Genomic DNA, 57,671 nt, shown 5'->3' on the forward strand with positions numbered 1-57,671 from the left:
AATGGCCCGTCCATACAGATCCAGTTGGAAGCGATAATTTTTGGTGAGTTCATCCAAACCACCACGATGCTCCAATACCCGATCCGTCTTATAATCAAGCAAGACAAGCTCGCCGTCCACCTCATACAGACAATCAATAATCCCCTGTACAAGGACCGTTTCATTTTCAATCGTTGCCTGCATTTTGCTATCTTCATCTAGCATCTGCATATCTGAGTTCACTACCCGTTCATGGAGCCATTCCACAGGAGACTGATGTGCCGGAAGTCCATACACAAACGGAATCTCCCGTTTTACCCACTCTGCATGCAACAGTTCTTTCCCTGGTTCTGTATCGAAGAATCCGACCAATTCTTCAGGTTCGATAGCCTCCGCGTGATGGGACAGCAAAATCTGAAGCTCCACCAGTCGTTCAATTGTGTGCTCAATAAGCTGTGAATCAATGGCTGTTCCATCTATAGGAAGATGCTGCATCAACGTATGATACACGTTCCCCCGTTCTGCCCCTGTCAGTTGTTTCTCCCCCATAAACTTGGGACGACGCAGGTGCAATTTGAAAGACGCATCCTCAGATCCCGCACCCGAAACGTCCACCGTACCGTTTGAATCTGCCCCTAAGCTAGCCTCATGCTCGATAGATTCAACAGATGCGCCACGTAGTACATGGATTGCTTCACCTTTGATGTCATTCATTCCTGAAGTGTTGTGATCCAACAATCTCTCGGACTGTTCTCCCAGTTCCTCCATCACCTCTACAGACTGGATGTCCTGCATCGAAAGTAACGTTTTCAACTCGGTCACAGATGTGCTGGCTGCTACTTGAGTTGCTGCTTCATAGGGATAAGTCCACGAAAGCCGTTGATCAACCTCGCGAATCAGGCGTGTCTCTTCTTCTTGGGAGATTCCTGGATCTGCACCTTCATCTCCAAAGTTTAGGTTAGCTGCATTTTGTGCGCTTTCCGTCAGTTTTTCTACAGTTGAGGATGGAATCAGCTCCACAGGTAGAACCGCTTTGAGCGCAGCAATTCGTTCTTTCCGCACTTCAGTCATCCCGTCTTCTTCTCCGAGTGTCTGATCCACCACATGGTCACGGGATACCTGATCGGCAGAGATAATAGAAATCGCCCATCGTGATTGATCATCTGCAAGACAGGCTGAGAACGAATCATTGCTTCCTGCAAGTTCACGCAATACAGCCGCATCTGGATGTCTCATCAGGGATGGCCCAATCCAGTCCAGGTAGCTTCGTCCGGCAGCAAGCAGATAGTCCGGCAATGCCAGTTCAGGGCTATCCTTGACCTGAGACCACGCTAGTGCTTTTTTAGATGCATCTTTTACGGTACCCAGCAAAATCATTTTCTCTTTGGGACGGGTCAACGCAACATACAGCACACGCATCTCTTCAGCAAGCAGTTCAAATTGGGCCCGACGACGAATCGCCAGATTGGCCAGTGTAGGATAGGCAACCCGGTTCTCACGATCCACAAACCTCGGACCAAATCCCAGTTCCTTATGCATGAGAAACGGTGCGTTCAGATCCTGCTGATTGAACATCTTGGATATGCCACCAACAAAGACAATTGGAAACTCCAAACCTTTACTCCGGTGAATGGTCATAATACGTACCGCGTTGTCCTGCTCACCTGAACTACCCGCTACAGTCCCGAGGTCTCCCCCGTTTTCCCGCAGTCTGGAGACATAGGTCAGGAAACGGAACAAGCCGCGATTTGCAGTTGATTCCTCATATTGTCTTGCGCGATCGTACAGTGCCTTAAGATTACTTTGACGTTGCAGGCCTCCTGGAAGACCACCAACCCAGTCCAAATACCCGGTTTCCCGATACATACGCCAGATCAGTTCACTTAGACTGCCTTGTCTTGCCTCAAGTCTCCACTGCTCCAATTGACGCATAAATCGACTTAACTTTTGCTCAAGCTCCGAGCCTGAAATCTCCGTTATGTCCCTGTCCTCGTTTGCATGTCCAGTAAAATCAGCATCTTGAATTCCATCTGTATGCACATCAAATTCGTATACATCGTCCAGAATCTCTGCCTCAGCAGAAGCAGCTGTCTCCCGCTGCCCCTGTTCCATCTCTGACCAGGCTTCCGGCCACTGCAACTGGACCATATTGAAGTCAGGATGGTTATCCTGCCGGGATTGATGTACGGCATTCGTAGAGGAATCGTTCCATTCTCCAGCAGCCGATATAACCGCATCATAGAATGACTGTCTTTTATCACCGAGACGAATCTGTGCCAGTTCCTCTTCATCCAGTCCGACAATCGGAGAACGTAGCACAGAAGCGAGCGGAATATCCTGCCTTGGATTATCAACAAGCTGAAGCAGAGACATCATGATTTCCACTTCTGTAGCCTGGAAGTAGCCCTTGCTCTGTTCTCCTCCAGCAGGAATTCCCTGCTGTCTGAATTCTTCAATCATGAGCGGAGCCCACATCAAGGTTGAACGGAGCAAGATGACCATGTCGCCGTAACGTGCCGGGCGCATCGTTTGCAGGGCTTTGTCATATACATGGAGGGCAGGTTTGTCCGTGTCCCCAACCATTTCACGAATACGCCTTGCAATCGCCCGCGCTTCCAACTGAGCTGTTTCGAGTTCGGCACTCTCCAGTTCTGCGGAGATCGATGCATCCCCATTCTCATCCGTACTCTCTGTCAGATCAGGCCCACCGCCCTGACGATCAATCAGCATGAGTTCAGGCGTATACGCCTTATCACCAAGCGTCTCTGACGGGAACGTAGCCCCATATGCCAGCTCAGCTCGTTCATCATAAGCAATCTCTGCCACGCCTTCGTTCATGAGTTGCCGGAATATCATGTTGACCGAATGCACGACTTCTGCACGACTACGGAAATTCCGTGCAAGATCAATGCGTTGGCCTGTACGACTCAGGCGATCTTCAACACTTCCATCCTCACGCATGCTCGCTCCATACTGGCGATACTTGTTCATAAATAGACCCGGCTCAGCCAAACGGAAACGGTAGATACTCTGTTTGACATCACCTACCATGAATCGGTTACCCGGTTTTTCTCTGGAGATCAGTTTCACGATATCTTCCTGAACCGTATTGGTGTCCTGATATTCATCAAGTAATACTTCATCGAATCGTGAACGGTACTCCATAGCCGCATCGGAAGGCATCGACAGTTCAGGCGTTGAATCCTCATGTCGCAAAATGTGAAGGCAGTAATGCTCCAGATCACTGAAGTCAACTTGCCCCCGTTCCTGTTTGGCCTTTCGATAACGTTCCCCAAATGTACTAACCAGCCTCGAGAGTTCCTGCATGAGTGGTGCCGCCTGCTCCAGCTCCTGCCAGAACGAAAAAGCAGTTCTTCCAAACAGCGATCCTTTCAGGTCGGAAACTGCCTTTTTCGCAGCTTCACGGAGTTCCTTCACCTGATCTTGTAAAGCCGGGTCCGTCTGATCCTTTTTGCAGGGTTTTAGTTTGCCAAATGCAGCGGGTTGAAACACCTCAGGCAACCTCTCCCATGGCATAACCTCAACTGCGGAAAACAGCTCTTCCACCATCATCAGATCCTCTTTTAGCGTCTCTGCATATGGTGCCGGACCTTCTGGCTCCATGGAAATGGAAATGCCTTGACGGAGCAGTCCTGCTGCACCACTTAAGGCAAGAGCCGCATCACGCAAAATGCTCTGAACCCATGCTGAATGTCCAAGTGCCTCCACGCTTTCTACCTGAAAAGCGGATGCCATCTCTGAGAGCCAGTGATCCGGCCAGGAATGACTGCGGGAGAAATCATACAATCGTTGCACAAGTCGATGCATGGCATCATCGTTTCGCTCTCCACTGAACCAGTCCACCAATTCGCGGAATGTACTGCCTTCATCTTCTTCGCCATACTTTTCCTCAAAGAGTTCTTCGAGCAATTCCTGCCGCATGATTTCCGCTTCATTTTCATTCAGGATACGGAAAGCCGGGTTCAACGGAATTTGCTGATAGTAACGGCGAATGACTTCCATACAGAATGAATGCAATGTTGTAATAGATGCACGCCCAAGCAGCGACAGCTGCTTACGCAAATGTTCTTCTCCAGGCTGTTCTTCCAGCGCACGTTCCAGCGCTTCCCGAATCCGTTGTTTCATCTCGGCGGCCGCTGCTTTGGTAAACGTGGCTACAAGTAAGCGATCCACACTGAATCCTTGGGAGGGATCTGCGATCTTGCGAATAATTCGTTCAACCAGTACAGCTGTCTTGCCTGATCCCGCCGCAGCGGCAACCAGAATGTCTTCTCCGCTTTCGGAGATGGCACTCCACTGGTCATCACTCCAGAAGCTTCCTTCCGGTTTTGGCATATTCGTCATGATGTTTCCCCTCCCTTGGTGTGAGATAACATATCCCAGATTTGCTGTTTGCCCGGTTTGGACAACAGGTTATATTCATTTCCTTCAATATTCTCATCAAACTGACAAACAGGCTTATATGGACAGAACGTGCACGCCACTTCCTGCTGAATACGATAAGGCTCAATGGCCACATCCCCATCCGTAATTCGGGTACCAATCTCACGGATATTACTGCGAACCGAAGCCAGCAGCGTATCCCATTGCTCTGGCGTGGCTACAGCGGCGCTACTATAAAAGCTTCCGTCCGCCTTAAGGGCAACTGGAATAATAGCTGAATACCCCTTATCCAGGGTGTTATCCATTTGAGCGATTGCGTCCCGATCCGCCAGCAGCAAACCTTTCATTTTGAACCGTTTCAGCAGTTCTTGTCCGGCCTGCTCCGATGTCATGCCATTTGCGGATTGCAACAACGGGTTATGCACATGGAAATACAGCGTTCCTCCCGGCATAGCCGTTTCTCCAAGCCATTCCTCGGCAGCACTAAGCAGCACCTCCAGATAGGTGAGCATCTGCAATGACAGACCATAGTACACTTCATGCAGCTTGAGATCCGTCTGGCTGGACTTGTAGTCAATGACACGCAAGAGCAGACCATTCTCTCCTTCTGCCACATCCACACGGTCAATCCGACCCACAATCTCCATCACACAGCCATTCTCCAGTTCAAAACGCAGAGGTGGCAGTGTTTTATCCGGTCCAAAATCAAGCTCCAACCCAATCGGTTCAAAACTTCCACGTCTGGACTGTTCACCGAGAATAACGGATGCCCGGCTAACAATGTCCTTCAATTTGCGGAAGATATAACCGTATCTCTTGGTGCTTAGCAAAATCTCTCCTTGCAGTTGAGGTGCAATCTGCTCCACCGTTTGCTCGGCTTCCTTGCGGCATTGGTCTGGAGTCAAGCTGCCCCAACTGCGATTTTCTTCACGCAACCGCATAGCCAGCTGACTCAGTGCAGCATGAAACAGCTGTCCGATATCAGGAGCCTGAAGACGGTACAATTGCCGTTCTTTGAGGCGCAGGCCGTGCGAAGCAAAATGGGAGAACGGACAAGCTACGAACCGCTCCATTCGCGAAACACTCGTTCTCACCTCTGTGCCATACAATCTGCGACTGGTAGATGTGCGTAGGGGCAATGCCCGATTACGGTAAAAGATCGATCCCAGCAGCCGCTCCAACTGAGGTCTGCTTGTCTCCCGAGATACATGCCAATTGTAGACCGCCCACCACATTTCTGGAATGTCTTCTCCACGGCGCCATTTGCGCAATTGTCCAATGAGCGCAGACAGACTCTGGCCCGGGTGGGTAACATAGGACCAATGAGCTTCTTCCGAGTTCGCAACTGGTGGTTGAGCGAGCAATGGCCGTTCTTGTAAACCAAACATCTTCCGTACATGACGGATAATCTCGGAAGGAAGCAGTGTTTTTCCCTCATCATCAGCAACCGGATAACTCAGCCACAACTGGCTGCTTGCCGCTGTAAGTGCCGTATAGATCAGAAAACGTTCATCCAGCATCTGTCTTGTTGCTCCTGGTCCAAGCGCCACGCCTCTTTCTGTCAGCAACGATCTTTCCAGCTCCGTTAATACTCCAGCCTCCTGAGGTATAGCAGGCAGTTCACCATCAACCGCACCGAGAATAAATACGTATTTGATATCCTGAAGACGTGTACGATCCATGGAACCGACCAATACCTGATCAAGTGCTGGTGGTACCAGACCCAGCTTCAGTTCGGTCAATCCGGTTTCGATCATCCCGGCGAACAGAGTGACATCCAGCCGTTCATTGCCCATCATATCGACCATCTGATCCAATAAATCCAGCACAGCTCCCCACATCTGCCGATGTTCTCTCGAGCGTTCGGGGTCACCTTGAGCCTTAGCTTCAGCAGACATACTCTCCAGTTTCCATGGAATCTCGGCCTCTTCCAGCAATCTGTATAGTGCCTCGCATTGGGCTTTGGCTGTCTTTGCCTTTTTCATACGTTTCTCAAAAGCACCCATGGAATCTGTAATGACCGTTCGACAACTCTCCATTAAAGACAGCATTTGATCCCGTCCTCGACTACGACCATCCTGACCATGGTCTTCAAGCGAAAGGCTTGGCACATATTTCCACGGTTTGCCGTCAGTCCAGCGATATCCATGAATACCACAAGCCAATACATAATTCTCAAGCTGGTCCATATCTTCACGGGTGATGGAACCATCACGCGGAAGCAGCAGGTCCGTTTTGACGCAGCGAAATACATCCTCGTAACGCCAATGTCGACGAACAATGTCGAGTGCGGAACGGATAAACTCGGATAACGGATGATGAAGTTCATTTCTTCTGCGGTCCAGGAAGACAGGCACGCCATAATCTCTGAATAACGGTTCAGCTATATCGGCGTAGGTATCCAACTGACGAACAAGCACCGCCATATCCCGATAACGTGCACCTTCGTTTTGCGCCAAACGCCGCATCTCACGCAGTGCTCCCTCCATCTCAGCTCGACGGTTCTCAGCTGCGACTAGTCGGATTCCGGAATCAAAGCCATCACTTTTCCAACGAATTCGGCGATCGAAACCAGCCTCCAGATGAGCAAGTCCTGGACGATCCTTGTATCTCGGTGGAATCTCCGAATCTAGCACGGTTATATCGCTCGGTACACCCAGTTCTTCAGCCATCCCTTTCAGGCGCGCATAGGCACTCGCTGTGGGATAGAACAGTTCAAGTTCTCCAGGCAGTGCGCCGTGATCATAAGGACGATCCAATGTCAGGGCAATCGTCACGGAAGAGGACTGCAACATTAGCCGACCGATCACACTCATCTCCTGTGGCGTGAATCCCTGAAAGCCATCAATCCAGATCTGGGCATCCTGCAGCAAAGCACTTTCCGACAAACGATCTGTCAGCTCGGTCAACGTGTCTTCATCATCAATATATAAATGGGTCAGTTCCTGTTCATAGTCACGATATATCAGATTCAAGTCATGCAACTTGTCCTCCAGAATCGGCGAAGTCGATGAGGTATTTCCTCCAGACAGCCCTTCTTCCAGCAATGATGGATCAACTTCATAACGTTTAAATTCACTATATAAGTCATTTAATTCGCCTATAAAACCCAGCTGGCTGCCGGATGCACCAAACAGCTTCAATTCTTCCTTACGGCGCTGGATGACTTTGTAGAGCAGCATCTTTTTGCCTTCGGCTCCGATCGGAATACGAGCAGAACCACCTGCTTCCTGCATGACACGATAGGCTAAACGGCGAAAGCCGAGCACTTCTGCACGCATGGTACCTTTAATTGCTCCAGAAGACACCAATGCCTGCTCTGTTCGAAAGGAACTCTGTTCCGGAACGAGTAAAATCAAAGGTTTCCCTTGCGGTTCTTGTTGAAGCAGGGTTGTAATTTCCCGGGTAATCAGCGAGCTTTTGCCGCTGCCTGCCCGGCCAATAACAAAACGAACGGACATGTCTAATCCTCCAAACTACACGTACAAGATTTTAATTCCCAGTATAACATATCTGACTTGGTTCGGAACATACGTTTGCCACTATCCGGTAAAAACGGAGATCATCTCCGTTAACACAGCAAAACAGCAAAAAGCCCGCAGCTATCACACTGTGGACTTTTGACTTGACCTATACTTTATTAGAACGGAAATCATACGATTAATTCTTTTTACTGCGCACTTCGAAAATAGCAAATTTCAGGTAATGTCCTTCATCCACGCCCAAAATTTGCGGGTGATCCTTACCTGCTGCCTTCCAGTCGATTAGGCGCAGCACTTTGCCGGCATCTTCCGCTGCATCAGCAATCGTATCCAGGAAGAGGTCTGGACGCATATGATACGAACAGCTGGCTGTTACCAAATATCCGCCCTCATTAACCAGTTTCATTCCTTGCAGATTGATATCCTTATAACCGCGACATGCACCTTTTACTGCTGATTTCGTTTTGGCAAACGCAGGGGGATCGAGGATGACTACATCAAATGTTTTACCGCCAGCTGAAAGCGCTTTGGATGTATCCACTTTCTGTTCGCCTGCACGCGCACGTGCAGTACGTTCATCCAGTCCTTTCACTTGTTCACGCAAGTACTGGAAAGCATCAGCAACAACGAATTCTACGCGATCGGTAAAACCGTTCAACTCCACATTTGTTCGTGCACTCTCAATGGCGTGCTCTGAAATATCAAGACATGTCACTTTTTTGGCTCCATACTTGCAAGCATTCAACGTGAAACTGCCTGTGTGTGAGAAGCACTCCAGCACAGTGGCACCATCCCAATAAGGGAATGTAACTACCTTGCCGCTTTTATTCACAGGCAACAGCTGCTCTGTGCCATCCTGCTCGGTCTGTTGGAGTGTGATTCCACTCTTGTAGCCCCACCCCTTCATAAGCGGTTCGATAGCTGCGCGATTCTCGCGTTGGTCGAAGAAATAACCTGTCTTCTGTCCTTCTACAATATCCACTTTAATGAGCAGTCCATTCTCTGTAACGGTGACATGCCGCGGGCAATCCCCGTACAGTGGACCTTTTGTCTGTTCCAAACCTTCCAGTTCACGAATCGAGACATCACTGCGCTCATATATACCTTCCGGCTGCATCACTTCGATGAGTGCCTGTACGATAGCTTCACGGCAACGATCCATGCCGAGTGTAAGCAACTGTACAACGAGAATGCTGCCGAATCGGTCAACGATCAGTCCTGGCAGAAAATCAGCTTCGCCATAAACGAGACGATATGCCTCGCCATCCTGGATAAAACGTTCCCGGTGACGCAAGCAATCGCGGAAACGAGCTGCAAAGAACGCGGTGTCCATCTGTTCGGACTCCAGCGGTTGATATGCTACGACCCTTACTGTGATCTGAGATGCGGGATTGTAATAACCTGTCGCCAGATAGCGACCTTGATGATTCAATACATTGACCAGATCTCCCGGTTCCGGGTTTCCGTCAACAGAGGCAATTTCGTTGTTAAATATCCATGGATGTGCATGTTCAAGCCGCTTTTTGCGACTGCGTTCGAGTGTAACTGATGGCAAGGTAGATCCACTTCCTTTAATTTAATAGTTCAAAAGATAGGTTTGGTGCGGCGCGTAGGTGGCATTTCGGTTACGAATCGATCTTCCGATCGCTGTTGTCTCCAGATTTTTTTGATTCCCTTTTTTAAAGGGAAAATCCGGAGACAAAGGCGCACGCTTCGCTTCTTCAGATTCGATTTCGTCCCCTCCACTACGTTTGCACGAATTACTCTATCTTTCGAATTGGGGTGCGGCAGTTGAGAGCATGTTGGCGCTAAGTTGTTACTTTAAGCGCTGTATGAGTACACTACGGCGACGAACCTCTGATCGCTGTTATCCCCAGATTTTTTGAACTCCCTTTTCTCAAAGGGAAAATCCGGAGATAAAGGCGAGCGCTTCGCTTCTTCGGTAACAATTTCGTCTTCTTCGCTACATTTGCACGAATCACTGTTTCTTTCGAATTGGGGTGCGGCAGTTAAGACGTATTTCCAGACTTTTTGAATTGAGGGGGCGGGAAATTAAGTTCACTTCCCTTTGAATTCCTTTAGGCTTGTCATGGTTGTCTTTATTTACTCATAGGATGAGTTAAGGAACCGGACGGAAGGAATGATTTTGTATGTTTAGAGATGTTATACTGCCCCTGCTATATGGGCTTATTATCTTTTTTGGTGGCATGAAGCTGATGGAAACCGCCTTGCAGCGCATGGCAGGGCCCATGCTGGCAGGTTGGCTCAATCGAGCTACCTCTGCTCCCTGGAAAGGCATGGCTTTCAGCGCGGGTGCAACGGCACTGTTGCAGAGCAGTACTGCGGTAACCGTACTCACCATTGGACTGGCTAATGCCAGATTGATTACCTACGGACGTACACTCGGCATCATCCTCGGCACCAACATCGGGACATGTCTGACAACAGAGCTGGTGGGGCTGCAGATCGGACGTGCTTCCCTGCCCCTACTAGTCCTGTCGCTGACGGGCTGGGCCATGTTTGTTGTACTTGGTGAACGCAATCTAGCCGCTCCTGAACGCACGCGGCAGACTCTGTTTAACATCCAATACAGCTTCCTCGCAGCTGCCGGATTTGCACTTGTCATGACAGGAATTCAGGTCATGCAATCCATTGCCTTGCCACTGCGGAGCATGGGCGTATTTCAATGGTTTCTCGACCGCTCGGCTGACAGCTTGTGGTGGGGCTTCCTGGCAGGAGCGTGTCTCACAGCGCTCATTCACAGCAGCGCGGCTGTCATTAGCATGGCGATTACGCTCGCAGCCACAGGGGTATTACCTGTGGAGATCGGCATCGCCATTGTAATCGGGTCCAATGTGGGGACCTGCATCACCGCTGTGATTGCTGCCGCGGGCGGAGCATCCGCAGGCAAATTTGTCGCAGCCTCCCATGTTGTATTAAACATTGCGGGAGCGCTGCTATTTATGCCGCTGATCGGCCAGCTACATGCAGCTTCGGCCTGGCTGTCAGCGGACAACGGGGCACAGATTGCGCATGCCCAGACCCTTTTTAACATCACCAGTTCACTGCTTGCTTTGCCGTTCTGTTACTTGCCAATCTGGCACAAAAAACCACCGGTCCCCGCCCCCGCGGCGAAGTCACCCGTGGCTTAATGATCTGCCTATCCAGATCTACAGAACGCGTGGTTAACTGACTCGTCGAATTAGAACTATAATGCGTTATACGTTAATGCCTAACTTGTTCAGGGCTACACGCAAGATGTCATCGTTATTATCATATCCGCTCTGCTGCTGTAAGGACCATGCTTCTTCCGGAGCATACCAATCCACACCCTTGATTTCTTCAATCTGAGGCTGTAGATCACCACTCTCGGCTTCAACGAGATAATAATGAACTTCCTTGTCCACCGGGCCAAAGTCTGCATGTTGGTACGTGTAAGCAATGATATCAACCGGCTCTACAATGCGGCCCACCATACCTGTCTCTTCCAAAATCTCGCGCAGTGCCGTCTGTTCAATTGTTTCTCCATCTTCCATTTTGCCCTTGGCGAGAGTTGTTTTACCATAACGATCTACGATAAGCTGAATTTGAAGACGTCCGTCTTCCCCTGTTCTATAAACAACTCCGCCTGCTGAAATTTCTTTTTTGTTCATCGTGCTCTCCCCCATCAACTTCGATATCTTTATCTTATTTTTTGCAAAAGAAGGACCTCATCTCCCGGGTAAGCTCCCCAAGGAAATGAAATCCTTGTTTCTGACGCCTTGATTACATCGCGGCGGACTTAAGATTCTCTTCCAACACACGTACCAGCGTAGCCTGACTCTCGTTGACGCCGGCTTCAACCACTTTGACTCGGCACACTTTACCAACCATATCCATCGTTCCATCAAAGACCAGTTGAATGTAGTTGTCGCTATAACCGTGCAGCTTGCCACTTCCCTCGCGGCCTTTGGCTTCACCTTCGGGAATAACATCCAGTACCTGTCCAATAAACTGCTCAGCGTACTCCAACTGCATCTGCTCAGACAAGTCAATCAGTTCATGCACACGTGCATTTTTGACCTCTTCGTCCACCTGATCTTCCATTCGTGCTGCTGGCGTACCCGTACGCTTGGAATAAGGGAATACGTGCATTTCGGAAAAACCGATCTTCCGCATCAACTCATAGCCATTACGGTACATCTCATCCGTCTCACCTGGAAATCCAACAATGATGTCTGTTGTAATCGCTACATCCGGCATTGCTTCCCGAATGCGAAGCATCTTGTTGTAAAACTCTTCTGTCGTATATTTACGGCGCATGCGTTTCAACACCGTATCATCACCCGCTTGCAGCGGAATGTGGAAGTGACGAACAAGTTTGTCTGAACGTTTGATCACGTCGAGCATACGGTCGTCAATCTGACTGGCTTCAATCGAGCTGATTCGAATACGCTCCAGCCCCTCTACCTTGTCCAGGTCCCACAGCAGATCAGTCAGATCATAATTCTCCATGTCATCGCCATACCCACCTGTATGAATACCGGTCAGAACAATCTCCTTGTATCCGGCGTGTACGAGCTGATGCGCCTGTTGAATAATGCTATTCGCCTCACGGCTGCGTGAGAGACCACGAGACCACGGAATGATGCAGAACGTGCAAAAGTTATTGCATCCATCCTGAATTTTCAGGAAAGCTCGGGTACGATCAGCAAAATCAGGTACATCCATTTCTTCAAACACACGGGTTTTCATAATATTACGCACCGCATTAACGGGTTGACGGGACTCCTGAATTTCATTAACATATGGCAAAATCTTGTCACGGTCCTGTGTACCGATAACCAGATCCACCCCTGGGATGTCCAGAATCTCTGCCGGAGAAGTCTGCGCGTAGCAGCCTGTAACGGCCACAATCGCCTCCGGGTTGCGCCGAATGGCACGACGAATAATTTGACGGCTCTTTTTGTCGCCGGTATTGGTTACTGTACAAGTATTAATCAAGTATACATCCGCTGTCTGTTCATCAAACTCCACTTGATCGTAACCTTCGTTTTTGAACAATTGCCAAATCGCCTCTGTATCATAGAAATTAACTTTGCAGCCTAAGGTGTAAAACGCCACGGATGGCATAATTACATTCCTCCCATTTCTCCGGATTCATATAGCACACAAGTTAGTGCTGCCATTCCAGCTGTCTCAGCACGCAAAATACGTTTGCCCAGTCCAACAGATACAGCACCAGCCCGATCGGCCTCTGCCGTCTCCTTCTCAGAAAATCCACCTTCCGGTCCAACCACGATCAGTACTTCTGCACTTGCACCAGGTGCAAGCTGCTCTACAAACGGCTTCAGTGCATCTCTCAGCTGTTTACCGTTTTCTTTCTCATAACAATAACATACCAGGCTGTAGCCCTCAAAAGAAGATAACAGCCCTTTCCAGGAAAGCGGCTGCTCGACGGATGGAATGCGATTCCGGTGACTCTGTTCGGCAGCCTCCTTGGCAATTTTCCGCCAGCGCTCCAACCGTTTGCCTTCTTTCTTGGCATCATATTGCACAATCGTACGTTCTGAGAGGAAGGGTACAAATGATACTGCCCCAATCTCGGTACATCTCTGGATGACCGTCTCCATTTTGTCGCCTTTGGGCAAGCTCTGTGCCACGGTTACGCGAATCCGTGCTTCATGGTCCATAACCAAAGGCTCTACAATGTTGGCCGTCACTTGGCCTGCTTCAATGGTCTCAATTTCCACGAGTGCTTCTCTGGAGTTTCCGTCACTGACAATCAGTTTATCTCCAGGTTTACCACGCATGACCTTGCCGATATGGCGTGCATCATCACCTGTGATGATCACAGCGTGTTCATTAAACTGTTCTGCAGATACAAAATATCGCTGCATTAGTCAATCCACCCATTCTGTCCTGTTATGACTGGAATTCACCGTGCCTAATGACAAGCGTGAATCCAATCGCCACAGATGATCATACAACTTTTACGTGTTTCTGACCAGTATATCAGCCCAAAACACAATGCGCTTTTAGCGATATAATTCAATAACCAGCTTTGCCAGATCCACATACATCGTTTGCGCAAACTCATACAAAGGTTGAATCGTCACATTTTGCAACGGAGGTATAACAAGAATCAACAGGAAGATAAATATGGACCATTGCTCCACACCTTGCAGCTTGCGGCTGATTGAAGGTGGCACTACATCTTCCAGAATCCGATAACCATCCAGCGGAGGCAACGGAATCAAGTTAAACAGGAACAGGAAAAAGTTGGTTAAGTTAAAGATAGCAAAGAACGTTGTGATGGCTGTCAGCAACCGCTCATTATCAATACCGCCGAGCGCTCCCGAACCAACCAGTGAAGCATAGATGATTGTACCGATGATCGCCAGCAACAGATTGCTCAGAGGTCCTGCTGCGGATACGATGATGCCCATCAATCTAGGTTTGTCGAAGTTAGCCCGATTAACTGGAACTGGACGTGCCCAACCAAAGCCGGCAATAATGAGCAACAGCACACCAAACAAGTCAAAGTGTACAACCGGATTCAGCGTGACCCGACCCAACAGCTTGGCTGTCGGATCACCGAATTTGTTGGCAAAATACGCATGCGAGAATTCATGCACCGTAAATGCGATCAGGATGGTCAGCAGGAAAAACGGAAGCTGATCGATCGGATAACGAAAGAACGAATTCCAAAAGTCCATACGTTACCCCTTTCTGGCTACAAACGCCAGCCAATCCTCATCACGGTGGATCGCACTCACTTCAAACCCGGAGGCTACCAGTGCATCATGCACAACCTGCTCTTTGTTCTTCCAAATGCCGGATACAATATAGGTACCACCAGACTCAAGCGCATCATAGACATCGTCTACGAACAACAAAATGATCTCTGCCAAAATGTTAGCCACCACAACCTTAACAGGCAGTTGTACTCCAAGTGCAGGGTCCTGATTGCCAAGGACGGACAGCAAGTCACTCTCTTTAACCGTAATTTGTTGCTCCAGCCCATTCAGTTGCACATTCTCCCTGGCACTGATGACCGCAACTGGATCCAGATCAAGCGCCAACACATGTTTAGCACCAAGCTTTATCGCTCCAATTGCCAAAATGCCGGAACCTGTACCTACGTCAATGATTTCCTCGCCGCCTTGAATAACCGTTTCCAGTGTGCGCAAGCAGAGGGAAGTCGTTGGATGAGTTCCTGTACCAAAAGCCATACCTGGGTCAAGTTCAATAATTTTCTCATCCGGACTTTCTGGCGTATACTCTTCCCACGTTGGTTTAATCGTCAGACGTTCTGAAACACGTACCGGTTTGAAATATTGCTTCCAGGCCGTTGCCCAGTCATTTTCATCCACTGTACGTGTCTCATAACGAACCTCACCCGTATCAATTCCGAATTCAGTGAGTTCTTCGATTCTTGGATTAACTTCTGACTGCAATGCAACCATGTCCGTACCTTCGGAGAAGTACCCTTTGATGACCGCAAAGCCTTCAGGAATATCATTCAAAGGAACATCGTATAACTCACCATATGTCGTGTCCCGTTTTTTATTTAAAGTACCGGACTCTTCAATCGAAACCCCTCCAGCACCCGCTTCATGTAAAAAATTAGAAATCATCTCCACAGCTTCTTCTGTGGTATGTATTGTTAGTTCATGCCATAACATACTTGGTTTTTCCTCCTCATTTTTCAAACATCCCAACTATTGTACTACACAAGCGAGCCGGAGTACAAAGCCGATCAGTAAAAGAAAAACAAAACAGGATATCCGCAGCTTGACCGCTCGAATATCCTGTCGTGTAATGATCATTATCAGGTTCACTTACTTAGCAAAAACGTCCACCGTTCTGAGTGATCATCTCTGCGGCTTGCGGTAACGAATCGTTGGATACGGACACCGTCAACAATATTTCTTGTCTTAGCCTGTTTACCGAATCCTCTTCGGGTGTATCATAGACCTGCCCATTTGATAACATTTCCGTTTCATCACTAATCAGGGCAAGTACATTCAGCTCGCCACTGAATCCTCCGACGACAGCCGTAGGAGAACTATCGGTACCCATAACATTGTGTGAGTCCAATGCAGACGATTCATTACTACGACTCTCGATACTTAATTGGTTCGGGTGCAACAATTCCAGAGCTCTACGTGCAGACTCCGCCTCAGTCCAGCTGGTAAAAACAGCTTCGAGGGTCACTGCCGAGCGATCTTCAGTCATTAAGCTCCCGTCCCTGTCGTCGATCAGCCGCTTCACTGCGGCGTAGTGCTTCAATATCTTCATGATCCGCAGCTTCAGCGCTGAATTCCACGTCTTCATTTTTGGCGGACTGCAATCGTTTCATCTTTTCCGTTTTTGTGAGAATCTTGCCTGGGCGTTCGTGTTCTGCCATTGTTATGTTCCTCCTTCAAATTAAAATGAACTAATACGTGTTAAAGTGTAATTCTCTGTTCATCTTATATAGATTTCCTGAAACTAAATCATTCCACCGGCTTGTTCGATTATAGACATAGCACGGTGATGTACCGACTCATCTACGACGACAGTTAATAATACATCTCTTCCTGTAGGTCCACCCTGTCCGCCATCACTCATGCCACTTGCGGAAGGGTCTGCCGCAGCCATGATACCAGCACTGGCATTCGTTTGCATTGAATCGGGCACCCATGATGAAAAACTGCCGGAAACGCCCGGCTTGTAGGAAGCCCCGCTTGGTCCTACACCCGCATATCGGCTGAATCGATTAATCGACAGGTCCTCCACTCGCAATGCCTCCAGTTTTTTGGCTGCCCCTTGAGCTTGCTCCGGACTGTTAAAGTACGCCAAAATATTTTTCTCGGTCATCCGCTTCACCTGCTTCCCTAATTTCTCGCATATCAGCTATGCATATCATTCTCGCCATGCTATCTTTCCGCAAGTTCGCTCAGAATATACCGAAATGCTCCCACAACTTGCTGCCGTTCTTCGTATCAAAAATTCATGGATTCTGCCAAGACTAATGGATAGTCACTCAAAAGTGCATATAAAAAAGGACACCCTGCGGTAAAAACCGCTGTGGTGTCCTTTTGGATTGCTATATTTTATTCTCAATCGCCACGGAAGGCGCGTTTCACTCTGTCAAAGAAGGATTGTTCATGCTCATGTGTTTGCTCTCCATCCAGCGCAGCAATTTGGCGAAGCAGATCTTTCTGCTCGTCATTCAGCTTACTAGGTGTAACCACAACCACTTTCACATGCTGATCCCCTTGCCCCATACCGCGCAGGCGTGGTACACCTTTGCCTTTGAGACGGAAATACGTTCCCGTTTGTGTACCGGCTGGTACTTTCAACTTCACTTTCTCGGTCAGCGTTGGGATCTCAACTTCATCTCCCAGAGCTGCCTGGGCAAAGGTCAGTGGGATTTCACAATAGATATCGTCGCCTTCACGCTCGAAGAAATCATGTGATTTCACACGAATGACAATATACAGATCTCCCGCTGGTCCGCCACGCAGACCGCCTTCGCCCTCGCCTGTCATACGCAGTTGCGCGCCATCATCTACACCCGCTGGAATGCGAACATGGATTTTGCGTTGCTTGCGGACTTTACCGCTACCGCTACATGTCGTACATTTTTCTTTGATAATCTGGCCCGAACCACTACAGTTCGAACATGCACGACGATTAACCATACGACCAAACGGTGTATTTTGCACGACTTCCTGCTGACCGCTACCTTGGCAGACCGAACAGGTTTCCGGTTTCGTTCCAGGTTTGGCACCTGAGCCATGACAGGTATCACAGCCTTCGGTACGTGGAATCGTAATATCGGTTTCTTTCCCGAATACAGCTTCCTTGAATTCTATGGTCATCGTGTACTGCAGGTCATTTCCCCGTTGCGGAGCATTTGGATCACGTCGTCCGCCGCCACCGCCACCAAAGAACATGTCGAAGATGTCGCCAAATCCGCCGCCGCCAAAATCACCACCACCACCGAATCCACCCTGATTCGGATCGACATGACCATATTGGTCATACTGTGCACGCTTTTGACCGTCACTCACGACATCATAAGCTTCTTTAACTTCTTTAAATTTAGCTTCCGCATCAGCAGCCTTGTTTACGTCAGGGTGATACTGACGGGCAAGCTTACGGTAAGCCTTTTTAATCTCATCGTCGTTAGCCGTTTTACTAACGCCAAGCACCTCATAATAATCACGCTTTTCAGCCACTCTTCCACCCCCATATCATTCACCATATCGCACATCGTGACAAAAGGAAAGCCAAAGCACGGGAGCCCCGGCTATGACTTTCCCTCTAATTCGAACGTCACCGATGTTTAATTCGCGTAGAACTACGAATTAGTTTTGTTTTTTATCTTCATCCACAACTTCGTAATCAGCGTCTACAACGTTGTCACGTTTTGCGGAACCTTGTTGTTCTTCAGCACCTTGTGCTTCTTGCTCTTGCGCCTGTGCTTGCTCATACAGTTTCACGGACAGTTGTTGAACGATCTCTGTCAGTTCTTCTGTAGCAGCTTTGATATCTTCCAGGTTGTCGGAAGCCAGAACACCTTGCAGTTTTTCTTTGGCTGCATTCGCTTTTTCAACTTCGCCAGCATCTGCTTTTTCGCCAAGATCTTTAATCGTTTTGTCAACAGAGTAGATCAGTTGATCTGCACTGTTTTTCGCTTCAACGAGTTCTCTGCGTTTTTTATCTTCTTCAGCGTGCAGCTCAGCATCTTTCATCATTTGTTCAACTTCAGCATCGCTCAAACCGCTGGAAGAAGTGATTGTGATTTTTTGAGTTTTGTTTGTACCTTTATCTGTTGCAGATACGTTAACGATACCGTTGGCATCAATATCGAAGCTAACTTCGATCTGTGGAACGCCACGTGGAGCTGGTGGAATATCACCCAACATGAAACGTCCAAGCGATTTGTTACCCGCTGCCATCTCACGCTCACCTTGCAGAACATGAATCTCAACGCTTGGTTGATTGTCTGCATATGTGGAGAACACTTGAGATTTGCTTGTAGGGATCGTTGTGTTACGCTCGATCATTTTAGTAAATACGCCACCCGCTGTTTCGATACCCAGGGACAATGGAGTTACGTCAAGCAATACAACGTCTTTCACATCACCTGTCAGTACGCCCGCTTGTACAGCAGCACCCAAAGCTACAACTTCATCCGGGTTAACGCCTTTGTGAGGCTCTTTACCAGTCAGTTTCTTGATCGCTTCTTGTACTGCAGGAATACGTGTGGAACCACCAACCAATACGATCTTGTCGATATCGTTAGCCGTCATACCCGCATCGCTCAATGCACGACGAGTTGGTTCGAGCGTACGCTCAACCAGACCTTCAGAGATTTCTTCAAATTTCGCACGGCTCAGGTTCAACTCCAAATGCTGAGGAACGCCATCAGCAACCGTGATGAACGGCAAGGAGATCGTTGTAGTCAATACGCCGGAAAGTTCTTTTTTCGCTTTTTCGGCTGCATCTTTCAAACGTTGAACCGCTGCTTTATCTTTACTCAAGTCAATGCCTTGATCTTTTTTGAATTCACTTACGAGATAATCGATGATCACTTGGTCAAAGTCATCCCCGCCCAGTTGGTTGTCCCCGCTAGTTGCTTTAACTTCGAAGAAGCCATCACCCAGTTCAAGAATGGATACGTCGAACGTACCGCCACCCAAGTCATATACGAGAATCGTTTGGTCTTCGGATTTCTCCATACCATATGCCAAAGCTGCTGCTGTTGGCTCGTTGACGATACGCAGAACTTCCAAACCTGCAATTTTACCCGCATCTTTAGTCGCTTGACGCTGACTGTCATTGAAGTAAGCTGGTACAGTAATAACTGCTTGAGTTACCGTTTGGCCCAGATAAGCTTCAGCATCGGATTTCAATTTTTGCAGGATGATTGCAGAGATCTCTTGTGCAGAGTAGTCTTTGCTATCGATTGTTTCTTTGTGGGAAGTACCCATATGACGTTTGATCGACATGATGGTACGATCCGGATTCGTGATCGCTTGACGTTTTGCTGTTTCACCGACAACACGCTCTCCATCTTTTTTGAAACCTACTACGGATGGGGTTGTACGTGCGCCCTCGGGATTTGGAATTACGACTGCCTCGCCGCCTTCCATTACCGCTACGCATGAGTTTGTTGTTCCTAAGTCAATACCGATTACTTTACTCATGGAAAAATTTCCTCCTCGACAATTTAAAATAAATGGGTCAGGTATGACCCTTATTGGATGTTCTTGTTGCTAATCGTGCTCTATGTGTACAAACCTTTATATTAAGCTTCGACCACATTATTCAACCATGGAGCCGACTCATTCTTTCCTGTCGGAAATTATGAGCTGACTTTAACCATAGCCGGACGAAGCACTTTATCTTTCAGCATGTAGCCTTTTTGGACTTCCTCCACAACGATACCTTCTTCGTACTCGTCGCTCTCCACTTGCATGATTGCTTGGTGGAATTCAGGATTGAACGGTTGTCCTACTGATTCCATCGCCGTCAGACCTTCATTCGTCATCACAGTTTCCAATTGGCGGAAAATCATTTGGATACCTTTGGAGAAAGATTCGGACTCTGTTCCTTCCGGTACAGTAGCCATGGCACGCTCGAAGTTATCAATAACCGGTACCAGTTCGGTGACCAGCTTCATCGAAGCATATTTAGCCAATTCTTCTTTTTCCTTCTGTGTACGACGACGGAAGTTATCAAAATCAGCCTGTGCACGGACATAACGCTGCTGTTGCTCCTCAGCTTCTGCCTTCAGACGTGCAAGCTCATCCTGCTCCTGATCAGCGATCTCTTCAGCTTGTGCTTCTGCAGCGCCAGCTTCATTGACAGGCTCCTGCTCAGCTGCTGTTACCTCTTGTTCTTCTGTAAATGATTGCTCCTCTTTCAAGATGTTCACCTCCTTATACGAATGAAATGTTCATTCCCGTCTCTTATTTGAAACGATGCGTCAGCATCGCCGTCAAATCACGGGATAGTGTATTTAGAATATGAATGACACGTGCGTAATCCATCCGCGTGGGTCCCAGAATACCGATCGAACCCAAAGCCTCGCCGTCCAATGAATAGGAGGCTGTAATAAGGCTGCAGTTAGCAAAGGCTTCATGATCATTCTCGGTGCCTATTCGCACCTGAATACCAGATCCACCCGGCACGGGCATCATCAATTTCATGAGTGTTGGTGTTTCCTCAAGCAGATCAAGAATATCTTTTACCTTTTCGATATCTTTAAACTCCGGCTGAGTTAACATATTAGTGGCACCACTGAGGAACAGACGATTATCATGTTCATTGTCAAAGGCACTGTTCAGCACCTGCATGACTTCCTCATAACGTGTAATATGCCGTTCCATCTCTTGCCCAAGTTCGCTATAGAGACGGGATTTCAATTTGTAAATTGGCACTCCAACCAGCTTGGTGTTCAATAGTCGAACCACATTCTCCATCTCGGCTACCGAGATTTCTGGCGGAATCTGGACCGTCTTGTTCTCCACCTGACCGGTATTGGTCACAATGATTGCCACAGCTTCACTTTCGTTCAGCGGAAGCAATTGGAAGTGGCGAAGGGACGTATGGAATACTTCCGGTCCAAGCAGGATCGAAGTATAATTCGTCATATGTGACAAAATATTGGATGCATGCTGAATAACTTGTTCCATGACGTTCAGCTTTTCGGCGAAAAACGACTTCAGATCGTCCAATTCCTGAGGCTCCACCTGATTCCAAGGAACCAAATGATCGACATAATATCGATAGCCTTTATGGGAAGGAATGCGTCCTGCCGATGTATGCGGCTGTTCCAGGAAACCCATATCTTCAAGGTCCGCCATCTCATTACGGATCGTCGCCGGACTGTATCCAACATCTCCCCTTTTGGAAATGCTCCGGGACCCTACGGGCTCAGCTGAACGGATATAGTCATCCACTATAGCGTTCAGAATCATTCGTTGACGCTCTGTTAACATGGTGAGTATTCCCTCCTTCTGACTGTACTGTCCCATGTCGTTAGCACTCCGGTTAGATGAGTGCTAAGCGGTAATACAAAAATACCAAACTGACGTGAACATTGTCAAGTGAGTTTGATGAGTGGGCTCATCTATTTATAGTATAGACCAATGTCGTGCTGTACTAACAACTTTACTGAAGATAGTTTGAAGTAAAAAGGACTGCATGTAGGGCAGAGGTTGACTCGGCTCGATCCATGCAGTCCATTCTGTTGTTAGGCCGATACGTTAAGCTCTTTTAATACGGCGATCTCATCACAGCAATCCTGCTTGCTGCAATGAACACAGTCGGTCCATACTTTCTCGGGAAAAATCTCTTTTTCCACCACAGCAAATCCGTTTTTGAGAAAGAAGGACACCTCATAGGTTAACGCCATAACTTTAGGAATCTGTTGTCTCTCCGCTTCTTCTACCAGCCGGTCCAGCAATCGGGAGCCAATACCGAGCCCTTTATGCCCTTCCGAGATACCGAGTGATCTGACTTCCACCAGATCATTCCCCAGACGACAAAGCGATCCGCAACCCACCACTTCACCATCGACTTCGGCTACAACAAAGTGCTCCAGCTGTCGGTGCAGTATTTCCCGTGATCGCGGAAGCATGATCCCACGCTCTGCATAGCCCTTAATCATTTCATACAGTGGTTCAACATCTTCCGGCACAGCTTTTCTGCATATTACCGACATCCTGCTCTCCTCCTATTACCAAGCTTTCCAGAGGAAAGCTGACTTCGTAGTGGTTAAAATAACACGCTCTGTAAATTCAATATGAATAAATATACAACAGAGCGTATAGAATTTCAAGCTACGAATTCAGCGATATGGACCCGATAAACTCCGCAAAAACGTCATTTCCGAACAGTATACCCTGCTCGCTCAGTCGGAAGCCGTCTGCCGTCCGCTCAAGCAATCCTGCGTTAAGCATTTTGCCCAAAGGCTTCGCAAACACTTCTTCCATGGACTCTCCGAACTGTTCGGTAAACCGTGAGGCTGAAGCCCCTTCCAGCATTCTCAGTCCAACCATCAGATAATCTTCCATGGCTTCCGGGCGAGCGATCTCAAAATGATCCAGACGAGGCAGCCCTGCCCGTGAAGCTTCAACATAAGGATTTATACCTTTAATATTCATATGCCGTTCGCGGCCTACATATCCATGTGCACCTGCACCCAGACCATAGTAGTCCTCATTACGCCAGTACGTAATATTGTGACGACTCTCGAAGCCTGGCTTGGCAAAGTTACTGATCTCGTATTGTCCATAGCCTGCTTCTTTCATCCGTTTCATTAATAGAAGATACATTTCCAACTCGTCATCTTCATGAGGAAGCGGTAACTGGTTCTTCTGATACAGTGTATGGAAAAGTGTATTCTCTTCAACCTTAAGGCTGTAGATGGAGTAATGCGGCAGATCCAGTTCCAGTGCTTTGTCGATGCTCTCATTCAACATCGCTACGGTCTGGTTCGGCAACCCGAACATCAGGTCAATGGAGAGGTTATTCAAACCTGCTTTGCGAGCATTCTCCAGACTGCGATATACATCATCCGTATTATGAATACGGCCAATGCCTGTCAGCAGATCATTCTGAAAAGCCTGTACGCCAAAACTGACGCGATTGACCCCGCCTTCTTTCATCGCAATGAGCTTCTCTGCATCCGTTGTTCCCGGGTTGGCTTCCATCGAAAATTCAATGTCGTCCGCCCAATTCGGGAAATACGTTTTGACTGAACGAAGAAATACCGCCATCTCATCCGATTTCAGAGCCGTTGGCGTACCACCACCTACAAATATGGTCTTGATCTCACCCGGTGGATTGGCCTTAACTGTATGTTCCATCTCCCGTTCCAGCGCTTCGAGATATTGCATCACGGGTTGATCCTTCAGAACGTAAGAGTTAAAGTCGCAATAAAAACATTTATTCGTGCAAAAGGGAATGTGAAGATACACCGCTTGGGGCGCACCTGTCTTCCGGCTGTGTGCTGCCAATGTCATGGCAAGTCCCCCTCTATTTGAAAAAAGGAAAGCCATCCGGCTTCCCTTTCAGCTTAGTTATTTAATATTTTGTGTTGTAACCATGTTTGCAAGCAAACGTCTCTAATCTAATTTGAATACACACATTCTGTGCGTGATGTATTTCAAATTAGATTGTTTAGTCATCGATTTTCAGTACTGCCATGAACGCCTCTTGCGGCACCTCAACGTTACCAACCTGCTTCATCCGCTTCTTACCTTCCTTCTGCTTCTCAAGCAGTTTCCGTTTCCGCGAGATGTCACCACCATAACACTTGGCAAGTACGTTTTTACGCATTGCTTTTACCGTTTCACGAGCAACGACCTTGGTACCCACGGATGCCTGAATTGGCACCTCGAACATTTGCCGCGGAATCAGCTCGCGCAGTTTCTCACAGACAATGCGTCCGCGATTATAGGCACGGTCACGGTGAACGATGAAGGACAGCGCATCAACCTGTTCGCCATTGAGTACAATATCCATTTTCGCCAGATTGGATTGACGGTAACCGGACAGCTCATAATCCAGGGATGCGTATCCTTTGGTACCGGATTTCAACTGGTCGAAGAAGTCATATACAATCTCGGACAACGGAATCTCATAGGTAATGGTAACCCGGGTTGTGTCCAGATATTCCATATTCACATATTCACCGCGTTTATTCTGACACAGCTCCATAATGGTACCTACATAATCATTCGGTACGATAATATCTGCCTTGACGTATGGTTCCTCGACGTAATCAATCCGTCCCACCTCAGGATAGTTGGATGGGTTGTCGATTTTCATCACTTCACCATTGGTTAAGGTGACGTGATAGATTACACTTGGTGCCGTTGTGATCAACGGAATGTTAAACTCCCGCTCGATTCGCTCCTGGATAACGTCCATGTGAAGCAGTCCAAGGAATCCACAACGGAATCCAAAACCGAGTGCACTGGATGTTTCCGGTTCAAAGCTCAGAGACGCATCGTTCAACTGCAATTTCTCCAACGCTTCACGCAGATCAACATAGTCCGATGTTTCAATCGGATAGAGACCACAATACACCATTGGGTTAATTTTGCGATAACCCGGCAGAGGTTCCGGTGTTGGATTTTTGGCATCTGTCACCGTATCCCCGACTTGTGTATCGCCTACATGCCGAATACCGGCAACAATAAATCCAACATCACCCACGTTCAGCTCGTCCACGATGGTCATGCGAGGTTTGAACGCGCCAACTTCAATGACTTCAAATGATTTACCTGTTGCCATCATTTTGATTTTGGAACCGGATTTGATTTTGCCATCAACAACACGTACGTATACGATTACACCTTTGTACGGGTCATAATGCGAGTCGAAAATCAGCGCTTTCAGCGGCTGATCCGGGTCACCAGTAGGTGCCGGAACACTTTGCACCACTTGCTCCAGAATCTCTTTGATCCCGATACCCGACTTGGCCGAAGCCAGAACAGCGTTACTCGTATCCAAACCAATAACATCTTCCACTTCCTGCTTTACCCGTTCAGGATCAGCGCTCGGAAGGTCAATTTTGTTGATAACCGGTAAAATTTCAAGGTTGTTATCCAATGCCAGATACACGTTGGCGAGTGTTTGGGCTTCAATTCCCTGAGCCGCATCCACAACCAGCAGAGCACCTTCACATGCAGCAAGACTGCGTGATACTTCATACGTGAAGTCTACGTGTCCCGGTGTATCAATCAGATTCAATAAATACTCTTCACCGTCATCAGCTTTGTAGCTCAGAGCAACTGCCTGTAGCTTGATCGTTATTCCACGTTCGCGTTCAAGATCCATCTTATCCAGAACTTGATCCTGCATTTCACGTGAAGTGAGCGCACCTGTGTACTCCAAGATCCGGTCCGCAAGTGTTGATTTGCCGTGATCTATATGTGCAATAATAGAAAAGTTACGAATTTTACGTTGTCTTGCCCGAATATCAGTCATTCCTTACCCCCAGAAACAGCCTAGTGTCAATCACTTCATTATAACAGTTGATGCAGAGTGCATCAATCCCGTGATGTCTTAACTTTTATAATAAAGTGTAATCATTCACTCCCAGAGGTTATATTGTACCTTTAAATCATGGTATTTTATTCAGCAACTCCGCTAAATAGAGAGACCACCCACTTGATTCCACTGTGAGACAAATTTTGTAATAGTCCAGCCGTTTTGTCTGCCAGTACATCAACCGGAGCTTTATTCCGATCTGCCCCAAGCACTTGGCTTGGTGATTGTACAGGTACAAATGGTGGTTCTTTGACTTCCTTTTGGACAGGTGCAGTCTGAACAGATTCGGTAACCGATGTTGCTCGCTCTGTTGTCACGGCGGTTGGTGTGGCACCTGATGGATTACCCATATGAAAGTTACTGCCAGCCAGCTGCATTCCGAACAAAATACCAAGCAACATTAATACAGCGATAGATAACAGTCTTTTACCGAATCTGGACATATGCTTTGCCTCCCGTCACTCTACTATTTTTTGTCTTCTTACATATATAGTTCCTATCCACCCTGCGACGAGGTCTCTGCACTGGCTTTGTCCACCTTCTGATCTTCCCAATACACCTCGGCAATCATATCAGCGAGAATCTTGGATGTGCGCTGTAGCTCAGCTCCAGTATTGTCAATACCGCCAATCTCGATCAAAATGCTGTTGGGTGAAAGGGTTTGGTTATACTCTCCGTTGTTGGCTCCTCCACCATCCTTGCCCCACACACCTCGGGATACCCCAGGATACTTGGCTTCTAGTTTCTTATGAATTTTCGCTGCAAAGGCTTCATTCTGACGCCAATTCGGATTTTCATGTCCAATAATGAAATACACTTTGGCATAACCCAAGTCGTTAATGGTAGTCGTTGTTTTGCCATGACGCTGTGAATCTCGATGAATGTCTATGAGGTACGTCAGATCGTCATTTTGAGCAAGTGCCGCTTTTACGGTTTGACGGGAGTATTTATAGGAATAGTTCCAGTTATAATCCTTTACTTTGGTAGGGTAATCATCCTTTGCGTGTTCTACGCCGATTCCCAGCTTCTCCAGACTGTCTGAGAGATAGGTTCCCACTTGAAACACATTGCCTGTTGATTTGCCGGATGATGGATTGTCACTCTTTGTACCTAACAGCGGGTTGTAGCCTTCCCGTGGATGGGAATGATAGATAAGAACTGATTTTCTGCCTGATGTCGGTGAGCCGCTATTGTCTTTCTCGCCATCCTTTGCTGGGGGGTCTTCTTTAACTTCTCCATCTCCCGGCTCGCTCGAATCAGGCGGATCCGTGTTGTCCTGACCTGGCGGAACATGCAGCTCACTACCAGGTTTCCCTCCACCCGCAGATGCCGTATCCGTAAGACCAGGACCAGGCTGATAATCTTCGGGAGCCTCAGCCTTTTCGTTACCAGAGCCGGGCCGGAGCAGTACAGGTTGGTTGGAACCCATGCCGGGCATTTCTCTCGCAATCAGGCTCTTGGGATCTTGAGGGTTAACATTCGTAAGTAGTTGAAAAACAAAAGAGGTGAGATTCTCTCCTGATATGGCAGAGGTCTGTTCTTTCTGGGTGAGATGGGGCATCTCCATACCAAGCATATCGACAAAAAAGCGGCTTGATACGGCGCTCGCAAATCCTTTCATGGAAGAAACGGGGGAATTATTTAGACGTTTCTCTGCCATTCCTCCGAGACCAAGTACGACAAAAAACAAAGCGGATATGATCATAAGCAACAACAACGTACGGCCCATGGCCAGCACGTGCAGACATCTTTTTTTCCACTTCCCAATATTCCAGGCCAATATCTTGTTCATTCTGCTGTCTCCTTCCCTGCTGGACAACTCTTATACTTCAACTCTATGAGCCTGCAAGATTTGATAGAACAGGAAAATGAAAGATTCCTGGAACAAAAAAAGAAAGTCCGATAGATTCGGACCTTCTTCTGAGCAGTTTTTAGTTTTAATGTGTATAGGCAGCAACGTTATCCGGATTCACTGCATCATGGAGTGCGGCGTTAAGCCCTGTAGCAATAACATTGGCAATGCCTTCGATAAACTCATCAATTTCCTTCGGGGTTACGATTAGGTCATGACCCAGTGGTTCCAGTACCTCTTTCACCAAACTCAGGCGATCTTCTTCACCGATGTCGTCCAGCATACCCATGATCTGTTTGGTCTGATCCGTTTCCTGGCGAAAGTGTGAGCTCATCATCTCAATCACATTATTCACGATGGTGGACGCATAACATACGGTTGGTACTCCGATAGCGATGCAGGGAACACCTAATATCTCACGGGTCAAGCCTCGCCGTTTGTTCCCAATACCTGAACCAGGATGGATACCGATGTCCGCTACCTGAATGGTTGTATTCACACGTTCCAGAGAACGGGAGGCCAGGGCATCAATCGCAATGATGGCATCCGGCTTGGTACGATCAACAATACCCTGTACAATGTCACTGGATTCAATGCCCGTTGTACCCAGCACGCCAGGAGCAATCGCGCTAACTTCCCGATACCCTGGGGCGACCTGGTCTGGCACCAATTCGAAATACTGACGGGTCACCATCAGATTCTCCACCACAAGCGGACCAAGTGAATCCGGGGTGACATGCAAGTTACCGAGACCCACAATCAGGATCTTGGATGTTTTGTTGATCCCCGCCTTAATCATAAAATCTTCCATCTCACGTGTAAATTCAGCGGCAACACGCTCCTGTAGCACGGTATCACCATTCCGAAGTGACGGCACCTCCAAAGTGACATAGTGACCTTTCACCCGACCAATAGCTTTGGCTGCTTCATCATTAAGTACATCAATACGTGTAATCGTAATACCCTCTTTTTTCTCTACATCTTCCCGTAGTCCGGGAATCGTCTGTTTCTGTCCACCTTGCGCCATTTCCTTGGAGTCGATTGCCAAATCGGTACGAACTGTATAGTTTTGCAAATCCAGTGTCATTCTGTCCCTGCCTCCCTTACCGCATTTGAGCATATTGTGTGGGAAAAAGAGTTTCTTTATGCAGCATGTCGAACATCGTAGGAATATCTGTTGCATTTTACATGCTAGCGTGATAGAATATTTTAAGTTGTGAAACGTTTGTATTCATGCAAATGCCTTACAGGAGGTGAATGTAATGCCAAACATCAAATCCGCTGTTAAACGCGTAAAAACGAGCGACAAGCGCCGCGCACTCAACGCTTCCCAGAAATCTGCACTCCGTACAGCTGTTAAAGCTGCTGATGCTGCTCTGGTAAGTAACGAAGTTGATACTGCAAAAGCTGCGATTCAAGCTGCTTCCAAAAAGCTGGACAAGGCTGTAACTAAAGGTCTGGTTCATAAAAATGCTGCAGCACGCAAAAAGTCTCGCTTGGCGAAAAAACTGAACGCTCTTTCCGCACAAGCGTAAGAAGCGTTACTTATACGATCCAATGGAAAAATCCTGAACAGCATAGGCTTTCAGGATTTTTTAGTATCTGATTCGATAAGTATAAGACACAGACAAAGCGACCTTTATTCCGATGATTTAACCATCATGGAGCAAAGGTCGCTTTGTTTTTTATTCATCCTATGATTCTATCAGGTTTACGTATCATTTTACGCACCAAGTCTTAATAAGAACAACTCCAGACCAAGCACTTTATCGACAGCTCCTGTTTTCATCTGGTAATCCAGTTCACTAAGGTGACTCAGGATCATTCTCAGACGATCCGGCTGAAATTTACGAGCTTGTTCACCTGCAATCTTGACAGCGTAAGGATGCAGACCAAGCTGACTGGCAATCTGCTGCTGGGAGTAACTTTGTTGGCCCAACTCTTTCACCTGAATCATGATCCGGAACTGGCGGGCGATTAAAGCTGCAATTTTGATCGGTTCTTCCCGTTGTTTCAACAGCTCATAGAAAAGAGCAAGCGCCTTCTCTAATCGCAAATTGGCGAGTTCTTCCACCAGGGAAAATACATTCTGCTCTGTGCTACGGGCAACCAGCGATTCAATATCAGCACGCTTGATTGTTCCTCCATTACCCGCGAACAAACATAGTTTGTCTACTTCAGCAGATAAGGTCTGAAGCCCTGTTCCCGCGTAGCTAACCAGTGTGTCCGCTGCTCCAGTTTCAAAAGAGACATCGCGCTGCTTCGCCAGTTTTACAATCCAACTCAACAGCTCATCTCCACTTAATGGAGCAAAAGCAAGAACGACCGCCTGCTTCTTAACAGCCTTCACCAGTTTCTTCCGCTCATCCAACTTATCCCCCTGAGCCAAAAACACAATCGTACTATATTCTGCGGGATTGTCCATATATGTAAGCAGACGATCAACCTGGTGTTCGATCTTGGATTCTTTACCTGCAGTAAACAGGCTCGCATCCCTTACAATAATTAATTTGCGGGGAACCAGAAATGGTACGGTCTCCGCTTCTTCAATAACGACCTCCACGGCCGTTTCAGACAAATCATATGGAATAATCGCAAAATCACGATGTTCTTCTTCAATAACCTGCTCTTTTAACATATCCGTAAATTGCTGTATCTGATACTTCTCCGTTCCATACAGCACATAGATCGGAGCTGGTTCTCCACTACGTATTGCCTTTGTTGCACTTTTCACATCCATTCACGGTGCCTCCTTATCCCTCTTATCCTACCAGAAAAAGCGCGAGACAACAAAGGGACCTTACATCCAGTTACGGATGAAGGTCCCCTGTCCTACATCTATATAAACGCAGACAACAGCAGTTCTAGAAAAAGCTGGTGTGCGGTCATACGACGTCAGTTGTTTGAACTGAGATAGGACGTTTTGTTACTTCCAATATATGCTTGTCATACTGAAAATGTTCTTTTGTTTTAAGGATTAGAATCCCTAACTCCACTTATTCGGCAGAAGCTCCACCTGAAACAGAAGGTACATTAAACGAGTTCTTCGCCGTTGTTCCGTCCTTGTCCGTTTCGTAATTAAATAGGGTGCCATCCTTCGACCAACTCGCTGACTTCAGTGTCCCCTCTATACTGCGTTGTTCAACCAAATTTAGAACATCCGGTTCGTTGGCAGGTTTGGAGTATATGCTGATTTGATCACCAATAAGCATAACTACATAGGAGCCGTCAGGTGACTTCCATTCTTTTGGTGCTGCTGTTGTAGTCATTCCCTGATCCGGTCCTGCTGCGAGTCCTTTGTTTCCTCCAGAAGCATCTGCACCTGCACTGGAATCAGGTACAGTGTTACCTTCAACCGGAACATCTTCAGTCATATTAGGTGTTGTATCCTGAGAAGTGAAGGATTTCGCATCTCCATTTTCTGGTTCAGTTACTCCATTCTCTTGCCCATCTGTAGCAGATGTAGGAGCATCCCCTGATTCCTGTGTTCTCTGCTCAGGATCTTGGGTCTGACCCTGACTCTTCTGACTATCCGTCGAAGGAGGACTGGACGAATGATCTTGTGTTCCTTTGTTCGGAGCAGGTGTTGGCTCGGTTGCCGGTTGTTTAGGTGTTTGATCCACCTGAACTTCAGGCTCCTGTACCTTATCTTCACCATTCTCTTCAGGAATTGTTTCTACGCCTTGGTTATCTGGTTCAGTTGGTGAAACATTCGATTGATCCACAAACACATCGTTGCTGCTTTGTGTGGACGAGGTTGCAGGATCATCGTTCTCAATCTTCTTGCTTAATGGATTTTCATCCACATTACCGCTCTCTTGAGAAGCTCCAGAGCTCATCAGCATGGAATCGGCATTCTCAATCTGTTCAGGCTGGTATCCCCAGATGGCGAATCCCAATACAACTGCCGCAGCCGCTGCCCCCATAGACATACGTCCTGCCATCGAGTTAAGCCATTTTTGCTTCGTTTTCCGCTCACTTGAACGTTGTAAATTCTCAAATGCAGCGGGGACAGGATTCATTTCCTGTATAGTGCTACTTTGTTCCTTCCGCGCTTCGTCAATGGCATCAAGCTGTGGCATAATCGCATCCACCAGACTAAACTTCGGGCTTACTTGCGGTAACTCCTCCAGTTCTCTGGAAAGAGCTCTGAGTAAACTAAAATTCTCGGCGCACTCCGGACACTTCGCCACATGCTGTAGCATCTGTGCGGTTTCCGCTTCGCCCAGATCATGATCCAGATAGCGGTGCATCCATTCCACCACCTCTTCGCATTTCATCCTGTCACACCACCTTTCTGATATTCCTGTAGTAGATTCTGTAATTGTTGTCTGGCTCTAAATAAATAAGATTTCACCGTATTTAACGGAAGATCGAGACAATCCGCAATTTCGTTGTAGGATAAGTCCTGCAAATATCTTAGAACAATAACGGTACGATGATGCTCGGGAAGCTTGTTGATCGCATCCTGAATGTCCTGTGCCACATATGTGGACATGACCTCATATTCGACATCCTGATTATCCTGAAAAACCATGTCATGTTCGTCAATGGAGACAGACGGCTTGGTTCTTCGGAATTTATCAATACAGATGTTCGTAACGATACGTTGTACCCATGTTTTGAATTGGGCCTTTTCTTCGTATGAGTTGATTTTGGTGTAAATTCGGATCAACGCTTCCTGAGCAGCATCCAAAGCGTCCTGTTCATTATTTAGAATGTAATATGCGGTCCGATAGACGTGTTGTTCAATCTCCCGCAATAGGGTAATTAGAGCGTCGCGATCGCCCGATTGAGCGGCTCTGATGAGTTCCGGCTCTACCACAAAGGATCCCCCTCTCCCTGCAACCTTACAGACGTGATCATCAATAAAATTGTTGCAAAGTTAAGTATTTTTTTAATTTGCCATAACAAAATAACGGCGTATGTATTAGGGCCGCTGAAATCTTCTCTTAGAATAACAGAAATTGCATAATGAGTCACCAAACGAGTACAAAAGGGATTCCATTACTTACACGACTCAATTCAAATGCAATAGCATACATTATAGCTAACCCCTTTTTTGGTCCCTAAAATAAAAAAAGTCGAAATTTGTCCAAATTTAAGCTGTTTTTAATGCAATTTTCATGAAAATAGTGTATTGTAAATTTACATTCATAAACACGAGGTGATGAGCATGCCAGCTCTTGCGAAAATTCAAGCTTTAAAAGAACAAATGCCCAAAGAATATCAAAGCATTTCTCATTTTGTGGAACATGCATTGGAGTCCATTGATACTCTGGTTGAGGAACATCGGAAGTACGTAGCTGCACAGGCATTATACGGCGATAAAATCGTTGGAACGGAAGAACGCTTGTACAGAGAAACCGTACTTGATGTGAGAGCTCAGCTGTTGATGACTCTTGAGAAAACGGTAGAAGATCTGCTGCACAAAGGCGACAAACACTGGAACAAACACTTTAAGGATGGCGTTGAGTAGTTATTATATAATTTCAACCATTTAAAGAAATAGCCCGTTTTCCGATATTCTCCCTCGTGGAGTGTAACGGAAAGCGGGCTTTGCTTGTTGGATCCTCATCCCCCCTGTTCCAGGAAAGAAGCGCATATTCAGAAAAAGTTGTTCAATATCCGTTCGATTTCATTTGGCTTTGTAATTTCAGGACCAAAAACAGCTCTAGGTTGCTTACTGTTATTCCAAGGCTCCAACGTACAAGCATCATGAACATTGGCTATTTTCCAAGTCAGTACATTGTCAAAAGTCGTTCCTGTATTCTGTCCATGAATATGATTGATCCAGATGGGTTCTTTGATATGAATAAATTCCCTAGGTACCTTTAGTGCATCGCGCCAGCTATAACGGGCTGCTTGTCCTTTTAAATACTCATCCACATAGATAAGTGTTGCACCGTAGCTGGGAAGCCAGAAAAAAAAATTCCCCAGTCGCTTTTGTACTGAATCGTAGATGTAACCGTATTGAGGTATCAAGGCAACCGTGCCCTTTTGTGGTTCATAGACGTGCAGTTGTTTAATAAAATCTTTGTGGTACATATCGTCGCTGGACAGATAGACACGGTACAAATACTTGAACTCCTTAATATCCTGGATTACATGAGCTTTGTAATCTATAGGTGTAACAAAACAGATATTGGAAGGCAGGGGAGGGTAGTTTTTTAGTATCCCTTGTACGAGGTTCTCAGACTTCGGATCATATAGCACGTAGCAGGTAAAATCCTGAGAAGATTGAAGGAGCAGGCTCTTGAGTGTATATTTCATGAATAAATCTATTCTGTGTTCTATCCACTGCTTGGTAAGTCGGTCCGATGTCGCCCCCCAGTTATTAAAGAGCATTTCTATAATGAGTTTTTTTTCCTTAGACACGCACTTAGCCCTCCTTTGGTGTTCAAATGATCAAAGATCTGAATAGTATATGTATTTCCAGTAAAATTGCAATGGACAAAGTACTAGTAGCATAATTCATTTCCTGAAAGCAAGTTAGGGCGTGCTATGAATATCTGGATACCACCTTTCACTCTGAATCAATCCAGTACACCTCTGGTCAGATCATGAATTATCGTAATACCTGTTCAATCTCTTCCCGATTCAGCGGTCTTTATCGCCTTCCATGGACTCATACAACAAAAAAAGCTAAGCGGAAATTATACCGCCTAGCTTCTTAGTCTTATCATTTTACTTATTCAGCAAGGCATCGGCCTTCTTCGCCGCTTCAGCTACAGCTGCCTCTGCCGAAACGGACGAATCAACAACCGCGCGAAGAATTTCATCCTTGATCATCTCCCCAATCTCTGGATACACCTTCTGCATTGGACGTGGACCCGCATATTCCAATTGGTCTACCGCCACCTTGAACAGTGGCTTTTCCTCATAAAGCTTCTTCATATCATCGCTTTCTACTGCACTAATTCGGCTAGGCAAATATCCCGTGAAGGAGCTTGCATATATCGTTTGCTCTTTGGCGGTCATCCATTTAATGAACTTCCACGCCGCCTCCTGCTTTTCTGGAGACAAGCCGGAAGTCATCACCAGGTTGGCACCACCTGTTGGCACTCCATACGTATTATTCGCAGGCATAAATGTCGTCCCAAGTTCAAAACCCTGCTCTTCTGCAACCTTCATATTATTTGTCAAGTCCGCAGTAGAGGAGAATATCATCGCAGAACGCTGATTGTGGAAATCCGTCTTGGCTTGTGTACCTGCATCATCAGTCGTACCGATACTCATGATGCCTTCATCCTTCATCTTCAGCCACAACTTCACTGGCTCAATTCCGGTTTCATTATTGAATGCTGCACTTTTCCCATCCTCACTAATCATTGTTCCTCCGCTCTGTCTAACAAAAGCTTCATAGAACCAAATATCAACAGGCATCGAGATACCGTAACGCTGATCCTTAACCGTTAGCTTGCGTGCATAATCTTCAAATTCCTTCCAATTCTTCGGTCCAGCAGGATCAAGTCCCGCCTCCTTCAGCATGGTACGGTTCAAATACAGGATTGGTGTACTGCGTAAATAAGGAAGTGCATACAGTTTGTCATTCACGTAGGAATTTCCCATTAGTCCTGGAATGAAATCCTTCATATCAAGTTGATCTTTCTCAACAAATGAAGTCAATTCCTGAGTCATGCCAGATTCAGCAAACACACCAACTGAAGCAATTTCATTTTGCCAAACTTCAGGGGCATTGCCTGCTGCGAAAGCAGCCTGTGCCTTGGAATGCTGATCTGCATAAGATCCCTGGTACTCCGCCTTCACAATGACTTCATCCTGGGATTCATTAAACATTTTAACCAAGTTCTCATTGTTCTCAGCGATCTTGTCCCCCCATGAGTACCAATATGTAATCTCTACCGGTTTATTGGCCGTGCCATTGGAACTACCAGAAGCAGCAGCATTATCGGTTGAACCCGCGGAATTGGAATCACCACAACCAGTTAAAGCAAGTGCAAGCGTTGCCGCTAACAAAATAGAACCAAATTTTTTCATGGATAAACCCTCCTATGAATTGGATTACTTCACACCCGAATAGACAAATGCTTTAATAATTTGCCGTTGTCCGAATAAGAAAACAATAAGAATCGGAACGACCAAAATCATGTTTCCAGCCATCAAAATGTGCCAGGCGGCTCCTCCGTCAACCTCGCGCAGCTTGGAGATCCCAATCGGAAGCGTTCTGGCTGCATCGGAGGTCGTCATTACGAGCGGCCAGAAGTAATCATTCCAGTGTGCAATGAAGCTGAACAATGCAAAGGTCACCAGCGTTGGCCGTGCCATGGGCACCATAATCTTGAGAATGATCTTCCATTCCGGTGTTTGGTCAAGCCGTGCCGCTTCAATAAGCTCTTCCTGTACTTGCTTGAATGACTGCCTCAGCATGAATATGCCAAAGGCACTGGAAGAGAAAGGAAGAATGAGTGCCAGCAAATTGTTAATGAGTCCCCACTTGCTGAGCAGCAAATACACAGGCAGGAAAATAAGCTGACCAGGAATCATCAAGGTCACCATCGTTATCCCGAATAACAGCTTGTCTCCTTTGAAGGAGTACCTTGCAAACGCATAGGCAGCCAATATAATGGTTGTGAATTGTAGAAGGAGTATACTGACCGATACGATAACGCTGTTCATTAAATATCTCAAAAAAGGCCCCGATTCCCACGCCGCTTGGAAATTGCTCCACATCACCTTGGAGGGAATCCACTTGGGTGGAAAGATCACCGTCTCCGGGTAAGACTTCAATGATGTTGAAATCATCCATAGAAAAGGGATAGCAAAAATCGCAACCAATACGACTGTGGCAGTAACATTCAGGATACGCAGCACTGGCTTCCTTGCCATGACATTTCCCTTCTCCTTTCTATTGGTAGTGAACCTTGCGGCTCAGCAACTTGAAGTAGATTAGCGTAAGCAAACCAACGACAACGAGCAATATAACTCCCGCTGCAGAAGCGTAACCGATCTTGAAGTAGCGGAATCCGTACTCGTAGATGTAAAAGACGAGCGTGTTAGTTGAATTGATCGGCCCCCCGTTGGTCATAATGGCAATGGTCTCAAACACCTGGAATGAACTGATCAGATTAATGATAATTAAGAAAAACAGAGTCGGCGAAAGCATGGGCAGCGTAATTTTGTAGAACTTCCGCCACCAATTGGCCTCGTCCAGAGCTGTGGCTTCATACACATCCTTCGGAATGCTTTGCAGACCAGCGATGAAGATGAGAGCGTTGTAGCCCACGCCTTTCCAGACCGAAACAAGTACTAGCGACAGTAATGAACTGTCGGGACTACTCAGCCATTCCTGCTTGGGCAAGCCAACCATATCCAGCAAACCGTTAAGCAAACCGAATTTTGGATCCATCAGCCACATCCACACCAGGGATACAGATACAAGCGAAACAATATGTGGACTAAATAGTGCACCTTGAACAAACCCATACCATGCTCCTTCCCGATTCAGCCATATGGCTAGCAGTAGCGAAATCACAATGGATAAAGATACGGAAAGAAGCGTATAGTTCAAGGAATTGCTCAGCACCTGAAGAAATGCACTATCCTTAAATAACTCAACAAAGTTGTTGAAGCCCACGAACTCCTTGACCGGATTAATGAAATCCCAGTTGTAAAAGCTTAGGAAGATCATATAGAAGATTGGATAAATGAAGAAAATAGAGAAAATCACGATGGAAGGAGCCACCATCACATAAGGACGGAATCTGGACCAAACGGTCATGAATATTTCCCTCCCAGGACAATGAGCTCTCTAGCTTCAGACCGCTCATGCTGACGAGCACGGACTCCGTTCTGATCAAAATAGTACAGATCCTGCATAGAGACCGTGATGTTTACCTCGGAGGCTGACTCCAAAGGCTTCAAAAAGCTCTTCACGGCAACAGGTCCAAGCGCCGAATCCAGTTGATAGATAATTTCTGCGCCTAGAGTCTCTCGTGTCATGATCTGGGCCGTGAATTGAACATGCCCCGTCTGCGGTCTGTTCTCAAGTGTCATCGTTGCTTTCTCTGGTCGAAAGCCAATCTGCCCAATATCGTCATGAAGCTGCCCATTCAAATAAGGCAGGATACGTTCACGATCAATTACATTCATCGGCGGTGTACCGATAAACTGGGCTGTAAAAACATTATCCGGATCATCGTAGATTTTCATTGGACGATCTGCTTGTTGAATACGCCCTTTATTCATGATGACGATACGATCTCCCATAGACATGGCCTCAACCTGGTCATGCGTAACAAAGACAAAGGTTGCGCCTAACCGTTTGTGAAGCTGGATTAGCTCCGTTCGCATCTGATGGCGAAGCTTGGCATCCAAATTGGACAATGGTTCGTCCATCAGGAAGACTGCGGGTTTCTTCACCATGGCCCGAGCCAAGGCAACCCGCTGTCGCTGACCTCCGGACAGAGCCTGCGGCTTCTTGTGCAAATACTCGGCTAGGCCGACGACCTCTGTGATCTCCTTAACGAGACGCTCTCGCTCGGGCCGGGGAACCTTGCGATTCACTAATCCGAATTCGATGTTCTCCTTGACCGTCATCATTGGATATAATGCATAGTTTTGAAATACCATGGCGACATTGCGCTTGCCCGGCTCCAATCCATTGACAGAATGGTCTCCGATCCAAATTTCACCGCCCGACTCCTTATCAAGTCCTGCGATCATGCGGAGTGTCGTCGATTTTCCACAGCCGGACGGGCCTACCAATACGGTAAAGGAACCATCCTCAATGGTCAGATCGAGACCCTCGATGACTTTATCCTGCTTGAAGCTTTTTTCAATCTGCTTCAACACAATTTGTGCCATGACATTCCCTCCTTCTCTTTACATTAATGAGCGGCCGATGCTAATTGAATAGATAAGATAAGGTCGCTTTCTTCTCCCAATGCATCAGCGACAGGTCCAAAGCCCGGCATATCACTACAAAAGCTCTGAATATCGTCGATGAGACCGGCACCCTGTATAAGCCGGTGAGTTATCGCTACTTTTCCCTCATGAACTTCAATAACGCGGTAGGCGGGTACATCGAGACAAGCTGCGGTCTGTACGTAATGCCATTTTCCTTGCTCAACGATGGAGTTTATGTGATTATGCCCGCAAAAATAGATGCCTCCTTCTGGCCGACTATTGAATATGCTCTTCAGTTCATCCTGCGGACGAACATACAGCTTATCGAGCGTCGAACGTGCAGTTGTATCAAATACCGGATGGTGCCCGAAGAGAAGTACTTGCTTCTCATACGAATCGGCAAGCTGGTCTTTGAGCCATGCCAGCTGCTCTCCGTCCAGTTCCCCTCCCCAATCTTCACGGTTCATTTCCTGAGTAGTATCCAGAAAAATCAGCTTGGCATGAGGCGTGTCAATCGCTCGATAGCGATCCTGACCTGTTAGCGTGGAAATTTCATGCTTGGGTATCGAATATGTATCGTGATTGCCCAGCACATGAATGAAGTTCCGTTCACTTCTTGCAAGAATGGAGTAAATCGATCGAAGTTCCTGAGCCGTTCCTTCATGCGTTAAATCGCCAATAGAGATATGAAAGTCCGCCTCTTCCTTCAGAAAAGCCTCGAGCATATGCTCGTATGCCCGGACTCTCGCAGCCTTCATTTCCTCGGTCCCGTGACTCATACTTGAATAGTGAAAATCACCTAGTAACGCCAGACGCATTAAACGCCACCTCCATCTTTATTTTGGACACCTTGCTGCTCAAGTTCTCTCCACCTGGCACACAGTTGAATGCGTCGAATGGTCCTGCTGCTCCATAATGCATTCGTTGAAGGAAGGCCATATATAATCCGGTACAATACCTGTTTTTTGGATATCTTCTCTCGAAGAGATACCCGTAAGCACGAGGGCAGTCTTCATTCCATTCTGATGCCCAAATAAAATATCCGTTTCCAGCCGATCACCGATCATAAGGCATCTGCTGCTATCCACATCCAAAAGCTCGAGCGCCTTCTCTGCATAATAACGGGAAGGCTTGCCAATCACGACCGATGCTTTCTGCTGGCTAGCTGCCTCGATCGAGCTTAGAATGGCTCCGGTGTCCGGAATGATATCTCCTGGCACAGGACAGCAGTTGTCCGGATTCGTTGCGAGCAGAACCGCCCCATGACGAACGGCTTTTGCCGCTAAATGAAGCTTATCGTAATGAAACTGCCGATCCATGCCAACTAACACATGCGTTGATCGATACGGATCTTCGGTAATGACTATCCCGATTGCCCGAAGTTCTCTCTGCAAAGCCTCCTCACCGACAACCAGCACCTTGGCGTCCGGGGCATGCTCTGTAAAATACATTCCTGACACGTATCCTGCGGTCAGAATTTCATCAAGCTGGCACGAAACACCCAAATTCAGCAGCCGCTTGTAGCAATCCTCCCTGGTATGAACGGGAGTATTCGTAAGGAACAAGAGACGCTTGCCTCGTGATCGCAAGCCACCAATTAAGTTATTTACGCCAGGGAGCATCATCTGGCCGACATAAATCGTCCCGTCTAAATCGAAGCAATACGCATCGTAAGCATACAAATCCTCCATGACCTTAACCCTGCCCACTCACACTGAGCTGGACAACTCCAATACATTCATGAAGCATTCGAGCTCATCTGTACAGACCCATACGGACGGATATTCCTGAAATTTCTCCATTATGGAAGTCTCATTTATTGTCCAAGCCATCAGTTGAATTCCTAGCTCTTGACATCGATGAATGTAATCTTCGGTCACGAAGGCATAGTGCATGGACAAGAATGTCGCCCCCATCTCTAACGACCAGTCAAGAATAGCCTTCGAACACCCAAAAGTGATAAGACCGATGCGTACATCGCTAGATAATTGCCTGATCTTCTCCAAGGCATCAAAATCAAATGACGTAATGACTACCTGATTCAGCAGGTTGAATTCTTTGATAACTTCAAGTACCTTTCCCTCCAGCTGAGGGTAATAGTTACCCATCTGCTTAAGCTCAATGTTAAGCCCAATCTTACCCTTTAAAGCACGTAGCACCTCTTCAAGGGTTGGAATATGCTCATCTTGCTTCATTTTAAAAGATTGCAGCTCCGAAGCTGTATAATCGGCTACCCTGCCCGTCCCATTTGTCATGCGGTCAAGCGTATGATCATGAATAACAACCGGGATTCCATCCTTGCTGAGATGTACATCCAGTTCAAGATGTGTGAACCCAAGCTCCACCGCTTTTAAAAAGGAAGACATCGTATTTTCAGGATATTTCTTTGGATAGCCGCGATGAGCAACTGCTTGAATGGTCATGCTAAAGTTACCTCCCGTTGTATTTTATGGACAACACAAAAAACCCAGCAGCAAATCACCCTCCTTCAACATCAAGGTTGTATCGATTTACTTACCACCGGGTTTTCTCGTCGTCTCCACCCAAGGATAAATGTATGAAATTAAGTCCAGAATTTCTCATGGCCTATCGAAACAAAATCCGCCCCGCTCTTTAATGCTTCCTGAATTTCTTCCTCATGCCGGATAAGTCCTCCAACAATCAACGGCTGCGTGATGCGTTCTTTCAGTTCTTGGATAACTCGGGGCATAAGTCCCGGCATCAATTCAACCTCATCAGGCTTGTAGCTCTTAATCATCCGAACTGCAGTCTCAATTGCAGCTGAATCAATGGCAAATATGCGCTGTATACTTAATATGCCTGCTTGCTTTGCAGCAGAAACCGCATTGCTCTTCGTCGTCACGATCCCATCGACTTTAAACACATCAGCAAGATATTGAATGGCGGAGGCATCTCGTCCAATCCCGGATACCATCTCGGTATGCACGTAAGCCTGTTTGCCGCTTTGATGCAGACTGTCTATGATTGAACCAAGATTGGTGATGTTGCCTGTCATCAGAATAACTCTCTTCACATCGCTTGCTATAGCTTGAGAAATTTGCTCGTCTACCGTAATGGAGGCGATGATGGGATAATTCTTCATGATTTAGTCCTCATTCCCTCGTTTGTCATCTTAAATGATAAAGCTTTAATATTCGTTTGGTATCACCGCCATGTAAACGGGGTATTAACTTAAGCCCTGAGGTTTGGCGAAGCCTAGCGAGGGAAATAGTGATAATACTACACATTGAAAGGATGAATCATACGATGAATCCAACTTCAGATCATCAAGAAGCAATTGAAAAAATTCAGGAATTGATCAAAGACATCGACGTTGCGATGCTTACAACGGTATCAGAAGAAGGGCTAGTTTCACGCCCAATGAAAACCCAGGATGTCGAGTTCGACAGCAACCTATGGTTCCTGACCAAGAAAGATACGAGCAAATTTCATGAACTGCTTCACAACCAGCAAGTTAACATCGCATATGCGGGTAAATCTTTCGTCTCCATCCGTGGCGAAGCCGAACTCGTGGAAAGCTCTGAGAAGATTAAGGAATTTTGGAGCCCGGTCTACGAGAACGTACTAGAAACTACGTATGATGATCCAAACCTCGTTCTCATCAAGGTCAGAGCCGAAACTGCCGAGTATTGGGATACCGGCAACAAGTTCAAGATGGCCAAGTTCTTGTTCCGTCGACTACTGGGCAAAAATACTGAAGGAACAGATATCAATCAGATTGTGGAATTCAATTAGATACGTAAAAATTTTCACAAAGAGAAGTACCCCTCATGTTATAGTGATGGGCACTTTGAATTCGATCTTATACAGGATATCAATCCATAATAGTCAGAGGCGTTCAAAAAAAACGATTTAGGCCAGCCAAAACTCATCCCTCCTTGTCAACTAACTTGTAACGAATATCAATTTCCCCATCTTTCACTCTCATCTGAACCTCACCCATCTGATCTGTTCGATAGATCTCTGACCCGGTAGCTTCCAGACGTTCCATCACTCCTGGGTTGGGATGCCCATATGTGTTGTTAACACCCGCAGATATGACCGCGGTTTTGGCTTTCCAGTATTGGAGCCAGGCTTCGGTGGACGACGTTTTACTACCATGATGAGCGACCTTTAACACGTCAATTGAGACAGATTTTGTTGAAGCATTATTTGAATTAACCCGCAACGGGCGTGTAAGTACCCTTTGTACAACGCCCTCTGCAACTCCAAGATCTGCACCTCTCTGTTCAAACGCTTCAGCGAGTGAGCCATCTTGAATCATATAGAGCAGGTTCTGTTCGGCCGCTGCATCCATGTCTCCCGTGAACAACATGGATGTCCCAGCCATGTCCAGCAAAAAGACAACGGAATCATGATTCTGGTGTTCAGACACAGGCAAACTGCCTGAAGTTTCTATTTCCATGTGTTCCAGATCTGGAGCTATAAAATGTAAACTCGTCTCCTTGTCAGCCTTATAAGACATGCCCTGCTGGATGGCGTAAAGTGGAATCTTCCGTTCCATGGCTGTGTTCAGTAATTTATCAAAGTTATCCTTACCACTGGTTGTGCCATTAAACATGAATCGTTTAACCGGAATCTGTTCCAACACAGCCTGTAGTCCTCCAGCATGATCCTGATCGGCATGCGTTACAATTACAGCATCCAGTTGATGGATGCCTCTCTTTTTCAATAGAGGAACAACGACCTTGGCTCCCACTTCATACGGATCCCGCCTTGTTTTCCATGATTGTTCGGTGTTCCCAAAGTTCACCGTGCCTCCGCCATCCACCAAAATGTGTTTGCCATCTGGCGTGGTAATCAACGTGCTGTCTCCCTGACCAATGTCCAAGAATTGCACAATGCCGGTTCCAGCAGGCCTCGGAATCTGGTATGCCCACCACAATCCAGCAACAAAGCTGATTGCGAGCAATCCGCACAACCATCGCTGAACTTTACTCATTCGTTGATGCGTATAATAACCTGCACCTCGTGCAGTAAATGCACTTGTATACTCCGGCCATGCGATACTGGCTCCTAAAGTCGTTAATGAAGTTTCTTTTCCAACAGAAGACTGTCGCATGACAAGAGGAGCCGTATCCTCCTCAGTAACCACTGTTTCTTGCTGTGTACCGTTGCCCTGATGAAGTAGATACAGCAGAGCATACAACACGGCGTAATATGCAGCAATCCACAACAGGGAAGGCGTAGCCCAGATCAATACAAAACCTGGCATGCTGTTCATCCACTCTACGCTTGTAAACGTCAGTTGATTCAGTTGAATTGCAACCCATGCGAGGGGTTTCGCCAAGGGAACCCATATGAATGACAACAGCATGGCGACCGTCCCCAGAGGTAATACAATCGCACTAATTAAAGAAACAAGCAGAAAGTTGGCCACAAATGAGAGTAATGAGAACTGATTGAAATACAGAATGGTTACTGGGAACGAAATCAGCTGAGCGGTCACGGTAACGGATGCTGTCGCTGCAAGAGATTTCGGCCAACTGCTGAACAATCGGTTAATCAATGGCATGTAGATCATCAAACCTGCGGTTACGAGAAAAGATAACTGAAAGCTAACGCTCAGCAAAAAGTACGGGTTCCACCACATCATCAGCAATGCTGCTGCACTAATCATCTGAAGACCATCTCTGGCAAGACCACGACGAGCCATATACAGCCCAATCATGGACATTATGCCTGCCCGAATCACTGAAGGTGAACCACCGGATAGCAGCACATAAGCTGGTACCAGTATAAGAACAACCGTGAGTGCCGTCTCTCTGGTAAGCCTTAGCCAGGATAAAATAAGGAGAAGAGAAGCTACATATACAGCGACATGGGTCCCGGATATTGCCAGGATATGCGTTAGACCCAGTTGTGAAAACTGACCATAGGTACCAGGATCGATATCAGTAGCCATCCCGATAATAAGCCCCTTCATATATCCTGCATGAGGCTCGGGGAATAATCGCTCGACCGAAGAACCCAATGCATGCCGCATCCAATCCGTCCACCGTAGTACGTTAATTTGTCCAACCCCTTCAGGGGGAGCTGCTGTTACTGAACTGGCTCCCTTCACTTTGAACAACCAGTGGATATGCAGGGTTCGCAAATAGCTGCGATAATCAAACCCGCCAAAGTTCCTGGCTTCACCAGGAAGGGCAAAAGAACCATGAAGCGTGATTGAATCGCCCCTCTTCCAACCTGCCGCTACCTGCTGTTCTTCCTCCTCCGCCAATCTGACTTGCACCATCAATTGTTCATCTATGTTGAACGCAGATGATGTTGCCAGATCTGTATCTGCTGATGAATTCGATATTGGTAATATTGAAGACATCTGAATCTTAAAGTCAGCCCGATCTCCATCAATGCGTACATCTGACACCAGCTCACCCTGAATTTCGGCTGACCAACCGTCCAGCGCATCAGCAGCGATCTGCATGGTCTCCGGCAGACTGCTATGATTGCGTGCGTCATTCCACTCCCAATGTGCAGCACCTCCAATAAAGGCAGCGAGTAAAAATAAAATAGACCATCCACGCACATCCATAAAGCGAAGTAGAAGTGGCAGACATGCCAGCGCTCCAATGAACCCCCAGATTAACGTCCAGCCTGTTAACGCGCATGCCATCCCGCTCCCGCACAACCAGCAAATCGTAAAACTCAGTAACGGTCTGCCTTTCATTTCTTCCCCTCCTTCATTTCACCCATTAAATGCAGAAAAACCCCCGGAAAGCCAATTCAGGCTTGCCGGAGGTTCTCCCTCGCGCATTAGACTATATTCATATTAGTTGCTCACGGTCATCATCGTTTCCCGCGGCGGCTGGTAATTCTCCAATCTGCGGAACGTTATGCCCTTCTGTTGCATCATATTCGTAACCTTGCCGGTATCTTTAGGATAAGAACGATGAAACACGATTTCTGTAATCCCGCTATTCGCCAGCATATTGGCACATGTCCAGCACGGTTCGTCGGTCACGTACACGGACGAGCCTTCGCGGTCGATTCGATCTGTGAATAAAAGCAAATTTTGCTCCGCATGAATTGTGCGAATGCATCGTTGCTTTTTCACCATTTCTTCTTGCCCATCGGTCACGACCAACTCATACTCTTCCGATATCATGCAACCTGCTTCAGAACAATCCGGGACGCCGGTGGGTGCACCATTATAGGCTGTTCCCAGCAGTTTCTTTCCCTGAACAAGAACGGCACCCACATGACGACGCGAACAGCGGGAACGGGTGGAAACCATATACGCGATGTCCATAAAATACGTATCCCAGTCCTTGCGTACCTCTGTACTCATGCTGCTTTCCTCCCGCTCAATACAATTTTTATTCTAATATTACCGGATCTGCACATGCGGTGCCATCTTCTCCAGCATCTTCATGCCGATTCCTTTGACCTTCGTCAAATCACTCACTTTCGTAAAAGGACCATGTGTATTCCGATAGTCCACAATGGCCTGAGCTTTCTTCTCCCCGATTCCGGGAAGCTCCGTAAGCTTGGAGACAGGTGCAGTATTCACATCAATCTTGCCATTGTCGCTAGGTTCCTCACGAACGACAGATGGATTACTGTTTGAAGCTGTCTCGGAGGTAACTGAAGGATTCGAATTCGTACTTGGTACAATCGGTTTAGTCAAACTAGAGGCATCCGTTGCATTATCATTTGTCTGATTTGTAGTTTGAACTACTGAATCACCTTCAACTCCTACGCTCGAAAGCTCTGTAGATTCTCCTGCCTTTGCATCCTTCCCAGTCTGCATCCCACTTGAATCCGTTCCCGAAGATGCTCCTGTATTACCCTGAACCGAAGTAGCCGACTGTACAGCAGGGAGTTCCTGCTCTATCGTCGGCTTCTCGGTGCCGAGCTGCAAGGGTTCCCAGCCACTAGGTGGTTGTTCACTTTTGCCCGACCATAATATGAGTATACTTCCAACCACCGCTGCAGCAATGGTCATTCCTTTATTCCATCTCATTCTTCCACACCTCTCCCTGAATTCAAAATCATTCATTTCGAATACGGGCGGTGCTTCCGAACCGTTGAATTTTCCTGTTGAAACAAGCTGTGCATTTTTCATGTCATGTGAAACAGGTCCTCACGCATAGAATAGAGGGAATGAACTGCGCCAGTACCGTAAAGCATGAAAGGAGGCCTGAAACAATGAAGGTTGGATTTATCGGAATCGGCAGCATGGGCAGCCTGTTGATCTATGCCCTGATCCAATCGGGTGCACTCGAGCCCCGGCAGATCGCCGCCAGCAATCGAACCCCGTCCAAAGTACGTCAGTTAGCCCTCCGTTACCCTGGTCTGCATGAATCCCAGAGTAATCGGGAAACGGTAATCCGAAGCAATATCATCTTCCTGTGTGTGAAGCCGCTTGAATTCAAACATGTCATTGAAGACATCCTGCCTGTCGTGAATCCCAATCATATAATTGTCTCGATCACCAGTCCCGTGCAGCTGCGCCATCTGGAATCTTCACTTCCTTGCAAAGTCTCCAAGGTTATTCCCAGCGTCACACACCAGGTCGGCAGCGGAGCATCCCTATGCATACACGGTGAACGAATGACCAGTGAAGACCGCGCTGTATTAGAAAGTCTGCTCAGTCATATAGGCAGGCCCTACCAAGTGGATGAAGCCTGTACACGAATTACATCCGACTTCTCCAGCTGCGGACCAGCATTCATATCGTTCTTCTTGGAACAGTGGATCGAAAGTGCAGTGAAGCTGACAGACATCAAAAGGGCAGATGCCTGTGCTCTGGCTGGCGAAATGCTCCTGGGAACAGGCAAGCTGCTCACCGAAGGAGGTTACACGCCGCAAGAACTTCAGGCTCGTGTCGCTGTACCTGGCGGTATAACTGCTCAGGCACTGGCACTGCTGAAGGTTAGTCTCGACGGCGTTTTCGACAGCCTGATCCACACAACACATGACAAGTATGATGAAGATTTGTTAAAGCTGGATGAACTATTCCGAGCCGGTGAGATTAACCGGCAACAATATTAACGAGTTTGCCTGGAACGGCAATGACCTTGCGAATGGTCTTGCCTTCCAGCGCCTGCTTAACAGGTGCCAGCTCCATCGTAAAGTCCTGCATCCCCTGTGAATCCAGATCCTTCGCGATCGTAGCACGTGTTACGATTTTACCGTTTACCTGAACAACGATTTCTACTTCCGCATCCACTGTCATGGACTCATCATATTCAGGCCAAGCCACGTAAGAGATTCCACCTTCATGACCCAAACGGCTCCACAGTTCCTCTGCCATATGCGGTGCCAGTGGTGACAACAGCTGCACAAAGTTCTCCATCGCTTCACGAGGCAGTGTATCGGCTTTGTAAGCATCATTGATGAAGATCATCAGCTGACTGATGGATGTGTTGAAACGCAGATGTTCCAGATCTTCCGTAACTTTTTTGATCGTTTTGTGAGCAGTCCGTTTGAACTCATCCGTTCCACCGTCCGCCGTAATCTTGTCATTGATGGCTCCTGTGTCTTCGTTAATGAAGAGACGCCATACACGTGACAGGAAGCGGTGCATGCCTTCAACCCCGTTTGCATTCCACGGTTTTGTCGCTTCCAATGGTCCCATGAACATCTCGTACAGACGCAATGTATCTGCACCGAATTCATTCACGATTTCATCCGGGTTAATGACATTACCACGGGATTTACTCATTTTCTCATTATTGGTACCCAGGATCATACCTTGGTTCACCAGTTTGTGGAAAGGTTCTTTGGTCTCCACAACACCCAGATCATACAGCACTTTGTGCCAGAAACGAGCATACAGCAAGTGAAGCACCGCGTGCTCTGCTCCGCCAATGTACAGATCAACTGGCAGCCACTGCTGCTGTTTCTCCTTGGAGATCAGTTCCTTGTCATTGTGCGGATCGATAAAGCGCAGGTAATACCAGCAGCTACCCGCCCATTGTGGCATGGTGTTGGTCTCACGACGTGCCTTCATTCCCGTTTCAGGATCTACCGTATTCACCCACTCCGTAACATTCGCCAGTGGTGATTCTCCAGTACCCGAAGGTTTGATCTGGTCGATATCAGGCAGCAGCAGTGGAAGTTGATCCTCCGGTACGGTCTTCATCGTTCCGTCTTCCAGATGCAGAATTGGGATTGGCTCACCCCAGTAACGCTGACGGCTGAACAGCCAATCGCGCAGACGATAGGTTACTTTCCCTTGTCCTTTGCCGTTCTCTTCCAACCAAGCAATCATTTTGGCAACCGCTTCTTCATTGTTCAGTCCGTTCAAGAAATCGGAATTCACATGCGCGCCATCACCTGAATACGCCTCTTGTGTAACGTCTCCACCTTGAATAACCTCGATGATATCCAGACCGAACTGCTTCGCAAATTCCCAGTCACGTGCATCATGACCCGGAACAGCCATAACTGCACCTGTACCGTAACCAGCAAGGACATAATCGGCAATCCAGATTGGCAGTTTTGCACCATTAACGGGATTGATTGCATAAGCGCCAGTGAATACACCTGTTTTGTCTTTAGCCAAATCCGTACGTTCCAGATCACTCTTACGAGAAGCCTGCTCCTGATAAGCCTGAATCGCTTCACGTTGGTCATCAGTTGTAATTGCTCCTACCAATTCATGTTCCGGAGCAAGTACCGCAAAGCTCGCACCGAACAATGTGTCCGCACGGGTAGTGAACACCTTGATGACTTCCTCGCGACCCTCTATGGCAAATACAACTTCTGCACCTGTCGATTTACCGATCCAGTTGCGCTGCATATCCTTGATGCTTTCAGACCAATCCAGCTCTTCCAGGTCTTCCAACAGACGCTCTGCATACTCGGTAATTCTCAGAACCCATTGACGCATCGGTTTGCGTACAACCGGATGTCCACCACGTTCACTCTTGCCATCAATAACCTCTTCATTAGCCAGTACTGTTCCAAGTGCTTCACACCAGTTAACGGCTACTTCATCCACATAAGCGAGGCCTTTATTATACAGTTGGATAAAGATCCATTGCGTCCATTTATAGTATTCAGGGTCCGTTGTGCTGATCTCACGATCCCAGTCATAAGAGAAACCGAGCGATTTGATCTGGCGACGGAAATTGTCAATATTACGGAATGTAATATCTCGTGGATGTTCACCTGTATCCAGTGCATGCTGCTCAGCAGGCAGACCGAAAGCGTCCCAACCCATTGGGTGCAATACGTTGTAACCGCGCATACGTTTGTAACGGGAAACGATATCCGTTGCCGTATATCCTTCCGGGTGGCCTACGTGCAGACCTGAACCGGATGGATATGGGAACATATCCAGTGCATAAAACTTCGGTTTAGCAGGATCCTCACCCGTTTTAAACGTTTTATTCGCATCCCAGTATTGCTGCCAACTTTTTTCCATGACTTGTGGCTGATAGCCGTGTTTCGGCTGGTTATTCTCACTCATCTATTGTTCCTCCTTCAGGTTAATCGCATTTTAATTGCAACAAAAAAACCTCAGCATCCCGTAGCGTTTGCAGCGCTAGGGACGAGAGGTTGAATTCCCGTGGTACCACCCTAGTTAGCGGACGAACGTGCTTCGTCATCCACTCCCTTTGGACCTGTAACGGCGGTTAACCGATGCGGATTTCCATTCCTGAACCCAAGCTTTATACAAGCAGGTTAAACAGAATGGTGTAATCACCGCATTTCTCCAAGGCGAGTTCGCAAATTACTGTCAACCGGCTTGCACCAACCGCCGGCTCTCTGTTATGTACAGGAATTACTACTGATCCTTATCATCGAAATATGTATACAATATCGGGAACATTATATAAAAAAGCAAGCCCAAAGTCAATATTACACGTGATAATCACCCTTTTAAGCAACACGGTTCGTATCTTTCAATAACACTCGTTACTGTTCAGGATAAACGAAAACGCTCGATGCCTTCCTCCAGATTATGAATGGCCCAATTCACATGTTCCTGATTATCATATTGGCGATAAGCGCATTCAATGCGTAATACCAGATCAAAATACAAGTCGTATAGACTTCTTCTTCTCAGCTCACTTTCAGTCGTAATCGCTTGCCCGTATCCCTTCACGAATCCGGGAGTATAGTTAAAATGACTAAAGTAATGCTCCATCAAAGGGTCTGCCCACAGAGAACGTTCAAAATCAATAATTGCTGTGATGCAACCTGCGTCTACCAGAACATTGCCATCCCACAGATCCCAACTGACAAGTACAGGTTCTTTGACATCGTCCAACACATCCGATTTTTCTTCAATCAAGCGTCTCAACTCAGGGTATTCAATCGAAAATGTAATCCCGGCTTCTTCCCCATCGTTAAGAATGTCATCCATCAGATGGATAAATGCTTCTTTCCATGTAGAATAACGTTGTTTTTGCTTCGAAAAATATCCGAACTTCTCTCCTTTGATCTCATTAATCCGACGGTTATACTGACCTAGTTGCTGCTCAATAGCTTCCTGCTCTTCCGCCGCGTATTGATCCTTGACCTGATTGTAGGGTGTTCCAGAAATATAATCCATGATAAAATAACGCGCTGGAGCAATGGTTAACGAATCATCATAAGCCAGCACTTGCGGTACGGGAACATCCTGTAGTTTCGTAATGAGGCGTAGTGCCTCAACCTCGGCAATCATGAGATCCTGCTCACAGCGCATCAGATTTGTCGAAGCCGACGGAGCAATTTTGAGTACCACCCGCTGTGCATCACTTAGGGTAATGAGATATGCATGATTGGCCCAGCCATCCACCATCTCCTTATAGTCCTGTATATTTGCAGAGAAATGTTGTTTAATTATGGTATTCAGCTGTTCTGACGTGAGTCTTGTTTTATATGTACTTTCCATTACTGCACCTCACTTTGAATAATAATTCAGTTAGAAAACGCTTTCTATCCAATCATTATGGCTTCCTTTCCTATAACTAGCAATACTTTTTGTCACCTCGTTATGTCTTTTCTTGCATTTCCTTGCCCGATTCACAGAAGCTTGTTATTCATTCTCCATGGAAAATCAAACAAAAAAACTGCCCTTATGCACCATAAGGACAGCTCTTCTCATTCGCTCTTACTTCACAGCAACGTAGAACAAGCGCTGTGCGCTGTCTCCGGCTTCTTCCCATTCAAAATCGGCATACACCTTCACGTCTCTGAAACCTGCCTTGGATAACTCCAGCTTCATCCAGTCCGGATTATACGCGCGCTGGACATGAACTTCTTCAAAACGCTGGTACATATCCTTACTACCATCATCCACACGCGAAAAGATACTCAGATGATGCTCAATCTCACAACGATCTTGATCCAATCCACAAGTCCATATATACGATACGGAGCGTTCATCCAGTACAAAAGGTTGCTCCTCATCATAACGAATAAGGGTATTGGGATGATGAACATCAAACAGGAACGTTCCACCAGGTTTCAACATCTCATATGTGCGCTGGAATGTACGAACGACATCTTCTTGTTCAAGCAGGTAATTGACGCAATCACAGAAAGATATCACTGAATCCACAGGCTCCGGAATTCGCCAATCCCGCATATCCTGCTGCACCCAACGTACACTGCCTTCGCGGTACAAGCGATGACCTTGAGGCGTGGCCTCCATCTTGCTGCGCGCAACCGACAGCATATCTGCTGAGAGGTCAATGCCTGTAACTTCAAAACCGGAGTTCACGAGCGGGATCGTAATCGAGCCCGTCCCACAGCCAAGTTCTGCGACACTTTTGGGCATTCCATGATGTTCCCAGGCTGTTCTTGCAAACCTTATCCAGTCCGGATAAGGCATATCTTCCATTAATTCATCATAGACATAGGCAAATTTCCGGTAAGACATTCAGGCACCGCACTTTCAATTTCATTTTCGAATTGATCTATATAAATTGAACCAAAGAATATTTACACTGGACACTCCAATGACAGAACAACCTTCCGATCGCTGTTATCCCCAGATTTTTTTGATTCCTTTTATAAAGGATTAAATCCGGGGATAAAGGCGAACGCTACGCTTCTTCAGGTTCTTTCTGTCCTCTCCGTTACGTGTAAATGTTTAGTTCAATTTATATAACATAAGAAAAAGCAGGGGTATCCGGTGTTTACCCAGCCTAGCCCTGCCTTCTCCGAGTTAAATATATGACATATACTTAATCCATTTCAATTACTTGGTTTCATCCTGATCCGCAGGTGCAGATTCGGACAAATACGTCCAGCTTTCCTTTTGCACGATCAGTCCGTCTTTCATCAATTTGCCCAAGGCACGCTTGAAAGCAGACTTACTGATGCCAAAGCGTTGCTTGATGATATCCGGCGGAGTTGCATCCGAGTATGGCATGCCACCCATAGGACGTTCTTTCATGAAAGCGAGCAGCTTGTCTGCATCTTCGTTACGTCCAACTTGTTTTAGTTGAGTCATGGCCAGATTCACCCGTCCGTCTTCACGTACCAGTGTCACCCGACATTTCACTTTTTCACCAAGACGCAGCATATGACTACGTTCGGATGAATGAATCATACCAATCGCGCCAAAGCCCAGTACACCGCCCTCTACAAGTACAAAAGTACCCATCTGGAGTGGCTTGTACACCGTCGCTTCAACCCATTCGTTTAACCATGAAGTTGGAGCATGGAAAGACAATGGTGAAAGCTCACGTTCCCCGGCCAATTTGGCACGCAGACGTCCTTGCTTGTCATGTTCCATGATTACAAAGACTTCATCCCCTACTTGAGGACGCAGTTCTTCCAGTTCAGGCAGTTCACGGATGGGAAGCAGCAATTGCCGTCCAAGTCCCATTTCGAGGAAACAGCCCAGTCGTGGGTGAACATCAGCCACAACCAGTCGTGCCATTTCGCCGAGCATGAGATAAGGCTTTTTCATCGTTACGGCCAGACGGTCTTCTGTATCAAAGAATACAAAAACCTCAAGCGTCTCGCCAATCTTAATATCCCGCGTTAACTCGGTGTAGTGAAGCAGTACATCTTCCGATCCTGTCGTCAAAAAGAAGCCAAACGGAGACACTTCACGTGAAACCGGCAAAGAGACGACTGTTCCAGCAATCAAACTCATACGGTTTCCACCACTTTGGCATCAGACCATAGACGTTCAATATTGTAGTATTCACGCTCGTCACGGTGGAAGATATGAACAACGACATCGCCCATGTCCATCAGTACCCAACGTGCGGAATCCATACCTTCGATACCTTTGATCGTCGCTCCGACTGCATGAGCTTGTTTGCGAATTTCAGTAGCAATGGCTTGTACCTGTGTATCGGAATTCCCGTGACAAATAACAAAATAATCAGCCACCAGGGAAACATTAATCAGATCCAATGCAACAATATTGGATGCCTTTTTGTCGTCAGCGGCAGCAACCGCCATATTCATAAGTTCTTTCGATGATACTGTCATGAACCAACCTCCATAATCTATAATTGTGTGTTCAAAAAGATCCTTCGTAATCAAAAGTGGACTTTTTGAACAACCTCTATAATTGTGCAATTAAGTCATTCCGCGACAGCATGGTCAAAGGATAAATGACACGGCGCTGCGAGATCAGCAAGCTAATCGTCGAGTCGAATCCAGCAATTAACCCTTCCTCCAGACTATGTTCAGCCTGTTCGCGAATGTGATCCACTCCCGGGAAATCTCGTCCCGGTTCAATGTAATCGGCAAGACATACCACTTTGTCTAACAGGCTCATGCCCACTCGACCCGAGGTATGCCACCGTATGGCATGAATAACTTCGGAATCTTCAACACCGTAATCACGCTCGGCTACAAAAGCACCGACTTCGGAATGCCAGAGCTGCTTGTCATGCTGCAGAAGTTCCTGGTTTAATCCGTTATCACGGATGACCGCTTCCATCTCGGCTACGGGCCAGTACTTCGCCACATCATGCAAAATCGCTGCCAGATCTGCTTTCACAGGATCAGCACCGTATTTTTCAGCCAACATCACTGCCGATTCCATCACGCCCAGTGTATGCTTCCAGCGTTTCTCCGGCATTTGTCCGGATACGGCTTGAATCAGTTCCTCACGGCTTAGTCCCATATAAACCGCTCCTTACAATATATTGGTGCACTTCATCAGGAATCATGAAGCGTACCGAATGTCCTTTGGCGAGACGTCTGCGCACGGCTGTCGATGAAATATCGACCAAGGGCATCTCGGCCAGCAGGACCCGATCCTGTAACTCGTCTGGTAAATCATCCAGATGTAACTGGAAGCCCGGCCGACCAACTCCGATAAAGGTTAAGCGTTCTGCAAGCTCTTCAATCTGCTCCCATTTGGGAAGATAGTTCACCATATCCGCCCCGATAATGAAATAAAATTCATGTTCAGGATGACGACGCCACAGTTCCTTCATCGTATCGATGGTGTAAGACACTCCGCCAAGTTCCATCTCGATGCCGAGTACCTCATATTGCTGCACACCCTTCACAGCCGCTTCCGTCATGTCGAGACGTTGCTGTCCCGAAGCTCCGGCTCCGCGCTTGTGAGGTGGAACATGGGAGGGCATGAACCAGATCTCATCCAGTGCATGCGAATCCCTTGCCGCTTCAGCTGCCAGGAGGTGTCCCATGTGGATCGGATCAAACGTACCACCCATGATACCGATCTTCACCCGCGTCACGCTCCCTTATCTAGGTAGTTCGATTTGTTTGTTATCTCGCGATTCTTTGTACAGGATGATTGTGTTACCGATGAGTTGTACAAGCTCACTTCCCGTTTCACGGGCAACTTCTTCTGCCATCTCTTTTCTGTCCTCGTCATTATTGTTCAACACTTGCACTTTCATCAATTCGCGCTTCTCAATCGCATCTTCGATGTGACGGAACAGGTGCTCGTTTGTGCCACCTTTACCAATCTGAAATACAGGGGTCAGGTGATGTGCCTGTGACCGCAAAAAGCGCTTTTGTTTACCGTTTAACATGAATACTCCATACTCCTTATATTGAGCAGGCCCTAATTGACAGTTCAAAGACTGTCCGGACCTGACCGTTCATTTATATTTTCACACTTCAAAACTTTTTAACACTGCACGTCTCATCGTCTCCACAGGAGCCGGGATGCCGAGCCAATGTTCAAAGGCTACAGCACCCTGATATACAAACATACCCAGACCACCGTGCACTGTGCATCCACGTAACCGCGACTCCCGAAGCAGGCGGGTTTCCAGCGGATTATAGATCAGATCACTCACAGCTGCGCCTTCACGAATTAGTGCAGGATCAACCGGCACGTCATCAACATGAGGATGCATTCCGGCAGCCGTTGTGTTAATCACAATATCAGCCGTAGCCAAGACCGTCGCAGCGTCTTCCATGCCACCGCCCGAGATCTCTCCCAAGCCATGCCCCCGTAAATCCGAAGCAAGTGCAATAGCCCTGTCTGCTGTACGATTCAGAATGTGGATCTGCTCAGGCTTCTCCAATGCAAGTGCGTATATAACGCCTCTCGCCGCTCCACCAGCTCCCAGGACAGCAATACGTTTGCCCGCAAGCTCCGGCACAGCCTCTTCCTTCAGGGATCGGACATAGCCAATACCATCCGTATTGTACCCTGTCAGTGTTCCACTTTCATTGACGATGGTATTCACCGCACCAATCAGGCGAGCACTTTCATCGATCACATCCAGGTACTGCATCACCTGCTCTTTGTGCGGGATGGTGACATTGACACCACGATAGCCCAATGCCACAATTCCCCGAACTGCCGCTTCCAATTGATCCATATGAACATGCAGTGGCATATACATTCCATTCACTCCTGCAGCCTGCAGGGCCGCATTGTGCATTGCCGGTGATTTGGAATGAGCAATAGGATCACCCATAACGCCAAGCAGCACGGGAAGTGAAGGGTCGCATTTTTTCTCCTCAGACATAGGTCCGCCTCCAATCCGCTCTGATGTACAGGTTCTGAGATTACATTAGATTAAGGATGGACGGATCTGTACACGAATGCCCTTTGGAGCATGCACAGCAACAAGTGCTCCGATATCGCCATTCACCTTTATCCAGCCCAGACCAGAGATAAATACATCCGATTGACTGCCGCGTTTGATGCGGAATTCATGTCTGGTCCATTCAGCCATCTCTGCTGCATCCTCACGGGTTGGCGGAGATAACAATTCTCCCAGGTGGTCACGGTACAGGTCATCTGCACGCTCCAGCTTCGTCCGGTGAATATCAAGCGCAGTGCTGATAAAACAAGTAAACGACTGGCGATCACCTTCAACAAAGTCGAATCGAGCCATGCCACCGAAGAACAGCGTCTGACCAGAATTCAACTGATAAACAGCCGGTTTAAGAGGTTTTTCAGGCATGATGGCAGCGAGATCCTTACGGGAAACAATCTCGCTGAAACGCCATGGATACACGATTCCAGGCGTATCAATAATATATTTCCCATCATCCAGCGGAATGTTCACCATATCCAGCGTTGTGCCCGGATAACGGGATGTGGTCAGTTCCTGCTCCAGATCGCTGTAATCCCGGATCAGACGGTTAATCAGTGTGGATTTGCCCACATTGGTTCCGCCAACCACGTACACATCACGATCTTCGCGATAGGTTCCAACTAGCTCAAGCAGTCGGTCGAAGCCCTGATTTTGCTTCGCACTGCACAAGACTACATCCACTGTACGCAAACCTTGTTCTTTGGCTTGCTTTTGTACCCAATTGCGAACCTTGTTCCAGTTGGTTACTTTTGGAAGCAAGTCCGTTTTGTTCACAGCAAGCAATACCGGATTGTTGCCTACAAAACGTTGCAGACCGGAGATAATACTGCCATCAAAGTCAAACAAATCAACGATATGGATGACAAGTGCATCCTTATCCCCGATTTTGCTAAGCAGCGCCAGGAATTCGTCCTGATCCACCGTAACGGATGATGACTCATTGTAGTTTTTGATGCGGAAACAGCGCTGGCATATAACCGGTTCACGATCCAGTGCCTTCTCGGGGATAAACCCTGGTAATTCCGGATTTTCTGTTTGCAGATGCACGCCGCATCCGCTGCACCTTACGGC

General features: G+C 47.2%; 51 protein-coding genes and 1 other annotated feature (2 of these 52 running past the window's edge). Of the genes, 5 read left to right on the forward strand and 46 right to left on the reverse strand.

What is annotated here, in order from left to right; translation table 11 throughout:
* The 3 genes from addA to WFI24_RS15025 form a co-directional block, all read right to left on the reverse strand.
* Window positions 1-4,344: the 5' portion of a helicase-exonuclease AddAB subunit AddA gene (addA, locus tag WFI24_RS15015; RefSeq protein WP_336761959.1), read on the reverse strand. It extends 75 nt beyond the left edge of the window; only the first 4,344 of its 4,419 coding nucleotides appear in the window; the start codon lies at window positions 4,342-4,344; its stop codon lies off the left edge, out of view.
* Entirely contained in the window at window positions 4,341-7,844 is a 3,504-nt protein-coding gene (gene addB, locus WFI24_RS15020; protein WP_336761961.1) for a helicase-exonuclease AddAB subunit AddB, read from the reverse strand. The genes addA and addB overlap by 4 nt, the downstream gene beginning before the upstream one ends.
* Before the next feature lie 199 nt (window positions 7,845-8,043).
* The gene (locus tag WFI24_RS15025; protein ID WP_336761963.1) at window positions 8,044-9,420 is read right to left on the reverse strand and encodes a class I SAM-dependent rRNA methyltransferase; all 1,377 of its coding nucleotides are present in this window, start codon (window positions 9,418-9,420) and stop codon (window positions 8,044-8,046) included.
* Window positions 9,421-10,015: 595 nt separating this feature from the next.
* Between WFI24_RS15025 and WFI24_RS15030 the strand changes: the two genes are divergently transcribed.
* Window positions 10,016-11,017 carry a Na/Pi cotransporter family protein gene (locus WFI24_RS15030; RefSeq protein WP_336761964.1) on the forward strand — a complete coding sequence of 334 codons (1,002 nt, stop codon included), beginning with the start codon at window positions 10,016-10,018 and terminating at the stop codon, window positions 11,015-11,017.
* A 66-nt stretch (window positions 11,018-11,083) separates the two neighbouring features.
* Here the strand turns inward: WFI24_RS15030 and WFI24_RS15035 are convergent, their stop codons facing one another.
* From WFI24_RS15035 to gpr, 18 genes are all read right to left on the reverse strand, one after another.
* Window positions 11,084-11,518 (reverse strand): NUDIX hydrolase, encoded by a 435-nt coding sequence (locus WFI24_RS15035; protein ID WP_036615070.1) that lies wholly within the window; start codon window positions 11,516-11,518, stop codon window positions 11,084-11,086.
* A 112-nt stretch (window positions 11,519-11,630) separates the two neighbouring features.
* Window positions 11,631-12,977: a tRNA (N(6)-L-threonylcarbamoyladenosine(37)-C(2))-methylthiotransferase MtaB gene (gene mtaB / locus WFI24_RS15040; RefSeq protein ID WP_336761966.1), complete on the reverse strand. Its 1,347-nt coding sequence runs from the start codon at window positions 12,975-12,977 to the stop codon at window positions 11,631-11,633.
* Window positions 12,978-12,979: 2 nt separating this feature from the next.
* Window positions 12,980-13,744: an RsmE family RNA methyltransferase gene (locus WFI24_RS15045; protein WP_336761968.1), complete on the reverse strand. Its 765-nt coding sequence runs from the start codon at window positions 13,742-13,744 to the stop codon at window positions 12,980-12,982.
* 138 nt (window positions 13,745-13,882) lie between these two features.
* Window positions 13,883-14,563, reverse strand: coding sequence for a site-2 protease family protein (locus tag WFI24_RS15050; protein ID WP_074095894.1), 681 nt, complete (start codon window positions 14,561-14,563; stop codon window positions 13,883-13,885).
* 3 nt (window positions 14,564-14,566) lie between these two features.
* Window positions 14,567-15,532: a 50S ribosomal protein L11 methyltransferase gene (prmA, locus tag WFI24_RS15055; RefSeq protein WP_336761973.1), complete on the reverse strand. Its 966-nt coding sequence runs from the start codon at window positions 15,530-15,532 to the stop codon at window positions 14,567-14,569.
* A 160-nt stretch (window positions 15,533-15,692) separates the two neighbouring features.
* A complete protein-coding gene (locus WFI24_RS15060; RefSeq protein WP_336761975.1) occupies window positions 15,693-16,085 on the reverse strand; it encodes a hypothetical protein in 393 nt (130 codons plus the stop codon).
* A complete protein-coding gene (locus WFI24_RS15065; protein WP_076211664.1) occupies window positions 16,078-16,257 on the reverse strand; it encodes a YfhD family protein in 180 nt (59 codons plus the stop codon). Before WFI24_RS15065 ends, WFI24_RS15060 begins: the two co-directional genes overlap by 8 nt.
* A gap of 83 nt (window positions 16,258-16,340) precedes the next feature.
* The gene (locus WFI24_RS15070) at window positions 16,341-16,709 is read right to left on the reverse strand and encodes a hypothetical protein (protein WP_336761977.1); all 369 of its coding nucleotides are present in this window, start codon (window positions 16,707-16,709) and stop codon (window positions 16,341-16,343) included.
* A gap of 242 nt (window positions 16,710-16,951) precedes the next feature.
* Window positions 16,952-18,076 (reverse strand): molecular chaperone DnaJ, encoded by a 1,125-nt coding sequence (gene dnaJ, locus WFI24_RS15075; protein WP_062835521.1) that lies wholly within the window; start codon window positions 18,074-18,076, stop codon window positions 16,952-16,954.
* 129 nt (window positions 18,077-18,205) lie between these two features.
* On the reverse strand, window positions 18,206-20,050 hold the full coding sequence (dnaK, locus tag WFI24_RS15080; protein ID WP_062835522.1) for a molecular chaperone DnaK: 1,845 nt from the start codon (window positions 20,048-20,050) through the stop codon (window positions 18,206-18,208).
* Between the two features lie 158 nt (window positions 20,051-20,208).
* Window positions 20,209-20,772: a nucleotide exchange factor GrpE gene (grpE, locus tag WFI24_RS15085; RefSeq protein ID WP_062835523.1), complete on the reverse strand. Its 564-nt coding sequence runs from the start codon at window positions 20,770-20,772 to the stop codon at window positions 20,209-20,211.
* Between the two features lie 43 nt (window positions 20,773-20,815).
* Window positions 20,816-21,847: a heat-inducible transcriptional repressor HrcA gene (gene hrcA / locus WFI24_RS15090; RefSeq protein WP_336761980.1), complete on the reverse strand. Its 1,032-nt coding sequence runs from the start codon at window positions 21,845-21,847 to the stop codon at window positions 20,816-20,818.
* 254 nt (window positions 21,848-22,101) lie between these two features.
* Entirely contained in the window at window positions 22,102-22,572 is a 471-nt protein-coding gene (locus WFI24_RS15095; RefSeq protein WP_145323298.1) for an N-acetyltransferase, read from the reverse strand.
* A 118-nt stretch (window positions 22,573-22,690) separates the two neighbouring features.
* Window positions 22,691-23,875 carry a radical SAM family heme chaperone HemW gene (gene hemW / locus WFI24_RS15100; RefSeq protein WP_336761982.1) on the reverse strand — a complete coding sequence of 395 codons (1,185 nt, stop codon included), beginning with the start codon at window positions 23,873-23,875 and terminating at the stop codon, window positions 22,691-22,693.
* 157 nt (window positions 23,876-24,032) lie between these two features.
* Window positions 24,033-25,847, reverse strand: a complete 1,815-nt coding sequence (gene lepA, locus WFI24_RS15105) for a translation elongation factor 4 (RefSeq protein ID WP_145323302.1) — start codon at window positions 25,845-25,847, stop codon at window positions 24,033-24,035.
* A 146-nt stretch (window positions 25,848-25,993) separates the two neighbouring features.
* Window positions 25,994-26,353, reverse strand: coding sequence for a hypothetical protein (locus WFI24_RS15110; protein WP_336761986.1), 360 nt, complete (start codon window positions 26,351-26,353; stop codon window positions 25,994-25,996).
* 53 nt (window positions 26,354-26,406) lie between these two features.
* Entirely contained in the window at window positions 26,407-27,702 is a 1,296-nt protein-coding gene (locus WFI24_RS15115) for a stage II sporulation protein P (protein ID WP_336761988.1), read from the reverse strand.
* Window positions 27,703-27,847: 145 nt separating this feature from the next.
* Entirely contained in the window at window positions 27,848-28,849 is a 1,002-nt protein-coding gene (gpr, locus tag WFI24_RS15120) for a GPR endopeptidase (protein WP_336761990.1), read from the reverse strand.
* Between the two features lie 175 nt (window positions 28,850-29,024).
* Here gpr and rpsT point away from each other — a divergent pair, with 175 nt between their 5' ends.
* Window positions 29,025-29,297, forward strand: a complete 273-nt coding sequence (rpsT, locus tag WFI24_RS15125; protein WP_024628504.1) for a 30S ribosomal protein S20 — start codon at window positions 29,025-29,027, stop codon at window positions 29,295-29,297.
* 188 nt (window positions 29,298-29,485) lie between these two features.
* Here rpsT and holA read toward each other — a convergent pair whose 3' ends face one another.
* The 3 genes from holA to WFI24_RS15140 all read right to left on the reverse strand — a co-directional run bounded on the left by holA (window position 29,486) and on the right by WFI24_RS15140 (window position 32,587).
* Window positions 29,486-30,502 (reverse strand): DNA polymerase III subunit delta, encoded by a 1,017-nt coding sequence (holA, locus tag WFI24_RS15130; RefSeq protein WP_336761995.1) that lies wholly within the window; start codon window positions 30,500-30,502, stop codon window positions 29,486-29,488.
* 256 nt (window positions 30,503-30,758) lie between these two features.
* Complete coding sequence (locus tag WFI24_RS15135) at window positions 30,759-32,042, reverse strand: zf-HC2 domain-containing protein (protein WP_336761997.1); 1,284 nt, start codon at window positions 32,040-32,042, stop codon at window positions 30,759-30,761.
* A complete protein-coding gene (locus WFI24_RS15140; protein ID WP_017687205.1) occupies window positions 32,039-32,587 on the reverse strand; it encodes an RNA polymerase sigma factor in 549 nt (182 codons plus the stop codon). The genes WFI24_RS15135 and WFI24_RS15140 overlap by 4 nt, the downstream gene beginning before the upstream one ends.
* A gap of 351 nt (window positions 32,588-32,938) precedes the next feature.
* Here WFI24_RS15140 and WFI24_RS15145 point away from each other — a divergent pair, with 351 nt between their 5' ends.
* Window positions 32,939-33,241, forward strand: coding sequence for a hypothetical protein (locus tag WFI24_RS15145; RefSeq protein WP_145323317.1), 303 nt, complete (start codon window positions 32,939-32,941; stop codon window positions 33,239-33,241).
* Window positions 33,242-33,369: 128 nt separating this feature from the next.
* Here the strand turns inward: WFI24_RS15145 and WFI24_RS15150 are convergent, their stop codons facing one another.
* From WFI24_RS15150 to WFI24_RS15190, 9 genes are all read right to left on the reverse strand, one after another.
* Entirely contained in the window at window positions 33,370-34,140 is a 771-nt protein-coding gene (locus tag WFI24_RS15150; protein WP_336761999.1) for a hypothetical protein, read from the reverse strand.
* 309 nt (window positions 34,141-34,449) lie between these two features.
* Window positions 34,450-35,763: an ABC transporter substrate-binding protein gene (locus WFI24_RS15155; RefSeq protein ID WP_336762001.1), complete on the reverse strand. Its 1,314-nt coding sequence runs from the start codon at window positions 35,761-35,763 to the stop codon at window positions 34,450-34,452.
* 24 nt (window positions 35,764-35,787) lie between these two features.
* Entirely contained in the window at window positions 35,788-36,612 is an 825-nt protein-coding gene (locus WFI24_RS15160; protein ID WP_336762003.1) for a carbohydrate ABC transporter permease, read from the reverse strand.
* 19 nt (window positions 36,613-36,631) lie between these two features.
* Window positions 36,632-37,504: a carbohydrate ABC transporter permease gene (locus WFI24_RS15165; protein WP_336762004.1), complete on the reverse strand. Its 873-nt coding sequence runs from the start codon at window positions 37,502-37,504 to the stop codon at window positions 36,632-36,634.
* A complete protein-coding gene (locus WFI24_RS15170) occupies window positions 37,501-38,589 on the reverse strand; it encodes an ABC transporter ATP-binding protein (RefSeq protein ID WP_336762006.1) in 1,089 nt (362 codons plus the stop codon). The genes WFI24_RS15165 and WFI24_RS15170 overlap by 4 nt, the downstream gene beginning before the upstream one ends.
* Before the next feature lie 23 nt (window positions 38,590-38,612).
* A complete protein-coding gene (locus tag WFI24_RS15175) occupies window positions 38,613-39,449 on the reverse strand; it encodes a metallophosphoesterase family protein (RefSeq protein ID WP_336762008.1) in 837 nt (278 codons plus the stop codon).
* 39 nt (window positions 39,450-39,488) lie between these two features.
* Window positions 39,489-40,322: an HAD-IIA family hydrolase gene (locus WFI24_RS15180; protein WP_336762010.1), complete on the reverse strand. Its 834-nt coding sequence runs from the start codon at window positions 40,320-40,322 to the stop codon at window positions 39,489-39,491.
* An 18-nt stretch (window positions 40,323-40,340) separates the two neighbouring features.
* Window positions 40,341-41,054 carry a glycerophosphodiester phosphodiesterase gene (locus tag WFI24_RS15185; protein ID WP_336762011.1) on the reverse strand — a complete coding sequence of 238 codons (714 nt, stop codon included), beginning with the start codon at window positions 41,052-41,054 and terminating at the stop codon, window positions 40,341-40,343.
* A gap of 140 nt (window positions 41,055-41,194) precedes the next feature.
* Window positions 41,195-41,734, reverse strand: coding sequence for a glycerol-3-phosphate responsive antiterminator (locus WFI24_RS15190; protein WP_336762013.1), 540 nt, complete (start codon window positions 41,732-41,734; stop codon window positions 41,195-41,197).
* 164 nt (window positions 41,735-41,898) lie between these two features.
* Between WFI24_RS15190 and WFI24_RS15195 the strand changes: the two genes are divergently transcribed.
* Window positions 41,899-42,387, forward strand: coding sequence for a pyridoxamine 5'-phosphate oxidase family protein (locus tag WFI24_RS15195; RefSeq protein ID WP_336762015.1), 489 nt, complete (start codon window positions 41,899-41,901; stop codon window positions 42,385-42,387).
* 133 nt (window positions 42,388-42,520) lie between these two features.
* On the opposite strand, the gene WFI24_RS15200 is transcribed toward WFI24_RS15195, so the two are convergent.
* The 3 genes from WFI24_RS15200 to WFI24_RS15210 form a co-directional block, all read right to left on the reverse strand.
* The gene (locus WFI24_RS15200; protein WP_336762017.1) at window positions 42,521-45,322 is read right to left on the reverse strand and encodes a ComEC/Rec2 family competence protein; all 2,802 of its coding nucleotides are present in this window, start codon (window positions 45,320-45,322) and stop codon (window positions 42,521-42,523) included.
* A 102-nt stretch (window positions 45,323-45,424) separates the two neighbouring features.
* Entirely contained in the window at window positions 45,425-45,943 is a 519-nt protein-coding gene (locus tag WFI24_RS15205) for a deoxycytidylate deaminase (RefSeq protein WP_145323337.1), read from the reverse strand.
* Between the two features lie 39 nt (window positions 45,944-45,982).
* Entirely contained in the window at window positions 45,983-46,618 is a 636-nt protein-coding gene (locus WFI24_RS15210; protein WP_336762019.1) for a ComEA family DNA-binding protein, read from the reverse strand.
* Between the two features lie 185 nt (window positions 46,619-46,803).
* Between WFI24_RS15210 and comER the strand changes: the two genes are divergently transcribed.
* Window positions 46,804-47,649, forward strand: a complete 846-nt coding sequence (gene comER, locus WFI24_RS15215; RefSeq protein WP_336762021.1) for a late competence protein ComER — start codon at window positions 46,804-46,806, stop codon at window positions 47,647-47,649.
* On the opposite strand, the gene leuS is transcribed toward comER, so the two are convergent.
* From leuS to yqeH, 10 genes are all read right to left on the reverse strand, one after another.
* Complete coding sequence (leuS, locus tag WFI24_RS15220) at window positions 47,630-50,074, reverse strand: leucine--tRNA ligase (protein ID WP_336762023.1); 2,445 nt, start codon at window positions 50,072-50,074, stop codon at window positions 47,630-47,632. The genes comER and leuS overlap by 20 nt on opposite strands.
* A 74-nt stretch (window positions 50,075-50,148) precedes the next feature.
* Window positions 50,149-50,418, reverse strand: a binding site (T-box leader).
* Between the two features lie 112 nt (window positions 50,419-50,530).
* The gene (locus WFI24_RS15225; RefSeq protein WP_336762025.1) at window positions 50,531-51,487 is read right to left on the reverse strand and encodes a phosphotransferase family protein; all 957 of its coding nucleotides are present in this window, start codon (window positions 51,485-51,487) and stop codon (window positions 50,531-50,533) included.
* Window positions 51,488-51,706: 219 nt separating this feature from the next.
* The gene (locus WFI24_RS15230) at window positions 51,707-52,477 is read right to left on the reverse strand and encodes a class I SAM-dependent DNA methyltransferase (protein ID WP_336762027.1); all 771 of its coding nucleotides are present in this window, start codon (window positions 52,475-52,477) and stop codon (window positions 51,707-51,709) included.
* A 321-nt stretch (window positions 52,478-52,798) separates the two neighbouring features.
* Window positions 52,799-53,704 carry a CvfB family protein gene (locus WFI24_RS15235; protein ID WP_145323349.1) on the reverse strand — a complete coding sequence of 302 codons (906 nt, stop codon included), beginning with the start codon at window positions 53,702-53,704 and terminating at the stop codon, window positions 52,799-52,801.
* Window positions 53,701-54,048 carry a ribosome silencing factor gene (gene rsfS / locus WFI24_RS15240; protein ID WP_336762028.1) on the reverse strand — a complete coding sequence of 116 codons (348 nt, stop codon included), beginning with the start codon at window positions 54,046-54,048 and terminating at the stop codon, window positions 53,701-53,703. The genes WFI24_RS15235 and rsfS overlap by 4 nt, the downstream gene beginning before the upstream one ends.
* Window positions 54,049-54,124: 76 nt before the next feature.
* Window positions 54,125-54,691, reverse strand: coding sequence for a bis(5'-nucleosyl)-tetraphosphatase (symmetrical) YqeK (yqeK, locus tag WFI24_RS15245; protein ID WP_336762030.1), 567 nt, complete (start codon window positions 54,689-54,691; stop codon window positions 54,125-54,127).
* On the reverse strand, window positions 54,675-55,265 hold the full coding sequence (locus tag WFI24_RS15250; RefSeq protein WP_074095918.1) for a nicotinate-nucleotide adenylyltransferase: 591 nt from the start codon (window positions 55,263-55,265) through the stop codon (window positions 54,675-54,677). The genes yqeK and WFI24_RS15250 overlap by 17 nt, the downstream gene beginning before the upstream one ends.
* Window positions 55,266-55,280: 15 nt before the next feature.
* Entirely contained in the window at window positions 55,281-55,574 is a 294-nt protein-coding gene (yhbY, locus tag WFI24_RS15255; protein WP_017687186.1) for a ribosome assembly RNA-binding protein YhbY, read from the reverse strand.
* Window positions 55,575-55,655: 81 nt separating this feature from the next.
* A complete protein-coding gene (gene aroE, locus WFI24_RS15260; protein ID WP_336762037.1) occupies window positions 55,656-56,525 on the reverse strand; it encodes a shikimate dehydrogenase in 870 nt (289 codons plus the stop codon).
* Window positions 56,526-56,570: 45 nt separating this feature from the next.
* A protein-coding gene (gene yqeH / locus WFI24_RS15265; RefSeq protein WP_145323357.1) for a ribosome biogenesis GTPase YqeH crosses the window boundary here: on the reverse strand, window positions 56,571-57,671 show its 3' portion. 27 nt of this gene lie beyond the right edge of the window; 1,101 of the gene's 1,128 nt are visible here — the last part of the coding sequence; its start codon lies beyond the right edge, outside the window; the stop codon is at window positions 56,571-56,573.

Source organism: Paenibacillus sp. USHLN196, from assembly GCF_037144955.1.
Lineage (GTDB): Bacteria > Bacillota > Bacilli > Paenibacillales > Paenibacillaceae > Paenibacillus > Paenibacillus xylanexedens_C.

What these genes read in the sequence shown, in the direction of transcription:
- WFI24_RS15190 (WP_336762013.1), bottom strand. Translation starts at nt 41,734, where the DNA reads ATGAAGAATTATCCCATCATCGCCTCCATTACGGTAGACGAGCAAATT.
- WFI24_RS15135 (WP_336761997.1), bottom strand. Translation starts at nt 32,042, where the DNA reads ATGAAATGCGAAGAGGTGGTGGAATGGATGCACCGCTATCTGGATCAT.
- leuS (WP_336762023.1), bottom strand. Translation starts at nt 50,074, where the DNA reads ATGAGTGAGAATAACCAGCCGAAACACGGCTATCAGCCACAAGTCATG.
- WFI24_RS15095 (WP_145323298.1), bottom strand. Translation starts at nt 22,572, where the DNA reads ATGTCGGTAATATGCAGAAAAGCTGTGCCGGAAGATGTTGAACCACTG.
- WFI24_RS15060 (WP_336761975.1), bottom strand. Translation starts at nt 16,085, where the DNA reads ATGACTGAAGATCGCTCGGCAGTGACCCTCGAAGCTGTTTTTACCAGC.
- WFI24_RS15155 (WP_336762001.1), bottom strand. Translation starts at nt 35,763, where the DNA reads ATGAAAAAATTTGGTTCTATTTTGTTAGCGGCAACGCTTGCACTTGCT.
- WFI24_RS15205 (WP_145323337.1), bottom strand. Translation starts at nt 45,943, where the DNA reads ATGAGTACAGAGGTACGCAAGGACTGGGATACGTATTTTATGGACATC.
- WFI24_RS15160 (WP_336762003.1), bottom strand. Translation starts at nt 36,612, where the DNA reads ATGGCAAGGAAGCCAGTGCTGCGTATCCTGAATGTTACTGCCACAGTC.
- WFI24_RS15225 (WP_336762025.1), bottom strand. Translation starts at nt 51,487, where the DNA reads ATGGAAAGTACATATAAAACAAGACTCACGTCAGAACAGCTGAATACC.
- WFI24_RS15115 (WP_336761988.1), bottom strand. Translation starts at nt 27,702, where the DNA reads ATGAACAAGATATTGGCCTGGAATATTGGGAAGTGGAAAAAAAGATGT.
- WFI24_RS15165 (WP_336762004.1), bottom strand. Translation starts at nt 37,504, where the DNA reads ATGACCGTTTGGTCCAGATTCCGTCCTTATGTGATGGTGGCTCCTTCC.
- rsfS (WP_336762028.1), bottom strand. Translation starts at nt 54,048, where the DNA reads ATGACAGTATCATCGAAAGAACTTATGAATATGGCGGTTGCTGCCGCT.
- WFI24_RS15175 (WP_336762008.1), bottom strand. Translation starts at nt 39,449, where the DNA reads ATGCGTCTGGCGTTACTAGGTGATTTTCACTATTCAAGTATGAGTCAC.
- aroE (WP_336762037.1), bottom strand. Translation starts at nt 56,525, where the DNA reads ATGTCTGAGGAGAAAAAATGCGACCCTTCACTTCCCGTGCTGCTTGGC.
- WFI24_RS15145 (WP_145323317.1), top strand. Translation starts at nt 32,939, where the DNA reads ATGCCAGCTCTTGCGAAAATTCAAGCTTTAAAAGAACAAATGCCCAAA.
- holA (WP_336761995.1), bottom strand. Translation starts at nt 30,502, where the DNA reads ATGGATGTGAAAAGTGCAACAAAGGCAATACGTAGTGGAGAACCAGCT.
- addB (WP_336761961.1), bottom strand. Translation starts at nt 7,844, where the DNA reads ATGTCCGTTCGTTTTGTTATTGGCCGGGCAGGCAGCGGCAAAAGCTCG.
- hemW (WP_336761982.1), bottom strand. Translation starts at nt 23,875, where the DNA reads ATGACATTGGCAGCACACAGCCGGAAGACAGGTGCGCCCCAAGCGGTG.
- lepA (WP_145323302.1), bottom strand. Translation starts at nt 25,847, where the DNA reads ATGACTGATATTCGGGCAAGACAACGTAAAATTCGTAACTTTTCTATT.
- WFI24_RS15185 (WP_336762011.1), bottom strand. Translation starts at nt 41,054, where the DNA reads ATGACCATTCAAGCAGTTGCTCATCGCGGCTATCCAAAGAAATATCCT.
- mtaB (WP_336761966.1), bottom strand. Translation starts at nt 12,977, where the DNA reads ATGCCATCCGTGGCGTTTTACACCTTAGGCTGCAAAGTTAATTTCTAT.
- WFI24_RS15045 (WP_336761968.1), bottom strand. Translation starts at nt 13,744, where the DNA reads ATGCAGCGATATTTTGTATCTGCAGAACAGTTTAATGAACACGCTGTG.
- WFI24_RS15230 (WP_336762027.1), bottom strand. Translation starts at nt 52,477, where the DNA reads ATGTCTTACCGGAAATTTGCCTATGTCTATGATGAATTAATGGAAGAT.
- WFI24_RS15180 (WP_336762010.1), bottom strand. Translation starts at nt 40,322, where the DNA reads ATGGAGGATTTGTATGCTTACGATGCGTATTGCTTCGATTTAGACGGG.
- WFI24_RS15210 (WP_336762019.1), bottom strand. Translation starts at nt 46,618, where the DNA reads ATGAGATGGAATAAAGGAATGACCATTGCTGCAGCGGTGGTTGGAAGT.
- WFI24_RS15200 (WP_336762017.1), bottom strand. Translation starts at nt 45,322, where the DNA reads ATGAAAGGCAGACCGTTACTGAGTTTTACGATTTGCTGGTTGTGCGGG.
- WFI24_RS15050 (WP_074095894.1), bottom strand. Translation starts at nt 14,563, where the DNA reads ATGGACTTTTGGAATTCGTTCTTTCGTTATCCGATCGATCAGCTTCCG.
- prmA (WP_336761973.1), bottom strand. Translation starts at nt 15,532, where the DNA reads ATGTTATGGCATGAACTAACAATACATACCACAGAAGAAGCTGTGGAG.
- WFI24_RS15195 (WP_336762015.1), top strand. Translation starts at nt 41,899, where the DNA reads ATGAATCCAACTTCAGATCATCAAGAAGCAATTGAAAAAATTCAGGAA.
- WFI24_RS15035 (WP_036615070.1), bottom strand. Translation starts at nt 11,518, where the DNA reads ATGAACAAAAAAGAAATTTCAGCAGGCGGAGTTGTTTATAGAACAGGG.
- WFI24_RS15070 (WP_336761977.1), bottom strand. Translation starts at nt 16,709, where the DNA reads ATGACCGAGAAAAATATTTTGGCGTACTTTAACAGTCCGGAGCAAGCT.
- WFI24_RS15170 (WP_336762006.1), bottom strand. Translation starts at nt 38,589, where the DNA reads ATGGCACAAATTGTGTTGAAGCAGATTGAAAAAAGCTTCAAGCAGGAT.
- WFI24_RS15065 (WP_076211664.1), bottom strand. Translation starts at nt 16,257, where the DNA reads ATGGCAGAACACGAACGCCCAGGCAAGATTCTCACAAAAACGGAAAAG.
- hrcA (WP_336761980.1), bottom strand. Translation starts at nt 21,847, where the DNA reads ATGTTAACAGAGCGTCAACGAATGATTCTGAACGCTATAGTGGATGAC.
- WFI24_RS15235 (WP_145323349.1), bottom strand. Translation starts at nt 53,704, where the DNA reads ATGAGTTTGATTGCTGGAACAGTCGTCTCTTTGCCGGTTTCACGTGAA.
- gpr (WP_336761990.1), bottom strand. Translation starts at nt 28,849, where the DNA reads ATGACACTGGATTTGCAAAACTATACAGTTCGTACCGATTTGGCAATC.
- WFI24_RS15110 (WP_336761986.1), bottom strand. Translation starts at nt 26,353, where the DNA reads ATGTCCAGATTCGGTAAAAGACTGTTATCTATCGCTGTATTAATGTTG.
- comER (WP_336762021.1), top strand. Translation starts at nt 46,804, where the DNA reads ATGAAGGTTGGATTTATCGGAATCGGCAGCATGGGCAGCCTGTTGATC.
- dnaK (WP_062835522.1), bottom strand. Translation starts at nt 20,050, where the DNA reads ATGAGTAAAGTAATCGGTATTGACTTAGGAACAACAAACTCATGCGTA.
- yhbY (WP_017687186.1), bottom strand. Translation starts at nt 55,574, where the DNA reads ATGTTAAACGGTAAACAAAAGCGCTTTTTGCGGTCACAGGCACATCAC.
- rpsT (WP_024628504.1), top strand. Translation starts at nt 29,025, where the DNA reads ATGCCAAACATCAAATCCGCTGTTAAACGCGTAAAAACGAGCGACAAG.
- WFI24_RS15030 (WP_336761964.1), top strand. Translation starts at nt 10,016, where the DNA reads ATGTTTAGAGATGTTATACTGCCCCTGCTATATGGGCTTATTATCTTT.
- yqeK (WP_336762030.1), bottom strand. Translation starts at nt 54,691, where the DNA reads ATGGGACTAAGCCGTGAGGAACTGATTCAAGCCGTATCCGGACAAATG.